General features: G+C 40.3%; 48 protein-coding genes, 1 tRNA gene, 1 other RNA gene and 3 pseudogenes. 23 read left to right on the top strand and 30 right to left on the bottom strand.

The window, feature by feature from the left end; all coding sequences use genetic code 11:
• Window positions 1–165: 165 nt before the first annotated feature.
• Both FTU37_RS10765 and sppA read right to left on the bottom strand, forming a co-directional pair.
• Complete coding sequence (locus tag FTU37_RS10765; protein WP_180008952.1) at window positions 166–975, bottom strand: alpha/beta fold hydrolase; 810 nt, start codon at window positions 973–975, stop codon at window positions 166–168.
• The gene (gene sppA, locus FTU37_RS10760; RefSeq protein WP_078190385.1) at window positions 972–1,997 is read right to left on the bottom strand and encodes a signal peptide peptidase SppA; all 1,026 of its coding nucleotides are present in this window, start codon (window positions 1,995–1,997) and stop codon (window positions 972–974) included. The genes FTU37_RS10765 and sppA overlap by 4 nt, the downstream gene beginning before the upstream one ends.
• Before the next feature lie 127 nt (window positions 1,998–2,124).
• Between sppA and FTU37_RS10755 the strand changes: the two genes are divergently transcribed.
• Window positions 2,125–3,096, top strand: coding sequence for a lysophospholipid acyltransferase family protein (locus tag FTU37_RS10755; RefSeq protein ID WP_180124323.1), 972 nt, complete (start codon window positions 2,125–2,127; stop codon window positions 3,094–3,096).
• Between the two features lie 31 nt (window positions 3,097–3,127).
• Here FTU37_RS10755 and FTU37_RS10750 read toward each other — a convergent pair whose 3' ends face one another.
• The 3 genes from FTU37_RS10750 to FTU37_RS10740 form a co-directional block, all read right to left on the bottom strand.
• Entirely contained in the window at window positions 3,128–5,587 is a 2,460-nt protein-coding gene (locus FTU37_RS10750; RefSeq protein WP_180124322.1) for a DNA internalization-related competence protein ComEC/Rec2, read from the bottom strand.
• 105 nt (window positions 5,588–5,692) lie between these two features.
• Window positions 5,693–6,376: a lipoprotein-releasing ABC transporter ATP-binding protein LolD gene (gene lolD, locus FTU37_RS10745; RefSeq protein WP_078192053.1), complete on the bottom strand. Its 684-nt coding sequence runs from the start codon at window positions 6,374–6,376 to the stop codon at window positions 5,693–5,695.
• A complete protein-coding gene (locus FTU37_RS10740; RefSeq protein WP_078190389.1) occupies window positions 6,369–7,604 on the bottom strand; it encodes a lipoprotein-releasing ABC transporter permease subunit in 1,236 nt (411 codons plus the stop codon). Before FTU37_RS10740 ends, lolD begins: the two co-directional genes overlap by 8 nt.
• Before the next feature lie 26 nt (window positions 7,605–7,630).
• On the opposite strand from FTU37_RS10740, the gene FTU37_RS10735 reads away from it, so the two are divergent.
• Window positions 7,631–8,200 carry a PilZ domain-containing protein gene (locus FTU37_RS10735; RefSeq protein ID WP_078190390.1) on the top strand — a complete coding sequence of 190 codons (570 nt, stop codon included), beginning with the start codon at window positions 7,631–7,633 and terminating at the stop codon, window positions 8,198–8,200.
• Here FTU37_RS10735 and FTU37_RS10730 read toward each other — a convergent pair.
• Both FTU37_RS10730 and FTU37_RS10725 read right to left on the bottom strand, forming a co-directional pair.
• A complete protein-coding gene (locus FTU37_RS10730; RefSeq protein ID WP_180124321.1) occupies window positions 8,197–9,108 on the bottom strand; it encodes a DMT family transporter in 912 nt (303 codons plus the stop codon). The genes FTU37_RS10735 and FTU37_RS10730 overlap by 4 nt on opposite strands.
• A gap of 5 nt (window positions 9,109–9,113) precedes the next feature.
• A complete protein-coding gene (locus FTU37_RS10725; RefSeq protein ID WP_373686312.1) occupies window positions 9,114–9,602 on the bottom strand; it encodes a YaiI/YqxD family protein in 489 nt (162 codons plus the stop codon).
• A 266-nt stretch (window positions 9,603–9,868) separates the two neighbouring features.
• On the opposite strand from FTU37_RS10725, the gene FTU37_RS10720 reads away from it, so the two are divergent.
• Window positions 9,869–10,801, top strand: coding sequence for a hypothetical protein (locus tag FTU37_RS10720; protein WP_180009976.1), 933 nt, complete (start codon window positions 9,869–9,871; stop codon window positions 10,799–10,801).
• 285 nt (window positions 10,802–11,086) lie between these two features.
• Here the strand turns inward: FTU37_RS10720 and FTU37_RS10715 are convergent, their stop codons facing one another.
• The 4 genes from FTU37_RS10715 to FTU37_RS10700 are packed head-to-tail and all read right to left on the bottom strand — an operon-like array spanning window position 11,087 to window position 14,142.
• Window positions 11,087–11,959, bottom strand: a complete 873-nt coding sequence (locus FTU37_RS10715; RefSeq protein WP_180008944.1) for an alpha/beta hydrolase — start codon at window positions 11,957–11,959, stop codon at window positions 11,087–11,089.
• 25 nt (window positions 11,960–11,984) lie between these two features.
• Window positions 11,985–12,683 (bottom strand): BON domain-containing protein, encoded by a 699-nt coding sequence (locus FTU37_RS10710; protein ID WP_078192932.1) that lies wholly within the window; start codon window positions 12,681–12,683, stop codon window positions 11,985–11,987.
• A gap of 60 nt (window positions 12,684–12,743) precedes the next feature.
• Window positions 12,744–13,151 (bottom strand): YraN family protein, encoded by a 408-nt coding sequence (locus tag FTU37_RS10705; protein WP_180124325.1) that lies wholly within the window; start codon window positions 13,149–13,151, stop codon window positions 12,744–12,746.
• Window positions 13,152–13,197: 46 nt separating this feature from the next.
• Window positions 13,198–14,142, bottom strand: a complete 945-nt coding sequence (locus tag FTU37_RS10700; RefSeq protein WP_180124320.1) for a penicillin-binding protein activator — start codon at window positions 14,140–14,142, stop codon at window positions 13,198–13,200.
• A gap of 10 nt (window positions 14,143–14,152) precedes the next feature.
• Between FTU37_RS10700 and rsmI the strand changes: the two genes are divergently transcribed.
• Window positions 14,153–14,995, top strand: coding sequence for a 16S rRNA (cytidine(1402)-2'-O)-methyltransferase (gene rsmI / locus FTU37_RS10695; RefSeq protein WP_180124318.1), 843 nt, complete (start codon window positions 14,153–14,155; stop codon window positions 14,993–14,995).
• A 103-nt stretch (window positions 14,996–15,098) separates the two neighbouring features.
• Entirely contained in the window at window positions 15,099–15,521 is a 423-nt protein-coding gene (locus FTU37_RS10690) for a hypothetical protein (protein WP_180063191.1), read from the top strand.
• 134 nt (window positions 15,522–15,655) lie between these two features.
• Here FTU37_RS10690 and FTU37_RS10685 read toward each other — a convergent pair whose 3' ends face one another.
• From FTU37_RS10685 to FTU37_RS10660, 6 genes are all read right to left on the bottom strand, one after another.
• Window positions 15,656–15,904, bottom strand: coding sequence for a hypothetical protein (locus tag FTU37_RS10685; RefSeq protein WP_078189169.1), 249 nt, complete (start codon window positions 15,902–15,904; stop codon window positions 15,656–15,658).
• Between the two features lie 174 nt (window positions 15,905–16,078).
• The gene (locus FTU37_RS10680; protein WP_180008938.1) at window positions 16,079–17,323 is read right to left on the bottom strand and encodes an FAD-dependent monooxygenase; all 1,245 of its coding nucleotides are present in this window, start codon (window positions 17,321–17,323) and stop codon (window positions 16,079–16,081) included.
• Window positions 17,320–18,528, bottom strand: coding sequence for a 2-octaprenyl-6-methoxyphenyl hydroxylase (gene ubiH / locus FTU37_RS10675; protein ID WP_180063193.1), 1,209 nt, complete (start codon window positions 18,526–18,528; stop codon window positions 17,320–17,322). Before ubiH ends, FTU37_RS10680 begins: the two co-directional genes overlap by 4 nt.
• Window positions 18,529–18,910: 382 nt before the next feature.
• Complete coding sequence (locus FTU37_RS10670) at window positions 18,911–20,086, bottom strand: tetratricopeptide repeat protein (RefSeq protein ID WP_168378079.1); 1,176 nt, start codon at window positions 20,084–20,086, stop codon at window positions 18,911–18,913.
• A gap of 190 nt (window positions 20,087–20,276) precedes the next feature.
• The gene (gene pepP / locus FTU37_RS10665; RefSeq protein ID WP_168378080.1) at window positions 20,277–21,611 is read right to left on the bottom strand and encodes a Xaa-Pro aminopeptidase; all 1,335 of its coding nucleotides are present in this window, start codon (window positions 21,609–21,611) and stop codon (window positions 20,277–20,279) included.
• Window positions 21,612–21,713: 102 nt separating this feature from the next.
• A complete protein-coding gene (locus FTU37_RS10660; RefSeq protein ID WP_168378081.1) occupies window positions 21,714–22,331 on the bottom strand; it encodes a UPF0149 family protein in 618 nt (205 codons plus the stop codon).
• A gap of 64 nt (window positions 22,332–22,395) precedes the next feature.
• Between FTU37_RS10660 and FTU37_RS10655 the strand changes: the two genes are divergently transcribed.
• The 3 genes from FTU37_RS10655 to ssrS all read left to right on the top strand — a co-directional run bounded on the left by FTU37_RS10655 (window position 22,396) and on the right by ssrS (window position 23,519).
• Window positions 22,396–22,947: a hypothetical protein gene (locus tag FTU37_RS10655; RefSeq protein ID WP_180008929.1), complete on the top strand. Its 552-nt coding sequence runs from the start codon at window positions 22,396–22,398 to the stop codon at window positions 22,945–22,947.
• A gap of 2 nt (window positions 22,948–22,949) precedes the next feature.
• Entirely contained in the window at window positions 22,950–23,237 is a 288-nt protein-coding gene (locus FTU37_RS10650; RefSeq protein ID WP_168378082.1) for a cell division protein ZapA, read from the top strand.
• A gap of 99 nt (window positions 23,238–23,336) precedes the next feature.
• Window positions 23,337–23,519, top strand: a non-coding RNA gene (gene ssrS / locus FTU37_RS10645) — 6S RNA.
• Window positions 23,520–23,991: 472 nt separating this feature from the next.
• On the opposite strand, the gene FTU37_RS10640 is transcribed toward ssrS, so the two are convergent.
• Both FTU37_RS10640 and FTU37_RS10635 read right to left on the bottom strand, forming a co-directional pair.
• The gene (locus FTU37_RS10640) at window positions 23,992–24,456 is read right to left on the bottom strand and encodes a hypothetical protein (RefSeq protein WP_168378083.1); all 465 of its coding nucleotides are present in this window, start codon (window positions 24,454–24,456) and stop codon (window positions 23,992–23,994) included.
• 90 nt (window positions 24,457–24,546) lie between these two features.
• A complete protein-coding gene (locus tag FTU37_RS10635) occupies window positions 24,547–25,743 on the bottom strand; it encodes a YncE family protein (protein ID WP_257221007.1) in 1,197 nt (398 codons plus the stop codon).
• A gap of 329 nt (window positions 25,744–26,072) precedes the next feature.
• Between FTU37_RS10635 and FTU37_RS16850 the strand changes: the two are divergent.
• A pseudogene (locus tag FTU37_RS16850) lies at window positions 26,073–26,174 on the top strand (IS5/IS1182 family transposase); the annotation flags it as partial.
• A gap of 88 nt (window positions 26,175–26,262) precedes the next feature.
• Here FTU37_RS16850 and FTU37_RS10630 read toward each other — a convergent pair.
• Window positions 26,263–27,867 carry an isocitrate lyase gene (locus FTU37_RS10630; RefSeq protein ID WP_168378085.1) on the bottom strand — a complete coding sequence of 535 codons (1,605 nt, stop codon included), beginning with the start codon at window positions 27,865–27,867 and terminating at the stop codon, window positions 26,263–26,265.
• A 683-nt stretch (window positions 27,868–28,550) separates the two neighbouring features.
• Here FTU37_RS10630 and FTU37_RS10625 point away from each other — a divergent pair.
• From FTU37_RS10625 to FTU37_RS10610, 4 genes and pseudogenes are all read left to right on the top strand, one after another.
• Window positions 28,551–29,543, top strand: coding sequence for a LysR family transcriptional regulator (locus tag FTU37_RS10625; RefSeq protein ID WP_078191331.1), 993 nt, complete (start codon window positions 28,551–28,553; stop codon window positions 29,541–29,543).
• Between the two features lie 129 nt (window positions 29,544–29,672).
• Window positions 29,673–31,001 carry a hemolysin family protein gene (locus FTU37_RS10620; protein WP_078191332.1) on the top strand — a complete coding sequence of 443 codons (1,329 nt, stop codon included), beginning with the start codon at window positions 29,673–29,675 and terminating at the stop codon, window positions 30,999–31,001.
• Between the two features lie 53 nt (window positions 31,002–31,054).
• A complete protein-coding gene (locus FTU37_RS10615) occupies window positions 31,055–31,333 on the top strand; it encodes a hypothetical protein (protein ID WP_180008924.1) in 279 nt (92 codons plus the stop codon).
• A 266-nt stretch (window positions 31,334–31,599) separates the two neighbouring features.
• Window positions 31,600–32,941 (top strand): annotated as a pseudogene (locus FTU37_RS10610) (CitMHS family transporter).
• A gap of 97 nt (window positions 32,942–33,038) precedes the next feature.
• On the opposite strand, the gene FTU37_RS10605 reads toward FTU37_RS10610, so the two are convergent.
• Window positions 33,039–33,545 (bottom strand): hypothetical protein, encoded by a 507-nt coding sequence (locus FTU37_RS10605; RefSeq protein ID WP_078191335.1) that lies wholly within the window; start codon window positions 33,543–33,545, stop codon window positions 33,039–33,041.
• A 195-nt stretch (window positions 33,546–33,740) separates the two neighbouring features.
• On the opposite strand from FTU37_RS10605, the gene FTU37_RS10600 reads away from it, so the two are divergent.
• The 3 genes from FTU37_RS10600 (at window position 33,741) to FTU37_RS10590 (ending at window position 35,487) form a co-directional block, all read left to right on the top strand.
• Window positions 33,741–34,475, top strand: a complete 735-nt coding sequence (locus FTU37_RS10600) for a hypothetical protein (RefSeq protein WP_180005427.1) — start codon at window positions 33,741–33,743, stop codon at window positions 34,473–34,475.
• Between the two features lie 169 nt (window positions 34,476–34,644).
• A tRNA-Leu gene (locus tag FTU37_RS10595) sits at window positions 34,645–34,730 on the top strand.
• An 88-nt stretch (window positions 34,731–34,818) separates the two neighbouring features.
• A complete protein-coding gene (locus FTU37_RS10590; protein ID WP_180124316.1) occupies window positions 34,819–35,487 on the top strand; it encodes a hypothetical protein in 669 nt (222 codons plus the stop codon).
• Between the two features lie 61 nt (window positions 35,488–35,548).
• On the opposite strand, the gene FTU37_RS10585 is transcribed toward FTU37_RS10590, so the two are convergent.
• The 4 genes from FTU37_RS10585 to rlmE all read right to left on the bottom strand — a co-directional run bounded on the left by FTU37_RS10585 (window position 35,549) and on the right by rlmE (window position 39,603).
• Window positions 35,549–35,863: a DUF5713 family protein gene (locus tag FTU37_RS10585; RefSeq protein WP_180063202.1), complete on the bottom strand. Its 315-nt coding sequence runs from the start codon at window positions 35,861–35,863 to the stop codon at window positions 35,549–35,551.
• 87 nt (window positions 35,864–35,950) lie between these two features.
• The gene (gene folP, locus FTU37_RS10580; protein ID WP_218954661.1) at window positions 35,951–36,805 is read right to left on the bottom strand and encodes a dihydropteroate synthase; all 855 of its coding nucleotides are present in this window, start codon (window positions 36,803–36,805) and stop codon (window positions 35,951–35,953) included.
• A gap of 112 nt (window positions 36,806–36,917) precedes the next feature.
• A complete protein-coding gene (ftsH, locus tag FTU37_RS10575) occupies window positions 36,918–38,816 on the bottom strand; it encodes an ATP-dependent zinc metalloprotease FtsH (protein WP_078191443.1) in 1,899 nt (632 codons plus the stop codon).
• A 136-nt stretch (window positions 38,817–38,952) separates the two neighbouring features.
• Complete coding sequence (gene rlmE / locus FTU37_RS10570) at window positions 38,953–39,603, bottom strand: 23S rRNA (uridine(2552)-2'-O)-methyltransferase RlmE (protein ID WP_078191339.1); 651 nt, start codon at window positions 39,601–39,603, stop codon at window positions 38,953–38,955.
• A gap of 195 nt (window positions 39,604–39,798) precedes the next feature.
• On the opposite strand from rlmE, the gene FTU37_RS10565 reads away from it, so the two are divergent.
• Together FTU37_RS10565 and FTU37_RS10560 are read left to right on the top strand one after the other, a co-directional pair.
• The gene (locus FTU37_RS10565; RefSeq protein ID WP_168378090.1) at window positions 39,799–40,122 is read left to right on the top strand and encodes a YhbY family RNA-binding protein; all 324 of its coding nucleotides are present in this window, start codon (window positions 39,799–39,801) and stop codon (window positions 40,120–40,122) included.
• A gap of 6 nt (window positions 40,123–40,128) precedes the next feature.
• Entirely contained in the window at window positions 40,129–40,668 is a 540-nt protein-coding gene (locus tag FTU37_RS10560) for a DOMON-like domain-containing protein (RefSeq protein WP_180124314.1), read from the top strand.
• Window positions 40,669–40,906: 238 nt separating this feature from the next.
• Here the strand turns inward: FTU37_RS10560 and FTU37_RS10555 are convergent, their stop codons facing one another.
• A complete protein-coding gene (locus FTU37_RS10555; protein WP_180005424.1) occupies window positions 40,907–41,392 on the bottom strand; it encodes a hypothetical protein in 486 nt (161 codons plus the stop codon).
• 309 nt (window positions 41,393–41,701) lie between these two features.
• Between FTU37_RS10555 and carA the strand changes: the two genes are divergently transcribed.
• The 3 genes from carA (at window position 41,702) to greA (ending at window position 46,672) form a co-directional block, all read left to right on the top strand.
• A complete protein-coding gene (gene carA / locus FTU37_RS10550) occupies window positions 41,702–42,844 on the top strand; it encodes a glutamine-hydrolyzing carbamoyl-phosphate synthase small subunit (protein ID WP_168378093.1) in 1,143 nt (380 codons plus the stop codon).
• A 13-nt stretch (window positions 42,845–42,857) separates the two neighbouring features.
• Window positions 42,858–46,088: a carbamoyl-phosphate synthase large subunit gene (carB, locus tag FTU37_RS10545; protein ID WP_180124312.1), complete on the top strand. Its 3,231-nt coding sequence runs from the start codon at window positions 42,858–42,860 to the stop codon at window positions 46,086–46,088.
• Between the two features lie 107 nt (window positions 46,089–46,195).
• On the top strand, window positions 46,196–46,672 hold the full coding sequence (gene greA, locus FTU37_RS10540; protein ID WP_078191345.1) for a transcription elongation factor GreA: 477 nt from the start codon (window positions 46,196–46,198) through the stop codon (window positions 46,670–46,672).
• Between the two features lie 77 nt (window positions 46,673–46,749).
• On the opposite strand, the gene FTU37_RS10535 is transcribed toward greA, so the two are convergent.
• Window positions 46,750–47,337, bottom strand: coding sequence for a TetR/AcrR family transcriptional regulator (locus FTU37_RS10535; RefSeq protein WP_180021942.1), 588 nt, complete (start codon window positions 47,335–47,337; stop codon window positions 46,750–46,752).
• Window positions 47,338–47,476: 139 nt separating this feature from the next.
• Between FTU37_RS10535 and FTU37_RS10530 the strand changes: the two genes are divergently transcribed.
• Entirely contained in the window at window positions 47,477–47,881 is a 405-nt protein-coding gene (locus FTU37_RS10530; protein ID WP_180124310.1) for a RidA family protein, read from the top strand.
• Window positions 47,882–47,981: 100 nt separating this feature from the next.
• A complete protein-coding gene (locus tag FTU37_RS10525; protein WP_180124309.1) occupies window positions 47,982–48,605 on the top strand; it encodes a CatB-related O-acetyltransferase in 624 nt (207 codons plus the stop codon).
• Here FTU37_RS10525 and FTU37_RS10520 read toward each other — a convergent pair.
• The 3 genes and pseudogenes from FTU37_RS10520 to FTU37_RS10510 form a co-directional block, all read right to left on the bottom strand.
• The gene (locus tag FTU37_RS10520) at window positions 48,602–49,603 is read right to left on the bottom strand and encodes a P-loop NTPase fold protein (RefSeq protein WP_180124307.1); all 1,002 of its coding nucleotides are present in this window, start codon (window positions 49,601–49,603) and stop codon (window positions 48,602–48,604) included. The genes FTU37_RS10525 and FTU37_RS10520 overlap by 4 nt on opposite strands.
• Window positions 49,510–50,016 (bottom strand): P-loop NTPase fold protein, encoded by a 507-nt coding sequence (locus FTU37_RS10515; protein ID WP_180124306.1) that lies wholly within the window; start codon window positions 50,014–50,016, stop codon window positions 49,510–49,512. The genes FTU37_RS10520 and FTU37_RS10515 overlap by 94 nt, the downstream gene beginning before the upstream one ends.
• 44 nt (window positions 50,017–50,060) lie before the next feature.
• Window positions 50,061–50,169: pseudogene (locus FTU37_RS10510) on the bottom strand (IS5/IS1182 family transposase); the annotation flags it as partial.

The following is a 50,169-nucleotide window of genomic DNA, read 5'->3' as shown; positions in this document are numbered from 1 at the left end:
AATGGAGAAATCTAATCGGTATGTTATACCTGAGAGAAGAGTGAGGAGTTATCCAAGGGTTGTAAAAGGAAAACCTCAAAAATACCCAAGAAAAAGCCAGTCAATCTCTTAACTGACTGGCATTACTCTATAGAGTGCTTTTTTTTGTGTTGTCGTTTTTAAGCTTTAATGATGACGCTTAGGCAATTTAAGTAAATCTTTGATCAATTCAACAGTTTCCACAGGATGTTCCAATGGGAACATATGACTCCCCGCAACAACTTTAAATGGAATCCCAAATTTTTTCTCAACCTTTTGTGGAAAGTGCCGAGCTAAAAATGGCCCCTGCTCTGCAATTAACTGCTGCACAGGCACTTGTGGTTGAGTCTGAGGTAACCACCACAGTGAAGGATTGGTTCGAAAAATATGAACCTCATCATCACGTGAAATCGTCAACTCCACCCCACCACGCAGTTTATCGTCCATCAAGGCATAATCAATATAAGCTTGATAACAGTCTGGATCGAAATCTTTATAAAAACCTTTCGGCCTTAAAAGCTCCGCTGCTTGTTCACGACTGTCCCAATGATCACGACGACGTTTCGACAAGCCTGCGGGCGACATTTTATCGACAACTTTGAGTTTGAGGAGTTTTGCAATGTGCAAAGCAAAAGACTCTTTACCCATGATCATAGGCGGATCAATCATTAACACTTGTTCAAACAATTCTGGGCGTTGTAACGCAGCCTGAAATGTTAAAACCGAACCTAATGAGTGACCTAATCCAATCACCTTACGACCATTGGCCTGACGTACAATACTATCAATGACTTGCTGTGTTAAGCTCTTCCAATGGTTATCGATTGGGTAACGCTTATCTGGCCCAAGTAGCGGCACATAGATCACATCATATTCATCACTCAATAAATCAAACAATTTTTGATAAACCAGTGATGGCACGCCATTGGCGTGCGCAAAATGAATTAACGGTTTCATTGTAACTTCGTGCTGTTTTCAGATTGAACCTGTTGTGACAATGCGCTTGCCAAACCTTGACCAAATGAACTTCCCATACGACCAAGTACAGAATCAAATGGACTATTTTCAATGGTGTAGTTCACAGCTTTTTCAGTTTTCAACTCACGTTTCAGGCTATTTAAACTACCTGTACGGTCAGCAATACCCAGCTTCACAGCCTGATCACCTGTCCAAAATAAACCTGAGAAAATAGCCGGATCATTCGATTTTAATTTCTTACCGCGACCTTCTTTCACGGCATTAATAAAATGCGCATGAACGTTATCGAGTACACCTTGAACATGTGCTTTTTGTGCAGCATCGACAGGTTGAGTCATGGATAAAATCGCTTTGTTCTCACCCGAAGTCATGGTGCGATCTTCTACACCAAACTTTTGCATCAAACCACTAACGCCATAGTTCGGCATGATCACGCCAATTGAACCCACTAAACTTGAAGGATTGACAATAATTTCATCTGCGGCAGAAGCAATATAGTACGCACCTGAAGCGCCTGTATCACCAATAATGGCATACAGTTTTTTATCGGTATGGGCTTTTTTCAAGTACTGAATTTCTTGCCAGATTTCATCAGACTGAACAGGTGAACCACCCGGTGAATTAATATTTAAAACAACCGCTTTGCTTTGTTTATTTTCATAAGCTTTTTTCAAAGCTTTGATGGTATTTGCGCTGTTTACACTTTGCTTGTCCGCTGCAATGGTCCCAATGATATCAACCACGGCAATATGTGAACCCGCTGTTGCTGCAGGATCTGATGATGACATGCTGCAACTTTTCGCCATCGCAATGATAATAAATAGCAAATAAGCAAAGGTTAAAAATTTAAAAAATATACCCCATCTACGTGCTCTACGTTGTTCCTCAACGGAAGAAAGCACGGCTTTTTCTAATATTTTCCATTCATTTCCAGTTGGCTGCTGGATATTGTTTGAAGAACTTTGCTGTTTTTCTTCAGGTTTTGGTGGCCATTCGGACATAAAAAAACCCATTTGATCGTTAATTTGTAGTCATTATATACACGCTAATCGCTATAACTGTCTAATCAATTCATTTTCCCCTATAATTATTTTAAATTTTCTTTCATTTCTTTCAGACTTAAATAAGATGACCGACCAAAATTCACAGGACACCACATATCACCTGTTAAAATTTATCAGCCGTCAACCTATTCAAATTTCTAGATTAATTGCAAAAGGTTTGGCTGGGTTAGTCAATGTTTTAAAAATCTCTAAAACCTACTCTACGATTCAACGCAATCTTAAAATTGCATTGCCTGAATTATCAGAGTCAGCTCGCATTCAACTCACTAAACAAGCGATTCGAAACGAACTTTGTTCTTATTTTGAATTTTTTAACATTTGGGGTGCAAGTACAGAAAAAAATATTCAACGAATTCATCACGTACATGGCGCTGAATATTTACATGAAGCGCTCGCCCTACAAAAAGGCGTTGTACTCGTGGTACCACATTTTGGTACTTGGGAAATCATGAATGCATGGGTTGCGCAGTACACTCAAATGACCATCATGTACAAGCCGGTAAAAAGTGAATCTGCCAACAATTTTGTCCGTGCTGCTCGAAGCCGTGAGCAAGCAATATTGGTTCCTACGGATGAATCAGGTGTACGTCAAATTTTCAAAGCCTTAAAACAAGGTGGGACGACGGTGATTTTGCCAGACCATACCCCCAATGCCGGCGGTGAAATGATTCCATACTTTGGTATTCCACTAAAAACCAGCAACTTAAGTGCAAAACTAATTCAAAAAACCAAAGCACGTGCGCTCTTACTGTACGCCATTCGTAATGATAATCATGGTTTTGATATGCATATCGAACCTATCGATGACAATATTTATCAAGGTAATGCAGATGATGGCTCGATGGTTATCTTTAAAGCAGTGGAAGATTTAATCCATCGTTACCCAGAGCATTATCACTGGAGCTATAAACGCTTTAAAGCCAATCCAAAATTGAGAAATCTATACAATATTAGTGATGAAGAGGCTGCTCAACGCATTCGTGATATTCGTGAGGAATATCAAAGACAGCAAAAAATGAAAAATGTGACAGAATGACATTTTCAAGCAATATACTTGAAGCAGTTTTCTATTCAGATTCTTTAGATAGCCTGCGATATAGATCGAGCCATTTATACTTTGTCCGCTCTTCAATTAGTTCAATTTGCTGTTTATTTTGCTTGAAATGAATACTTCCACTTTGTGCGGTCTGTAAGAGTGGAATATCTAATTGTTTGAGTCGTGTTTGGGTCATCTTTGCAGGATGTCCATAACGATTAAATCGCCCCGCAGAAGCAATCGCCAACTTGGGCTTAAAATGGTTTAAAAACGCATAGGATGAACTATGCTGACTACCATGATGTCCAAGTACCAAAATATCGACTTTTAGGTCTGGATAATCACGTAATATTTGATATTCAGTCTCCCAACCCGCATCCCCCATCAATAGAAAATGTCTTGGTCCATTGACGCCTTTGACCGTCACATACACTACACAAGAGCGTTCATTGGCATTCCATTGGGCATTTGTCAGATCTTCAGGCTTTGGCGAGAGTATTTCAAAATAGACTTGCTGATCCCAATTCCACTGCTGACCACGCTGACATAAACGCTGTGGAACTTGGTTCGTGGTTTGTACTCGCTCATTACTTGAAAGCTGCCCGATATCAAGCTGTTGCTCCAATGAGAAAAAACCACCGCTATGGTCTTGATCTAAATGAGTCAATAACACCCGATCTAGTCGATGGACACCATTCACACTCAAAAATGGCCGGATGATATTCTGCCCGACACTAAATTGACTTTCATCATAGTTTCCACCGAAGTCCACCATCATATGATGATCTACAGAACGGATATAGATCGCCTGCCCTTGTCCCACATCTAAAATTGAAAGCTGAAAATTTGCTGAATTTTTCCATGGAATAAACAGAGCAAAAAAGGCAATGACCGCCCAATATTTTGGCAAGATTCCTTCAGGTAAAAATAAGATTACTATGGCGAGTATCAACAGTATGATTTGAGTTGACGTCAATGCGACATCGTGCATTTTTGGTGCAAAGAGTCGATCTAAGCCATAGAGAAACACATGCAATATTTCCAAACACAGATCATTGAATAAAAAAACCAAATGCGCCAAAGGTGTAGAAATATAAGAAAGTGCCCCTCCAATGATATCTAAAGGAACCACCACAGCCCCTAACCACGGGATGGCAAATAAATTACTTAGTGGGCTAATCCAAGTCACTTGCTTGAAAAAAATCACCATCAATGGAAATAAAGCGACAAAGATTTTCCATTGTGATTCCACCATCAACCACATTGAATGCTTTAACTTTTGCCAAAAACTGGCGTCCGTTTGAGCCAGTAAATGCTTCCTTAAGGTTTGATAAATCCGCAGTAAAATAAAGCATGCGCCATAAGATAACCAGAATGCTGCGGATAAAATACTAAAGGGGTCCACTAGCAATAAAATAGCGGCACTAAAAATCAGCAGTTGAAAAGGCTTAATAGCTTGACCTAATAACAGCATGCTACTGGCGACAAGGCAGATCGTCAGCGTTCTCAGCGCCGGTATTTCAAAACCGGTAAATGAACAATATAGAAGGACACAGAAGATAAAAGGCACGACCAATACATACTGTTTGGGCCACTTGAGATAAATTTTGGGACAATATTTACGGATACCTAACTGCAACGCCCAACAGAGCATGCTGGCAAAAACAAGTACATGTGGACCAGATATCGCCAATAAATGACTCATCCCAAAGCGTTGAAATAATTCACTGGTGCCTTCAGTGAGTAAACTTTTATCACCTGTAAGCAGCGCTAACAGCAAGCCATGATTCTGCAGCGGTTGTTGGTATATAAACGCTCTTAAATATAAACGCTGCTTTTCGACTTTTATTTTGAACTGATGTAACACACCTTGATGTCGTTGATATTGCTGGCCATAACCCATCGCAGTCATATGTTGAGGTGGTATCAATTCGACCGACTTTACCTTTAAACTGGCATGTATATTTTGCTGTACGCTCCACCGCTCTTGATCAAATGCACCTTCGGTCACATAACTCTGCGTAGGCCTTAACTCACCATACATACGATAGTACTGTCCAGGGACCAACTGGATCGTCTGCTCATGACTTTGCAAAATTGAATTGGGTAAATACGCCATAAAATATTGAATCTGCTGATTCACATTGAGCACTTCGATTTTTTGCTGAATTGCTTGGTCTTTGAGTTGGCTGATTTGTGGGATATACACAATAAACTCGCCTTGTCTGCTCTGATGCTCAACCAATGCCAAACGCTGATCGAGTTGAGTATTGGCGAAACTAAAGCCGAGAATTGCACCCATGCATAAATTTGTACTGAGCTGTAAGATTTTCGAAAAAATACTTTTTAGTTTTGGTGAAATACCAAGCTGTAAACCTAGCCAAATCAGGACAATAAAAAGCAACTGAGCTGTCGAGAGTTGTGGATTCCAAAACCTGAAACCCATAAAAGAAATGCCTAAAATCCAGCCAATACAAAAGCTTTGCAACATGAGTCATCATTATTTTTATTATGTGCTGGCAATAATAAAGCCCACCGAGGTGAGCTTCAATCAAACAATCTTAATCCACTAATTTTTGCGAAATCAATTTAGCGCTTAGTCATCAACCCATAAACCATCTTGCATATGCAAAATCGCATCAGCAGATTGAGCTAAATATTCATCATGGGTCACGATTAACATGGCCATGTTAAATTCTTTACGCAACTCAGATAGCAACTCAAAAATCTTCACTGCGGTTTTTCGGTCTAAGTTCCCTGTTGGCTCATCAGCCATCATCAACTTAGGTCTTGCTACCAATGCACGGGCCAAAGCCACACGTTGACGTTCACCGCCTGAAAGTTCGCCGGGTTTGTGCGTCATGCGGTGGGAAAGTCCAACACGTTCCAACAGGTATTCAGCTTGCTGCTTGACTTCTTTGAAGTTACTCGACTTCCGTAACATTAATGGCATCGCCACATTTTCAAAGGCGGTAAATTCAGGTAGTAAGTGATGGAATTGATATACAAAACCTAAATGCTCATTACGAATATATCCACGCTCTGCTTCACCTAAAGTGTCAAAGCGTTGACCATTAATCAACACTTGACCCGATGTTGGACGATCTAAGCCACCCAATACATGCAACAACGTACTTTTACCAGAACCACTTGACCCCACAATCGAAACAAACTCACCCGCTTTGACTTGTAATGAAAGTCCACGAATCACATCGACTGTAGACTTCCCATCGGTAAAAGATTTGGTAATGTTTTGGGCATCTAAAACTAAATTACTCATAGCGTAGAGCCTCTGCAGGTTGAACTTTAGCTGCACGTAAAGCCGGATAAATAGTCGCGATAAAGCTAAGACCCAATGATAAGGACACAATCACCACAACATCTTGCCATCTTAAATAAGACGGTAAATAGTTAATGAAGTAAGCATCAAACATATTTAAGCCCAGTGTTGTATTCAACCAACCAACTAAATTACTAATACTAGATGCAGCGATAATCCCTAAAATTGCCCCAGACACCGTACCAATCACCCCAATCACTGTACCTTGCACCATGAAGATCCGCGTGATTGTAGCCGGTGAAGCGCCTAGAGTACGCAAAATGGCAATATCGGATTTTTTATCAGTAACCACCATCACCAATGAAGACACGATATTAAATGCTGCAACCAATACAATCAGGAACAGCAATAAACTCACCATTGCCTTTTCCATTTGAATCGCGCTGAATAGGTTGCCGTGTGTATAAGTCCAGTCAGAAGCATAGAAGTTTGCAGGTAGATCACGCACAATTTCTTGAGACACTTGTGGCGCTGCAAAAATATCATCCAACTTCATACGGATGCCTTGCGCACCATCTGGCAGTCTTAATAAAGTCGACGCATCGTTCAGGGCCACGTAGCCCATCATCGAATCAACCTCTGCACCAATACTGAAAATACCCACAATTTTAAATCGTTTAAAACGCGGAACGACCCCAGCCGGCGAAGGAGTTGCTTCAGGAAGCACTAAGGTCACACTGTCATTCAAGCCTAAACCTAAGGCATCTGTCATTTGCTTGCCAAGGACAATACCAAACTCACCTTTTTTCAGGTTATCGATACTGCCTTCCACCATATGGTCTTGGATAATTGATACCTTTTTTTCATACTGCGGTTCAATCCCACTGACCATAATGCCAGACACTTGACCTTGTGCCGTCAACATTCCCTGTAATTGGGTGAATGGTGCGACCCCTTGAACATGCTCATGCTGCTCAATTTTTTTTGCAAGTTCAGGCCAATTTGTTAAAATTTGTGTTGAAGAAACAGTGGCTTGAGGTATCATTCCTAAGACACGAGTTTTCAGCTCACGATCGAAACCATTCATCACAGATAAAACTGTAATAAGGACTGCCACACCAAGCGTGAGGCCGATCATGGATACCAGAGCAATAAAAGAAATAAAGTGGTTACTGCGCCGAGCGCGAGTGTATCTCAACCCTATATACAGCGAGATTGGTTTAAACATAACCATCTAGTCCGAGGTAATATATTATGGAAAATTTACAGCATCAAAGCGTTCAAACTGAACGCCGTGTAATGTCGCGTATCGATGCTGCTTTGCGCATCAACTATCAGATTATCTCTGATGATGTTGCACTGAATGATCCTTACGATCCTAATTTTGTATTGCCGCGCTATTTTCTACTACTTGCTGAATTAGATCAATTTGATCATGCACTCAACTACGAATTAGAACAATTAGCTGAGAAAGATCAACAAATTGCTCGAATCTTATCCTTATTTAACCAAAAGTTAAACCTTATTACGGGTTCTTTATACGACGCAATTGTACAAAGCATGTTACCAGTGCCTGAGCATGTGAATTTCTCAGAGACTGGTTTGAGCTTTTTTAGCGAACGCGCGATTAAAGAAGGTACTTATATCCATGTGACCTTAAGCCACCCTGAAAATTTCTTCCATATTGCGGCAACAGCACAAGTGGTTTATAGCCGTGAAGAAGAAAGCAACTTATATCGTACGGGTGCCTATTTTATCACGCTGCTCCCTCAAGACCGGGTTAAATTGGCTGAATGCATCGCCCTGACTCAGCAGAAGCTTTAATTCGGAGCTTGTGTTTTTCGGGCAAGCTCACGACTTGCCTGTAAATCTTTGTAGAAATACACAAATAAACCGGTCAACAATACAATCGCCCCCAAGAACACCATCAAGGTCAATTTTTCATCATTTAACAGTGCCCCGAACAACATCGCGAGCATCGGTGTAAGTACCGTTGTTAATGATAAGGTTGTCGCCTTAATGTTTTGTACCAGTTTGAAATAACAAAACATTGCAATCAATGAAGCCATAATCACCGCATAAAATAAGCCGATGAGCGCTTTAGTTGAAGGCATCTGTGTCGGTGCATACTGCCAAATAAACGGTAGCATTGCAGCAGAAAATAATGTTGAGATGAGAATCGAACCTGTGGCTTGAGACATGGGCTGCAAAGGCGCATTGACTTTTTTCACCCAAAAAATCGACATACAGTAGACGAATACACTCATTAACATCAAAACAATGCCAACAGGTTGTACGTGCTGATCACTGCCCCCTAAGCAAATAATGGCTAGACCACAAACGGCAATCAACATCCCCATCCATTGCAAGCGATGTAGATAGGTATGAAAGAAGAAACGACCGATCAGACCCGTCATAATTGGCGCTAAACCAAACATCAAGGCAATAATGCCTGAGCTGAGATAGGCTGTTGCCATATAGGTAAAAATCTGAGAACCAATAAAACTAAACGCCCCGGCCAAATAACTGTGCAGCGAGGTTTTATCCATCGGCAGTTTATGTTTAAAAATAAACAATAATGCGACAGCCAAAGGTAATGCGATAAAAAAGCGTAATATCAGTGCCCAAAACGCATTGATATCACTGACACTCCAAACGATGGCAAGTGGCGTGGTCGACCAAATGAACACCAACAACGCATAGGTCGTCGCTAGATTTGTTTTAGATGGCATGGTTTTTACTTCTGCGCCGTTTTACGTTTTTGCTTTTGAATGGTTTGATCTAAGCTACTGGAAAATTCGCGCTTATCACGTTCAGAAATCGGGGTTGGACCACCAGTTTGTACACCTGCGCCCCGTAAAGTATCCATAAAGTCGCGTAAATGTAGACGAGCCTTGACATTTGCTGTGGTATAAATCTCACCGCGTGGATGTATCGCTATACCGCCCCGTTCAATCACTTCAGCAGCAAGTGGAATATCCTGTGTCATCACGATGTCGTGCTCTTTCATGCGCTGAATAATTTCTTTATCCGCGGCATCCGCCCCGCTCATGACTTGAATCGAGTTAATCCGCACCGAAGGTGTTATCCCAACATTTTGATTGGCGACAAAAGTGACTTCTAACTGGTAACGATCAGAAGCCCGAATAATTACATCACGTAAAATGCGTGGTAACGCATCTGCATCCACCCATAATTTAAATGGCAGCACTGATTTTCCATTCACTTTTAAACATGACTCATAGTAACAAATCTACATGACAATTTGGGGATCTGCATCCGCTGAATGGATCTACATTTCTCTAATCATGAGAATCGAAAAGCTGCAAATTGACTCCAACTTGGGCTTATTTTCCAATGCTTTTACATTTAAATCCTACTGAAAACATTTTTTATGCATGATTTCATGATAAATATGACGTCGGTGACTTGAAAATTTCAAATAACCCTCGATTTATTAATTATGAAACCAACCCAATATCAATTGTGCATATGAAAAAACAAAATAGCCCTGAAATTATCACTATTGAAGATCAAACTTTTGGTAGTCATGTTGAACATTGGAATTTGCTTACAGGCAACCCGACAACGGATGTACCAGTTTGGCTGGGTCAGGCATTAGATGCACCCATTATGCCGATGGGCTTATGCGCACAAGAATCTGATATGGATCAAAGTACCTGGCTGATTCAAGGTCCATCACAAGCGTCGATTCAACTGTGCCAAGTGATTGCGGTAGAAAATAATAAACCTAAAGCCGTTAAAACTGCATTTCCAAGTTTTGATAGCCCATATAAAACCAAAGCCACCATTGAACGTATTATTACCTGTAAATCCAATACGCAAGCTGTGCTTTGCCTCGACTTAGGCGCAAATACCAGTGTGTATGCTTTTGATAGTTTATATAGCGTCAATCACGACCAATATGAAAAAGATGCAAGCTACAGTGTGCAACTCAATGCTTGGGCCTATGAACTCGAAGCTGTCGCAGAACATGAACAGCTTGTCGTTGATGATCCTGCATCGATTAAACATCATCGTGCTTTAAACGATATCTTGGCAGCAAATAATGGTGTTGCCCCTGCAGATTTACACGAACAAATTAAAGCGTGGCAACCAAAGTCTGAAGATGACAAAGCGCCAGTCACAGTCGATTTTTCTAAAATGGTTGCATACCTATATGGTGAAAATCTTGGCCAAGAAGACGAAGCATGGTTCCAAGGGCATATAGTTGGCAAAACCGCCATGCAATTTAAAGAGCAAGACTATACGCTGTATGATGTGACCTTAATCCACGAAGAAAACCAAGAAGCGGTGATTGTTCGTGTTGCAACACGAAATCCGGCGCATAAAGATTTCAATGTTGGGCAATATATTCGTGGCAATCTGTGGATACAAGCCAATATTTACGCGAAATCTGCCTAATTGGAATTCAAATCTAAGAAGAAAAAAACCACCAAAATATGGTGGTTTTTTTATTACTTAAATTAGTATTTAACGTCAAACACTAAACTTCTTTCATAAATCAATTTTAAATCAATACTTAATTCACAAAAAATATTCCCTCTCCTTTTCAAGGATGAGCATAATTACGCGCAAGAAGGAGAGGATTTATATGAAAAATTTCCCTCATCTTAGAGGAAGAAGGGCTTTCAGTATTAATCTTGCTACGAATTAATGATCATTTTTTTGACTTATGAAAGCTATCTACTAGCGTGGACTAATTTCATCGAGTACACGCATGATTTCAGCTTTGGTTTTAAAGAAGCGACTAAATAAACTCGAAACTGAACCAATCATCGTGATGTGCCCAACACGTGGGATTTGAATCAACTGACTGTGGTTGCCTGAGGCTTTTAATCGACGATCTAAATCTTCACTATTGCTATAGCCAACGATATTGTCTTTATCCGCAGTAAATAGATAATGCTTCACTTGATTGTGCTCAACAAAATAATACGGCATCACTTGTTGATACGGTACATTTTGATCAAAGGCATCTGCACAAATCGGATCACCTTTATAATCAAAATGATATGGCCCTGCCAATCCCACAATTGCACGAATATTCTCTTTCACTTGTAGCTGATAAGGCGTCGGATGATACAGTGCAGACATGACATTAAATGCCCCTGCCGAATGTCCCATTAACACCACATTTTCCACTTCAATCTGCAACTTATGCTGAGACTGCGTCAAATAGTTTAATGCAAGGCTAAGATCATCAATTGAAGCCGGAAAAATATATTCAGGTGCGAGATGGTAATTAATGACAGCAACATCGAAGCCTTCTTTGGCAAAAGCTTCACCAATGAATCCATAGTCCTTTTTGTCACCATGCATCCACGCTCCACCATGTACAAACACGATGAGTGGACGTTGCTGACGAGGTGCTGACGTGCGATACAAATCTAGGCGATGGCGCGCTTTTAGACCATAAGGGATATTGTTTTGAACATGATATCCTTGTTTGGGTGTCAGTCGATTTAATGCATAACTGCCAAAATCATATAACCGAAAATTTCGGTATAAAGATTTAGCCAAATCCATTTTTTGCTGAAGCCGCAGAGACCATTGATTCATATTTTACAGCATCATTTCCGACATTTTATTGAGCATTTGGATCGACAGCATCCGGATCTATCGCTACAGGCGTTTGTACTTCAGGTTGCACATTACCTACAGCAGGTGTGGTGTAACTTGAGTTAATTGAACGTGCCTGTGGATTTGGGTTCTGATCAATATTATCGATTAAAGTGACAATTCGCGTTACATTACCCACTTGTTGCAAGATTTGATTTAAGTCTGTGATTTCCGCACTGTTTAAACGGCCCATCACATAAAGAACAGCATCTTCAGTATGAATGTGTACTTTGCTGTCAGATACCACAGGCGCTTTCATAATCAAACCACGGGTATTCGCAGTGACCGCAGTATCTTGCATGATGGTGCTATAGCTGATCTGATTACCCACTGTAATATAGTTATGTACAGTTTTGACATCACTCATTGAACGGACATTTTCTTCTGCCAATTCTTTTAAATGATTATCCGGCACTTGCCCAGTCAATAAGACATTGCCATGAAAACTTTCAATATTGACACGTGACTGTTTAAAACGAGTATCTAATTTATATAAGTTAATTTTTGCTGTTCGAACAATGGAAGAGTCAATAAAAACTTGTCCCAATGAGCGTGCGCCGCTTTCAGTTCCTACAGGTGCTGATCCTGTTCCATTCGAAATAAAGCTCGCACAGCCAGATAAACTTGCGACACAAAGCATCGTTATTGCAATACGCTTAACCACTCAGCACGACTCCTCAAATTTCCACACGTATTTTTCTATGCGTTTACACAGTTTGTTTTATCAAAGATTAATCAACTCTTGATCAAAAGTAAAAGCATTTTCAATCCATTGCTGATGATACGGGTATTTAGAAAAGTCTTGCTGTAGTGTTTTTGCAAAGTGTTGATAAAAATCAAAACAAATTGCATCAAAGCGACAATAATAATTTTGAAAATGTGACTGTTCATTTAAAAAATGCAACGCAGTCTTCATCATCTTACGTTGTTTGTGAATAGAGATACTTTCGATGGCTTGGGCATAGCGGGTATTTGAACGGGCTTTAACTTCGATAAACACCAATTCTTGTCCACGCGCAACGATCAAATCAATTTCACCATAACGACTATGATAATTCAGTTGCACTTGTACATAGCCTTGCTGCTCAACCAAACGAAGCGCTTGCCGTTCTGCCCACTGCCCAAGATTCATCTGTCCCAAATTCATCTGCTCTAAGTTTAGCTGCATCGTTTCATCCCTAAAGTGAGATCGCCACGATGCCTTTTTTACTTCGCTCATAGCAGTGAGGAACACGCTGAATATTATTTTGACTAATTCTGATTAGCCCTGTTCGCCCCTGAAACTCAATGCTTTTTAATTTCGGTTCTTGCAAATATTGTTTTGCGATATGCCATGTGTCCCCACCAAAAGCTAAAAGACGTTGATATGGCATATCTACTGGATTTTCCTCATAAGCTCGGATCAGGTCTGGCCAACGTGCGTCATGCAAGGCAGGTGCATCACAAAATTTCAGCCCTACAGGAATGGGCTTAGTGGCTTCAATCGCATTGGTGACGCTATATAGTTTTGTTTTAGGTAGTTTTTTTTGACTGTTTAACCATTCATTATTGCCCAGCAACAGTATCCCTTGATTTTTGTCTAGCTTCGTTGGGAGCTGTTCAACCACTTGAATCGGCACTGAACTTTGACTGATTAAGGACATGAGCAATAATTCATGTTCTGCCTCTGTTGCAGGCTGACGTAACACTAACACGTGCGCCAATTTGTCTTTTTCGAAGACTTTTTGGAGTGCTAAGGCATCATCACGTTTCGATAAACTGTACTGCCAGACATTGGGAATTTGGCTTGTCGTTTCATTTAAAGCCAACACGCGGACTTTAGGCTTTGCTTTTACAAGTGCTTCAACATCTTGGCGTGCTAAAGGGCCAATCACCAATTGAGTTTTTTTATTTACCTGTTGCTTCAATATCGCTGCAATTTGCTTTTGATTTGAATCTACAAACTTAATGGGCACTTTGTAGTCTGACGATTGATATGCGCTATTGAAACCTTGCTTAATACTGGATGCGGCTCGCGCCATAGGGCCAGATTCAGGTAGAATGACCAAGACGTCTGCCTGTGCAGCAGTAAACAGACTGCTTAAAAGGCAAAGACCCAAAATTTTGTTCTTATTATCCAACATGGAGAAACCTATGAGTGCTCAGTTATTTGTTGTTGCAACTCCAATCGGGCACTTAGATGATATTAGTTATCGTGCAATTGAGGTATTGAAGTCGGTTAAAATTATTGCCGCCGAGGATACACGAACTTCCGCACAATTACTTAAACATTTTAGTATCAATACACCTTTAACCGCCTGCCACGACCATAACGAAAGTAACAAAATAGACCAGCTGATTGAACGCCTCGAAAAGGGTGAAAATATGGCGCTAATCAGTGATGCAGGCACGCCATTGATCAGTGATCCTGGCTTTAAATTGGTTCGAGCTGCACAAGAAAAAAATATTCGTGTCATTCCTGTGCCAGGTGCCTGTGCTGCCATTGCTGCTCTCAGTGCTGTCGGCCTACCCAGTGACCGTTTTAGTTTCGAAGGCTTTTTACCTTCTAAACAGTCACAACGTCTTCTAGCACTGGAAAAACTGAAAGACGAAACCCAAACTATGATTATCTATGAAGCGCCGCACCGTATTGTGGATTGCCTAAAAGATATGTCGAATGTCTTTGGTGCAGATCGTCCTATGGGCTTTGCACGTGAAATTACTAAAACATTTGAAACCATTAAAAAAATGTCTTTAGGTGAATTGGTTCATTTTGTCGAATCTGATCATAATCAGCAAAAAGGCGAAATCGTTTTGGTGATTGGTGGTGCGACCGAAGAAAAAGACCTAGAGCAAGAAAAGTTAGACAAATTGCTGACACGTTTACTTCAAGATTTGTCCGTTAAAGCTGCCTCTCAGTTGGCTGCAGATTTAACTGGGATTAAAAAGAAAGTGGCCTATCAACGTGCTTTAGAGTTAACCCAAGCGAACGATTAAGCTTAATTTTTTTATTTTTAATTTGAACCGCTTATGGGACCTACGGGTTCCATAAGCTATCCCATACAATAATTTAAATAGAATGAAAAAAGTTGCTTATAACATGTCCATAAATCTGTCTGTCAAAAAACCGCTGGTGTTCATTCTCTTTAATCTGGTTTGGCTCACGGCCCTTGCACATATTATTTATACTGGCATTCAACCCTATCCACACTATATTAGTGGCGAGCAAATGACGGCCGATCATAGCGCGATTACGATGGTCTGTGGATATTGTTCCCTCTATTTTGTAGTCGGTAATTTACTCAAACTGAGCCAATTTTGGGATAGGCATCGCTATTGGGCTTATGTCGTTTTGAGTGCGGTATTACTTTTTCAATCTTTTGTCGCTGCTGTGGCGGCCATGCATGCACCGCCGTATATTGCTGCATTTATTATTAATTGTATGTTTTTGCTTTTACTGCATTTTGTGTTCTATCCTATTTACGCGATCAGTCGTAAATATATGAAGCCAAAGACGGCTTGAAGCGACTTCACATCTTATTAACGACTTAACTTCTTGAGCAAACATGCTACAGAGTTAAGAACTGAATGACATGCATCCTCGCACAAGCGAATGAAGCAAAAAAAAACACCACATGACGTGGTGTTTTTTCATTTTTAATCTTTTGCCGATTCGTCTGGAGGGACTTCGGTAATACGACCACCACGCGCTAAGAACGCAGCAACTTCATCTTCAAGCGCCTGACGTTGTTTTAGTTTTGCAGTCACTGTTAATGTTTCAGCTTCAGAGGTGTCACCATCAGAGGCAGAATCAGCTGCGTCACCTGCACCTTTTTCAGCTGCTTGTGCTTCATCTTCATCAACTACTGAATCTTCTGGATCATCATAATCGTTCATATCAGTCATTGTGTTCTCCCCGCGAATGACTTCTGTTTGCCAGCGAATGGCTGGTTTTAAATTAACAGAAATTTAGCAATCTCTGAGCATTTCGACTAGTACCCACAATCAAAAAATCGTATCTTTTTTAATCAAAATCGTAACCTTGTTTATACGACTGTCTAAAAAATATCAGACTTTGACCTAAGCTGCGTAGATTGTATCTTTTAAAATACTCAGACCATTGGCTTGAGCCATAAACGCATCTTTTAGAACAGTCTGATTTTCCACTTGTTTTAAACCAAAGTTTCGCGCCCACACCACAGGTGAAAAAGTGGTGGTTTCTAACCAACCAATCGCGGACATACTATGCATCATGGCATCGTTTTGCCCTTTACGACGGTGTTCATATCGCTTCAAACTTTGTTCATGTGCCCACACACCCCGTTTTTTATCGGTCAAAAGCACATCGCAAAGCACTGCTGCATCTAAACAACCAATATTCACGCCTTGTCCTGCAAGCGGATGAATCACATGGGCCGCATCACCAATCAACGCCAGACCATCATGCACATATTGCTGTGCTGCTCGCGCTTTCAATGGAAATTTAGCACGCGGTGTTGCTTCTAAGACCTCGCCGAGCATGTGATGGCTTTCTCGAGTGAGCAACGCAGTAAATTCCACATCGGATAAAGCGACATATTCATCGGCATAATCATCTGGCAAGGTCCACACAATGGATTGCCAATAACCGCTTTCTTCTTTTTTCAGACTCGCCATCGGCAAAAATGCCAAAGGCCCAGTTTCTAAGAAAATTTGACGCGCTACATGCTGATGCGGTTGGGCGGTTTTAATTGCACAGCTCACACCCGCCTGTTTATAGTCCAAGACATCTAGATCGATGAAAGCTTGTTCTCGGACAAATGAGTTTGCACCATCTGCTCCAACCACCAGTTTTGTTTTGAGCTGGGTACCATCTGCGAGGTGAATGATCCATACACCAACGCCACGCTCAACTCGACTTACCTTGACTTGGGTTCGGTAGTCTTCGAGTTGTTCTAGCATTTTTTCTTGAATAGCTAAATTCAAAACACTTGGTTCGACCATTGAACCTAAAGCTTGCTCAACTGATGGCGTTTGCTCTGTAGCATGGCCAAAATTGATTTCGCCATAGCCATTTTTATTCCACACCTGCATGCCTGTATAAGGCTGCTGACGAGCAAGCTTTTCCCAAACACCCACGGTCTTGAGTAAATGAATAGTGGCTTGACTGAGCGCCAAAACTCGAGGATTCGCAATACTTTTGGTTTTTTCTGCATCCAATATAGGTGCCGCATCCAATACCGTAGCCTGCACACCGCCCTGCGCCAATAACAATGCCGTTAAACCACCGACCAAGCCACCGCCGACAATCACAGCATCCAGTACATCTGTTTGATTGAAACTCATGCTTTTAGCCCCATTGCATAATTCGCGACCAAAGGCTTGATCCCCGGAATGGTGTCAAAGGCAACTAATCCTGTATTGCGAATGAGTTTTAAAATTGGATTCTGGTTGCTAAAACCACGTACAACTGAATCACAGAATTTAATCACCCGCTGCTGATCGGTCAGGCGCGATTTTTCATAATCCAGCAACATAGCCGCATCACCCAAATCTGCACCTTGGGTACTTTGCTCTGTTAAATAACGGCGCAGTACATAGGCATCACGCATACATAAGTTAAAACCCTGACCCGCCACTGGATGAATGGTATGTGCAGCATTGCCCATCAGCACTACACGGCCGACAGCTTGTTTTTCTGCAAGCACTTGGGATAATGGGAAGCTGAAACGTTTACCCGTTTTTTGGAATTTACCTGCACGGTCGCCATAGGTTTCTTGTAAGGCATCTAAGAAGTGCTGATCATTTTCATCACCCATCCACTCGCCTTCAGTTCCTTTAGGAACAGGCCAAACCACTGAGCGGCGGTATTCACCCGGAAGTGGCAATAGCGCTAACGGGCCAAGTGGACTAAAGCGCTCGAAACCGACATGAGCATGCGGTTTAGAGGTTTGCACCGTAGTGACAATCGCCACTTGGTCATAGTCATGTTCTGATGCGCCAACGCCTAGGGCTTTGCGGCAGAATGAATCACGGCCATCTGCGGCAATCACGATTTTAGATTGTAGTTTGAGCTGTTCTTCAGCACGCTGTGCTTCTATATATGCAAAGTCTGCATCTTGCGTCAGTGAAGTCACTTGTACGCCATCAATTAATTCGATTAATGGTTGTTTTTTGACTTCTGTGAGCAACACACGACCGAGCCATGCATTTTCAATGACTTGTCCAAAGCTTTCGACTTTTTCTTGTTCTGCTTTTAGTCGTGCCTTACCAAAACTGCCTTGCTCTGTAATATTCACCTCTAAAATAGGCGTGGCATGTTCTTGCAAAGCATCCCACAGACCAAGTTCTTGATAAATCTGCACCGTACGGCGTGACAAGGCGCTGTTTCGCGCATCAAAACTAGAGTGATAAGGCGCAAGGTTTGCATCATCATAATTTGGGTATTTAATGGCTTCTAAAAGTTTTACGCCAATTTTGGCTTTGGCCAACATGAGTGCCAGACTTAAACCGACCATACCACCACCGACAATGATGACTTCTTGCTGCATGCTTACTTCCTTTTTTATCAAGTATTCGAATTTAGGAAATTCACTCGAAATACATATAATCTGTAATGGATTTTATCTTACATCAAGGGCATGATTTTTTATAATGAAATACAAATTTGTTGCGGGTATTTGCACTGAATAAATACAAAATAAATCATCTCTCCCCGTAAATATTCATCTCAAAAAATAGCGAATCACTTAAAATCACAATAAAAATGACTGAGCCGATTAAATTTCCGGTTCAACCACAGATCATTTTAATTTCAAGCATCAGCTTCCTCATTCAAATGATTCACATCGCCCTTCATAAAAAGTGCCTTGTTATTCTGCCTAACTGATGTTACGCAGTAACATCAGTAATTTAAATAAGGTGCTTAGGAAGTTAAGCATTAAAATACTGGATTAATTTCTGTAATCGAATTTCTGCATCTTGATTAAAAGCATTCGCCGCTTGGTGATACCAGCGCTTTGCTATCTTTAAGTCTAGATTTACACCATTACCCAGCTCATACATTAAACCAATTTTATAGGGGGCAATTGCACAGCCTTGTTTTGCCGATTGCTTGTACAAGTTCATAGCTAGATTATAATCTTGATCAAGAATTTCGCCCTTTTCATATATTTCAGCAAGGGCCGTTCTTGCGTTTATATTTCCCTTTTCCACTGACTGATTCAGTAGATCTAAAGCAATATGAACCTCTGTTTTACATGGTTTTTTGAACAACAGCGCTGCTAACTTCAGCATCGCCGCATCATCCCCTTGATCAACCGCTTTTTGATACCATCCTTGTGCTGTTAAATCATTTTTTTCGACGCCGCATCCCATTTCATACATTTCACCCAATTTAATTTGGGCTGCAATATCCCCTCTTGATGCTAAACTTAAATAATCATCATAAGTACGCTGATTGTTATACTTAAACTTTATTTTCTTTACTGGATTATAATCACTATCAAAGATTTCAAAACCGACATAGATTTTAAAGAGTTCAATCAATAACAGCCGAACCAATTGAGTATGATAAATTAAATGATCCTTTTCGCTAAAATAATAATATTGATAATAGCTTTCCAAATCTTCATTGATCTCTTCTTTTAAACTGTTTAAATCAGTCATCCATTTTTTTTGAATTTTGCCATTTTCAACATATTCGTATAAATATCTTGTTGAAAAGTTTAACCATTCTTTTTCAAAATCTTGTATTTGCCCATCCATGTAAAGTTCATCTTCTTCCGCTTGAATGACACATCTAATTTCTGCACCCTCTTTATAAAGCGCATAGCTATAGCTTGAATTTGTGTCTGCAAAATCAAAGAATATCATCCATTTAATCGGTAACCCACTGCTCAGCAAGCTGCTCCATTTTTCAGGTTCAGTAAAAGCAAAATGCGCTAATCCGGCACTATTGATACAAACAACATGATCCGTCAGCCACTCTATATCTAATGCAGATTTTGAGTTTTCTTCAAAATAAACCAGCCAATCATTTACCAGTCTTTCTATATCCTGTTGATTGCCATTAAAGGGAATAACCACCCCAGCTTTTCTAACGCCCATAATTATGATTAAAATAAAAAATTTATACGATTAATTTTAAAAGACTTATATCTAATTTTTGTAAAAACTTAACATCAGAAAATCAACTACATTGCTAATTAACATTGTCTGTATGATTAGTATTTATATGACTGCTTATAGATAAAAAAAAGCCGATCATCTGACCGGCTTTTTTAAATACTGTATAAACTTAAGCGGCTTTCGCTTTCGCCATCAGCGCTTCAATCTCTTCTACAGATTTCACCACTGCAGCGGTTAAAACACGTGGACCATTTTGAGTTGCTACAACATCATCTTCAATACGGATACCAATACCACGCCATTTTTCATCAACAGTTTCATCATCTGGCGCAATATAAAGCCCCGGCTCAACAGTCACGACCATACCTTCTTCATAGGCACGCCATTCACCGTCTTGTTTATATGAACCAACGTCATGCACGTCCATACCGAGCCAGTGGCCTGTGCCATGCATATAGAACTGACGATAACCTTCTTTTGCGATGATTTCGTCAATATCTCCCTGCATGATGCCCAAATCAAGCAAACCTTGAACTAAAATACGCACTGCAACGTTATGCGGTTCTTTATACGAGTTGCCGATACGCACAGCATCAATCGCCGCAATTTGCGAATCGAGCACGACATTATAAAGTGCTTTTTGTTCAGGGCTGAATTTACCGTTAACAGGGAAAGTACGGGTAATGTCTGAGGCATACAGTTGATATTCACACGCTGCATCAATCAGTACCAAATCACCATCTTTCAATTCTTTGTCATTTTCCACATAGTGCAAAATACAGCCATTTTCACCACCACCAACGATGCTGTTATAGGACGGTACACAGCCATTTATACCAAAGACATAATTCAGTTCTGCTTCTAGTGCATATTCCATCATGCCCGGTTTGACTGTTTGCATGGCGCGGGTATGCGCTTCTGCTGAAATATCCGAAGCAATCTGCATCAATTCGAGTTCATCATCAGACTTATGCAAACGCATTTCATCGATAATGCGGTCCAGTTGAATGACTTGTGCAGGCGCACTTGCACCCTTACGTGATTCACCGCTTGCAGCTGCAATCCACTGCGCCACACGAGCATCAAAATTTGCTTGCTGCCCGATACGGTAAAATAATTTATCTTTATTTTGTAATTTTTCTAAAATTTCTTCGTCTAATAAATCGATAGCAAAGGCTTCATCCGCGTCATAGTCATCAATCGCGCCATCAATACCCGCACGGTAACCATTCCAAATTTCCATTTCACGGTCACGTTCACGGCAGAACAAACTATAGCTATAACCTTCTTCTTCGCTATCAAAGGTTTCAATCACTGCAACCGCTTCAGGTTCAGCAAAACCTGTTAAATAAAAGAAACTACTATCAGCACGGAATTTATAGTCGGCATCACGGTTTCGCATGGCTTCTTTGCTCGTGGCAATAATTGCGATGCTGCGTAAGCCCATTTCACCTGCAAGGATGTCACGACGTTCCTGAAAATCTGCTTGAGTTAATTTCTTCATGGATATGCTTCTTATACGTTTGGACTATGATTGATTTAATAGGATGATGAACTCCTTAGATAGAGTCCATCATCTATTAATTATTAATGCAAAAAGAATGCCTTAACTTGGACGGTGTGGAGTGAACATTTCAACCACATTGCCCGCTTGAGCCGATGAATTTTTAGCACTCAGTTGTAGCAACGGTGTTTCTGAAACATCTACTTTGGTACGTCCCATAGACAGGCTTACTGGGATTAAACGAACAAATTCGTATAATTCCTGATAGCTTTCTTCACCTTCTTCATCATCATCTGAATCTTCAAACTCAACTGAAGCGACATCTTGTAAATGCTCAATCAATTCTTGTTCATTGGTACGCAGATGTCCTGCTGCCAAACCAAAGCCAAGAACCACACCTGCACACCAGTCTGCCAAGGCTTGTACACGCTCACCCAGTAAGTGATCATCATCTGGTAATAAAGGAAGATAGTCGAGTTCATCATCTGAAAGTGAATGAGCAACATCTTCTGCTTCTTCAGTTAACAATGCCAATGCATCTTCATCTAATTCAGCTACATCAAGTGTTGCTAAAATTTGTTGCCACTCTTCACGACTCGGTGGTTGTGACACACAAACTATACCAGTGAGTAAACCATGTAACTCACTTGGGCTTGAAATTTCTTCAATTTTAGAAAAATTGTGGGACCAATCTGACCAACCTGAAATATCGTCTTGCATTCGCTTATCCAATCTCTATACTTCGTATATATTACCTTTGTTTGCAAGACTGTGCGACTACGTTATGTTAGAAGAATTACAGCGTCTCCAAGCGCATATTAGCGTTTTAAAAACGCGACTGGCGCAATTTGAAAGCGAAAATGGTGCCTTACATGATGAGAAAAACTCATCAAATGAGCAGCATCATGCTCAAATTGTACATAAGAACGGCATTATCACCTCGAAACAAGAAGAAATTGAAACACTGAATGAGCAATTAACTGATTCACGTGCTCAACTTCAACAGCTCAATACTGATGCAACTGCTTTGGCTGACCGATACAGCCGCCTCGAAAAAAGCTGTACTGATCTAAAAAATCGTTTTCAGGAAATTTTGGCAGAGCGTAATGAGTTACGTATCGTCAAAGAAAAAATGCAAAATGAACAACGTCATGCTCAGCAAGAAATTCAAGGTTTAAAGCAAGAACGTGAACGTCTGCTACAAAAAAATGAACATGCCAAGGCCAAAGTTGAAGCGATTATTCAACGTTTAGCAATTTTAGGTACTGCTCAAGATCAACATGCACAAGAAATTCAACAATTGGCACATCCGACTGAAAGTAATGAGGAAGTTTGATCATGAGTGAACAAATTGCAGTTGATTTAAAAGTTCTAGGTCATAGTTTCCGTTTAGCAACGACTTCTGACCAACAAGCAGATTTAGAACGTGCAGCGCAGCTGCTGAATGACAAATACGATGAATTTCGTCGTAAAGCGCCACGTATGGAACCAAGCAAGTTGATCATTATGGTCGCACTTGAGTTAATGCAAGAAGTCCTGTCGATGAATAAGAGTTTGCAAGAATATGCAAACTGCGAACTTTTGTTGCAAAATATTTTGGAACAAGTGGAAGAATTGACTGATTAATCGGTGGTTTAGTGATTATACTTTGCCCGATTGCTTCATTTTAAACACTTTGTCAGCGTTTGGTGATTTGCCAATAACGCTGAATTCGTTATACTGAGTACATCTCTGAGGTGTTCGCCAGCTAGGTCTAATCCCCTGCCGATACTTAAACTTATGGATGTGTTCTGTATATTCTGAGCGTATGCCCTCCTCGTGTGGGAAACCCAGCGAGTGTACGTCGCGTCCACCTTGAACTCATCGGGTTCAGGGTCACGACATTTGCAGCGGCATCTTCGGAGTGTTTATCTTCCAAGTCATTAAATGAATTTTCAGCATTCAACTCAATTCAAAAATATTCTAAAAAATTCACTATTCTATTTCTGCGCTATTCGACTCCTGTTCTTTTCTTAAAAACTGATGTTACGCACATAAAAGTAATTTCGCATTTTTAAAATAATTTTAAGCCTATTCGACGGAGTCTTACATCTAAGGATTAAATAAAGAGATTAGCCTTCGGCTGGAGATACTTTTGTTTCGGCAAAAGTACCCAAAACCATTGTCATCCGCAAAACTCGTTCACTACCGTCAAATTATTCAAAGCATCACAAAAACATTTTTGATTAGAAGTAGTCCTGTCTTAAACACTTGCGGATGACGTTACCGCGTATCGTTGTTTTATTTGAAGCAAATTGCGCTTTGATGTTACTGCGTAACATCAGTTAAAAATTTTTATTCAAGTTTGTTCACCTTCAAAAGCTGATTTAATCCGCCTTATTCAATTTTTGAGTTGTTCCAATTTAGCTTGCTGCCCATCTAAAAATCGATCCATTTCGGGAAGTATTTGGCGTAAATATTGAATAGATGAAATAGCTTCATCCACGTTCACGACGCCTTTTTCAACCAATCTGTATTGCTGCTCGAGTAAAGCGAGTACTTGATTTTGATTCGGCTGCTGCCCCTGACTCATCTGTGTGTTTATTTGCTGAAATTGTTGAAATACCTGTTCACGTTGCTGTAATAACTGGGTGTGCGTTTCATTATCTTGTCTTTCTTGTTTGGGTTTGGAACTTGAATGCTGTAAAACATTTTCCGTGGTTTGATCTGAATGTGTTTCGGACACTTTTTGTTGATCTAAAGGTAGCTGTTCATGAACCTCCTGCTGCCGTGGTTTTAAAAACTGAATCATCAACCATAAAATTAAACTAAACGTCAAACCTAAAACAATCCATTTTTTATTCATGATGCAGTCTCTAGACACCTTCTGATATTTAAAAAATTCAGAGCCGATTTGACTCTGAATTTACCTTTTTATTTAATTTTATCTAAATTATTAGTTGCCCCATCCTGCTGGCGCATAACCCAAACGAACACGCTGTGGGTGATTGCCAACTGGAACTGTGATGACTTTTTCACCTGTCGCGAAATCAATCACTGTTACTGCATCTGTCGCACTTTCAGAAATTACACAGCGTTTTCCATCTGGGCTTTGCGTTGCCCAATACGGTTTACCTGCAGCAATCAATTTCGCCGCGGTCAAAGTTTTACGATCTACTATAGTGGCATAATCATCCATGGTTCCTGCGACACACAGTTTTTCACCATCACCACTGATTGAAAGCCCATGATGGCGTGAGTCATTCACCCATTTGGTGCGATCTGAGGGAATCGTTGTACTTCCCGGAAGCTGTGCAATGCGCGTGACTTTGTCTTGATTGAGATCATATTCGACCAGACCATTAAAAAATGAGACCTGAGCATAGATTTTGGATTCATCTTTACTAAATACAATCGGTCGAACTGAGTTAGACAGATCTTTTCGTCCCACGGCATCTAAAGCAGGTCTAAAATCGATTTTTTTAAGGACTTTATAATTTTGAGCATCTGCGATCGTGATATAGCGTTTGCCTTTAGTAAAATCTTGCCAAGATGCATCCATGGCTGTTTCGACATTTCCAATGGCTGAATTTAGAATTTTAGTACCGTTGGCAAAATAGATATTTTCATGTGGTTTATCGCCCGTCGCAAAACGTCCTAATTCCTTGCCCGTGTTGATATCGAGTACATGTACAACATTCCCTGAAGATGCTGAAACAGCAACTTGTTGCCCATCGGGTGAAACCGCCATATGGTCTGCTCGAAATCCTTCAACGGGTGTGCGCCAATTGATTTTCCCCGTTGCAATGTTAATCGAGACTACATCTGCATAACTTGGGCGTGATGCAACCACCGATTTGCCATCTGGTGTGGAATACATGTCATCGACCAATTGATCATTTCCCTCTCCTGCCGTATTACGAATATAGCTATAAGCGATTAATTTTACTGGGTTGAGGTAAATTTCAGTGAGGCGTTGTTTTTTGTCGGGCACCATATTGATGACACCAACTTTCTGATAGTTTTTTGCAGGATTGATCACTGTAACCGTACCATCCCAATTATTGCCGACAAAAAAGACTTGCTGGCTATTGGGTGGAACGGGTGCAGTGGTTGTCGCTGCGAAAATAAGTGGCGACACCGTAACTGTCATACAAAGAAGTGTCCTGATCCAGAGATTTTTTTCCATTTTTATTGTCCATTCATTTGTTTTTATGCATACCTTTTGACCAAAGCCATAAGATAAGTGTCGCTTTTTTAGCGCAAAGAAAGCTTATTAAATATACAAGTGTAGATATAGCGTATTTGTTTTAATTCCGATGAGTTGTTGATTAAAGGCGCACAAACCTGCCACTAAAGGCTTCTTCAATAATGTAATATTCTATCTCTGCTCCATTCCACCACTTTTCTTTGCTTCAAATATTTCATTCAAATCTTTTCAATTTCAAAAGCTTATTTAAGAGTTGTCCCAGTTTGGCTTGCTATCTATCCAAAAAAACAATCCAGAATACATTTGCAAGACTCAAGCAGAACTATGAAAAATCAGTTGCCTTAGCTTACATATTTATTTGGCTGTCATTATGAAATATCAACAGAACCTAAATTCAACACGATTTTAAGGCCATAAAAAAACCCAGCTTTCGCTGGGCTTTTTTTCGAATCAGTTCAATGCTTAGTGAGCAGCGAATTGGTTCATTGTGTTTTTCGCATCGTCACCCGCTTTAAGCGCGTTGTCACCAGCGAAGATTTCTTTGTGGTCGTCACCGATGTCAGAACCAGCCATTGCTTGGTGTTTAACACAAGAAATCGTACCGCGGATTTCTTTACGTTGAACGCCAGCTACATAAGCAAGCATACCTTGGTCGCCGAAGTAACCTTGAGCAAGCTCGTGAGTAGAAAGAGCAGCTGTATGGTAAGTCGGAAGTGTGATCAAGTGATGGAACACGCCCGCTTCACGAGAAGCATCAGCTTGGAACGTACGAACTTTTTCGTCAGCTTCAGCAGCTAATTCAGAGTTATCGTATTCAGCGCTCATTAGTTTAGCACGGTCGTAAGCAGAAACGTCTTTACCTTCAGCAACCCAACGGTCGTAAGCTTGTTGACGGAAGTTTAAAGTCCAGTTGAATGAAGGCGAGTTGTTATAAACAAGTTTCGCATTTGGAACTGTTTCTTTAACACGGTTAACCATGTGAGCGATTTCTTCAACGTTTGGAGTCGCAGTTTCGATCCAAAGAAGGTCAGCACCATTTTGAAGGCTAGATACACAGTCAAGTACAACGCGGTCAATTTGCGTGTCTGGACGGAACTGGTACAAGCCAGAAGCAAGACGTTTTGGACGGTGAAGTTTACCGTTACGCTTGATTAGGATTTCGTCTTCTTGAGCTTCTGAAATGTCAATTTCAGTTGTGTCTAAGTAGCTGATGTATTGAGAAGCGATGTCGCCTGGCTCTTTAACCACTGGGATTTTTTGAGTCAAGTCAGCGCCTTCAGAGTCAGTACGAGCAACGATGATACCGTCATCAAGACCCATTTCTAAGAATGCATAGCGAAGAGCGTGGATTTTCGCGATGAAGTCTTCGTGTGGAACTGTAACTTTACCAGCTTGGTGACCACATTGTTTAGCGTCAGATACTTGGTTTTCGATTTGAAGTGCACAAGCACCCGCTTCGATCATTTTCTTAGCTAGTAAGTAAGTCGCTTCTTCGTTACCGAAACCAGCGTCGATGTCAGCAATAATTGGCACAACGTGAGTTTGGAAACCGTCGATTTGAGCAGTGATTTCAGCAGCTTTAGCAGTATCACCAGCTTCGTTTGCTTTTTTAAGCGCACGGAACAAGTCGTTTAATTCTTTCGCGTCAGCTTGACGTAGGAAAGTGTAGATTTCTTCGATCAATGCAGGTACTGAAGTTTTTTCGTGCATAGATTGGTCAGGAAGTGGACCGAATTCTGAACGAAGAGCTGCAACCATCCAACCTGAAAGGTAGATATAGCGACGTTCAGTTGTACCGAAGTATTTTTTGTTCGCAATCATTTTTTGTTGTGCGATGAAACCGTGCCAGCAACCTAATGATTGAGTGTATTTGCTAGAATCAGCATCATAAGCAGCCATATCACGACGCATAATAGCAGCTGTATATTTCGCAATGTCTAAACCAGTTTTGAAACGGTTTTGCATTTGCATACGTGCAGCATCTTCTGGGCTAATATCGCGCCAAGTGCTTCCGAATTTTGCTTTTAATTCACGGATTGCATCAATCGCTGTTAAGTATGTAGACATGATATGTTCCTGTAATAATATTAGGATTTTTCTGCAACGTAAGGCTAAAATCATACCCTCGAATGATTGTTCAGATTTAGAACACTTCGTTGCGATAGACACAGAGTAGATTGACTAAAAAAATTAATCCAATATTCTGCATTAATTTTCAGTATTTATTTAAAAAATATGTAGATTAAAGTCGTATTATAATAATTAACCAACATTTATAAGTATTTGTATTTAAATACTTTTATTAAAATATTTTGCTAATTTTTTTGTCTATTTTTCAAACATTTTGATGAATTATTCTTCATTAGACTTAAGTCGACTGAGCATTCACTTTTAAAAAAAACAGCATTTTTTACGCCATTTTTGCCCAAATTCACCAAGCTAAATACTTGGTTATTCTGTCTTCAAATGATCATGTAAATGAGATATTTCATCTAATTTTTTTGTTTTATGAACATCACATCGCATAAACAAAATTGCTCCGTATTTTTATTTCACTCACTTAAAAATATCGGTCTAAACAGATAATAAGTATTTAAGAAATATGTGCTGGCACTTCAGCAAATTTGTCTTAAAACTGCCGAATTTTAGTACAAAAGTACACGTCATTTTTTCATCCATTTTTTACACAAGCCTTAGTAGTTATGGCATAATCAGATAAATTTCATGATTTTATTGTCGGTATTTATTTTATGAATCTGGAGCGGGTCGATCTCAATCTATTAATTTATCTTGATGTACTTCTTCGTGAAAAAAACGTGACTCGTGCTGCCGAGCAACTGGGTGTAACTCAGCCTGCGATGAGTAATATTTTACGTCGTTTACGCAACTTATTTAATGATCCACTTCTTATTCGTTCTTCAGAAGGTATGACACCTACAGAACGTGCACTTGAATTACAGCCACGTATCCGTGATGCACTTTCTGACCTTTCGATGATTTTGGAACCCCGTACCGAGTTCCGACCTTACACTTCAAATCGTGTCTTCCGCATCATGACTTCAGATTATGCTGAAGCAACACTGGTACCGCGCCTAGTAAAAGCTTTGCGCTCCGAAGCACCCAATGTGGTTCTGGACTTTTTAACACCAAGTGATGTGTCTTATCGAGATATGGAACAAGGTAAAGTCGACTTGGCGATTAACCGCTTTAATGAAATTCCGCAAAGTTTCCACCAAGTATTGGTCTGGCGTGACAGTTTTTCATGCCTTTTAAATGCCAAGCACCCTGCTGCAAATAATTTAAACCTGAAGAGCTATCTAGATGCACAACACATTTGGGTGTCTAAAACAGGTATGGGTGTTGGATTTGGTGTCAATCCTGAAAAACAAGCGGGTCTTGGTTGGATTGATCAAGCCTTAGAACGTATTGGCCAAAAACGTAAAATTTCAGTTTTCACCCGTCATTATCAAATGCCAGGCTTATTGGCATCGAATGTTGACTTAGTTGCGACTCTGCCAAGCCGTATTGCTCGCCTTCAAGCTAAAAGTCAAAACCTATTACTTCGTGATCCTCCATTCTATATTCCTGAATTTGAATTAAAAATGGCGTGGTGTCCGTTACTTCATCATCACCCTGCTCATCGCTGGTTACGTCAACTTATTTTGTATGTTGCACGTCAAATGATTGAAGAAGAAAACCGCGAATACTTAATGAATAACTCTCAGTTTTCACAGTATCAGTAATTAGTTCTTTAATTCCTTATTAATTCAAACGTATACTGTCACTATATAGGTAGTAGTTAAGACTACTACCTTGCCCATTTTTGTGTTAGAAATACAGAAAAATAGAATGAATCACAAACAGGTGTATTCGTGAGCCTTTTCCAAAATATTGTCATTATTATTCTCCTGATCGTCGGTGCGGGTTTTCTATCCTTAACAGAAATTGCCCTTGCGGGTGCACGAAAAGTAAAGCTTAAAATTTTGGCTGAATCTGGAGATTCACGTGCACAACGTGTGCTTGACTTACAAGCCAACTCAGCAGACTTTTTCGCCGCATCACAAATTGGCTTAAATGCCGTGGCAATTCTTGGCGGTATTTTGGGTGAAGGTGCATTTCGTCCTTATTTCATAACCTTAGTGACCCGTTTTTATCAGGGCCCGTGGACTGAAACCATAGGATTCACCCTGTCGTTTACTTTAGTCACCTCCTTATTCATTCTATTTGCTGATTTGATGCCAAAACGTTTGGCGATGATCGCACCTGAAAAAATCGCCGTTGCTGTTGTAGACCCGATTCAAATCTTCATTAAAGTGTGTAAACCAATGGCATGGGTGATTAATGCCATTGCCAATTTGTTGTTTCGTTTATTCAAAGTGAATACAACACGTGATGACAATATTACCTTTGACGATATTTCAGCCGTGATGGATGCCGGTGCTCAAGCTGGTGTACTACAAAAGCAAGAACACCACTTTATTGAAAACGTATTTGAACTGGAAGAACGTAATGTCCCTTCAAGTATGACTACACGTGAAAATGTGGTGTACTTTACCCTAAAAGAATCAGAAGCCAGTATTCGTCAAAAACTCGCAGAATTTCCGTATTCGAAGTTTTTGGTCTGTAGTGAAAATATTGATGACGTGATTGGTTATGTAGATGCCAAAGATATTTTGGTTCGTATCTTGAACAATCAGTCACTTTTACAACTCAACGAAAATACCATTCGTAATGTCCTCACGATTCCAGATACTTTAACACTGTCCGAATTACTCGATCGTTTCCGTTCAACCAAAGAAAAATTTGCCGTAGTAATTAACGAATATGCGTTGGTTGTCGGCGTTATTACCCTCTCCGACATTATGATTACCGTGATGGGCGACTGGGTAACACCGATTGAAGCAGAACAACAAATTATTAAACGTGATGCGGATTCTTGGCTTATCGATGGCAGTACACCAATCGAAGATTTAAAGCATGCCCTCGCTTTAGATGAAATGCCCGATGAAGAAAACTATGAAACCCTTGCGGGCTTTATGATGTTTAAACTGCGTAAAATTCCACGTCCAGCGGACTTTGTCACCTATCATGGCTACAAATTTGAAGTTGTGGATGTAGACCACTTTAAAATTGACCAATTATTAGTGACCCGCTTACAACAGGCTGAAACTGAACTAGATACACCAGAAGAATCGGATTAATTCGATTCTTTTTTTTCTAAAACAATAAAATATAAATACGATGGAATACGAAGATGTCTTTTTCACTTAAAGCGATTTTGACTTGCTTTAGTTTTTATACTGGGGCTTATCTAATCTATTATTTTTTCAAAGCTCATCCACAACCTTTATTTCTATTGCTCGGTGTTGCACTGATCGTCACTGCTTGGTTTTTAACACCTTATCCTTATGAACGCGGCAGACAACATTTTGACGAAACTATGCGTTTTGGTCTGTTTTTTTATAATCCCTTAATTTTTTGGTTCCGATTTTTTAGTTGGCCGATTCGGACGCTACTGTCTATTTTTGCTTAAGCGCACTTATTGTGATCAAACTGAATCTACACGCACTTACAGTTCTCTACAGATGTTGAATATATGTAAACAGACCACTTTTTTTGAATAAAAATTAAAATAAATCGAAGAACTACCCCTCCTTAATACCTTCATTATTAATGACTATTTTTCATCAAAATAGTGATGTATTTCACATTTTCTCACCTTTGTTTTGACTGATGAATTTTCTCTTTATGCTCTGCCCTTGGATTTAAAAACAGCTTTATATTTCAAAGGAATGAACCATGTTAACCGTACTCGGTTTGGGCATGATCTTGTGCTTTATGTATTTGATCATGTCGAAACGCTTAAGCCCACTTGTCGCACTGACTTTAATTCCCCTACTTTTTGCCTTGATTGCGTGGTTACTTGGTTTTTTTTTTGACAGCTTGTCACACATACAAATAAATGAAATTGGCGAAATGATGATAGAAGGTGTAAAAAAACTTGCACCGACTGGCATCATGCTGCTTTTTGCGATTCTGTATTTTGCCATCATGATTGATACAGGTTTGTTCGACCCTTAGGTGAAATTTATTTTAAAAATGGTCAAAGGTGATCCGTTAAAAGTTGTCCTTGGAACCATTACCCTGACGTTAATTGTCTCTTTGGATGGAGATGGTTCTACAACCTATATGATCTGTGTTGCTGCCATGCTGCCACTCTATAAGCGCTTAGGTATGAGCCCATTGATTATGGCATGTTTGATTATGCTCTCTAGCGGCATTATGAACCTTACGCCATGGGGTGGGCCTACAGCCCGCGCCGCCAGCGCGCTTCATGTCGACCCAAGTGATGTATTTGTTCCGATGGTTTTACCGATGCTATTTGCCATCAGCTGGTTGTACTTCTTAGGAACGATGTATGGTCGCATGGAAAGAAAGCGTCTGGGAATTGTCCAATTGGATATCAGTCATGGTGAAAACATTCAAATCTCAGATAATCCAGAAGCCAACCGCGCAGATCTACGTTGGTTTAATGCACTGTTAACCGTCGTTCTGATGATTTGTCTGGTTTTTAGTATTTTACCTATGTCTATTTTATTCATGGTGGCTTTATGTATTGCGCTAGTCGTCAACTACAAAAATGTCGACTTGCAGAAAAAGTTAATCGCACATCATGCAGGTAGTGCTTTAAACGTGGTCGGCATCATTTTTGCTGCAGGTATTTTTACCGGAATTTTAGCTGGAACAGGCATGGTAGAAGCCATGTCCAAACAACTTGTGGCAATTATCCCTGAAAGTATGGGTCCCTATTTAGCACCGATTACCGCTGTCATCAGTATGCCGATGACTTTCTTTATGTCGAATGATGCTTTCTATTTTGGGGGTTTTGCCAATTCTTTCAGATGCAGCAGCTCATTATGGAATTGCACCTGTAGAAATGGCACGTGCCTCCATCGTAGGGCAACCTGTACACCTACTCTCTCCACTTGTCCCTTCGACCTATTTACTCTGTGGACTTGCGGGTATCGAGTTTGGACAACATCAGAAATTTACCATTATCTGGGCTGTAATCACGTGTTTTGTCATGTTAGCAGCAGGTCTGATCTTTGGAATGTTTCCGTTTTATTCGAGCTTAACTTAAAAAGTTAAAGATAAAAAAAGCACCATCAGGTGCTTTTTTTATGCTTAACAATAATGAACCAGCCAGTGTTTTACACTCACAGGTTCATTTGTAGTGATTAATGCTTTGAAATTAATGCTTCTAGAACTGCTTCATAATGAATACGAATGTCATCTTCTAAAATTTTATAGACATTGTCGAATTGCACCATTGGCCAGCCTTCTTTCCAAAATGGGAAAATGTTATGCAGGTCATGAGTCACCGTTGCGTCTTCACGTACAATCGCTTGTGCAACTTGTGACAGTACTTGTGCAGTTTCGGCACCATCAATCGCTAAATAATCGATACCACGAACTTTCAAAATACGGATACGATCTTTTTTGTAGCGTATTTTTTTACTTTGGCCTTCATTTAAGCCTAAAGCCAAAGTCACAGCTTCAACAAATTTATCTTCAAATGCTTGATTTAATTTTACCAAAGCTTGTTTGTGTGCTTCTTGACGACCAGCTTTTCCCCCACTACGAATCACTTCATTTGCTTCAGTATTTAAAACATCTGATTTCATCGACTGAAGAATGTCTAGAATTTCGATATCGCTTAATGTTTCAGGAGAATGATCAGTCATAAACTGCCTATAAAAACTTAATATTCAATAAGTATGTATTTTCGCATAAAAGCAGCATGAAAACTGCGACCTTCGCTATAGAAATTGCGTTTTCTCTTATAATGTTCAGATATACAACATGATTTAGAAAAAAATTATGTCAAAAATATCGAAATCAACTATATTACTTTCACGCTTTAATACTAACGTCACAATATGGCTCAAAAGAAACAGGCTGCGCTTTACCTTCAACAACTGAAACAGCAATATCCAGCAGCCTTTAAACATAATTATTTATTTTATAGCCAACTGAAAACTCAAGGCATTTTAGACGAACTCAAAGAGCTTATTCCTTGGGTTTTGGCGGCGATGATTTTTATTTCTTTGAGCATGAGTATTGGACATGCAGTGCAACTGTATTTTCCAGAAATGAGTGAGTTTCGAGCTCATGGTATTGCTGTACTGAGTATTATGCTGTTTTTCATGCTGGTTGTACCCTTAGTCATCAAGCAAATCAAGCACAGTTCAATGTCACTGTATCAAAGTTTGAAGAATACGCCGTTCAGACTTGCGATCGTGATTTTATTACAGTTACTCAATATCGCCTTTTTACAAAGCACCTTTGTTCAATCTGTATTGTTCTTTTTCGCCATGAGTTTCGGCTTTGTGCGTTTTTATAAAGAAAATCTATTCAAAGGTGGAAGTAACACGCAAGAATACTATTTTCTGCAAGAAACACGTCGTATTGCTTATTGGTCGTATAAACAAATGCTTAAAGCAAAATTACGTTTGTCGCTCAGTAATCCGAATCAGGCAAATCATAAACAGTTATCTGAGCGCTTTACCCTGTTCCAAAATTTGCACATACAAATGCTGCATCAGGAAAATCAGCTATGTAAAAAGCTAAAGCACCAAAATGTTGAACATTATCTTGATGAGTTAATGAAATAAGCTGGCATTGATATAGTGCAAAAAACTTTAAATCACTGCTCAAAAAGTCATTCAATACATCGCTATTTTTGAATATTTTCAACTTATATGCATGAATTGATTGATTTTAAAACAAACACCATCAAATACTCTTGCCAAGCTTCATTTCGTACTCTATTATTGCGCACATGCCCGAGTGGTGAAATCGGTAGACACAGGGGATTTAAAATCCCCCGCCCACAAAGCGTGCCAGTTCGAGTCTGGCCTCGGGCACCATTCTTATACCTCTAAGATTGGTGCAATAAAAGATCCAGCAATTTGCTGGTTTTTTTATGCCTAAAATTTATAAATCTATTATTATTCAATGCCAATATCTTCAGATTTTGATCTCCCTGCACTACAGCTCAAACATCCCGATGCCTTTTATCAACGGTTGCTGTTTGCGCATTTTAAAATCATCAATCTCACGCCCACTGCACCCGTTTTAATCTTTAGCTTTTGCCTGATACTTTTAATCTCTCTTGGCAGCGCTGTACTTGGGCATATACTTTCAACAGCACTTTCAATTCACGACCCAAACATGGCGTTTAATCTTGGTATATTGATTATTCTTGCTTTGATCTATTGCTATGTTTGGTATGCACATTATCAAGCAAGTTTTAGCAGCAAGTCCGCAGTTCAACGCCTGCAAATACAACTATATCTCCTTGGCGGATTAACACTTATCCTCGCTATAAACTTTAAGTATCTACAAGCAGATGTATTAAACCTCATCAGTCTCTGCGGACTTTTTTTCAGTCTGTTTTTATGTGTATTTACTGAATTATTTTATAAACCTGAAAGCAGCGCCATTGAACGGGTAAAACTACAAAAGCTTCGCCAACTGGCATTTTGGTCTTATCAACAATCCTTAAAACAAAAAGTGCATCAAACGTATTTCTACACACTACACTTACAAGCCATGCAAGAAGAACAGAAACTATCAGCATCGATCAAATCATCGTTTAAAGATTTTATAGACAATGCTGAATAATTTTATAAATCCCTAGACACAAAAAAGCCCTGTCACTACAGGGCTTTTATTTAAAGTTCAATTACCATTCTCGGTTAGCAACCAACTCTTCCATTTCAATTTCCATATGACCTTCATCTTGCAGCACCATCATCATGGCTTCTGCAATATAATCTGCAGCCGTATCATCCAAAGACGAATCTAAATCTTCAAATTGAGGTTTCATCTTATTGAGCTGTGCAACCGTTTCATTGGCAAAATGGTAGATATCAGTTGAACTTAAATCTGCTTTTGCAATTTTCTTCGCAAATTGAACAACCAATAACTTCACCTCTGCAACCAACACATCTGGGTAATATTCATCATCAAACATGGGTAGCAGTAAATCTGCAAACATACGAAACTCTATCACAAAACATTCAGGGCGCTTATATAACACAAATACTACAATTCACCAAATTTATTGGGATTCAGTATTTTCAAATCACACTGCATTCTGCATGGCTTGCCAAACACGTATCGCATCTACCGTCGCTTTGACGTCATGTGCGCGAACCATACATGCACCTTGTTGAATGCTGAGTAGATGCGCTGCAACCGAGCCTACAGCGCGATTTTGTGCATCTGCACCGCCAAGTGCTTCACCGATAAAACGCTTACGTGATAATGCAGACAGGATCGGATAGCCCATGTCATTCAATTGATAGAATTGCTGTAAAAGCTTTAAGTTTTGCTGCGCATTTTTAGCAAAACCAAAACCCGGATCAATCATAATATTTTCTGCACGCACGCCTGCGTCCAATGCATTTTGCACGCGTTGCTTTAATTCATCAATGACATCAGCCACAACATCTTGATACTGATCTAGATTATTCATCGTGGTGGGTTCGCCGCGCATATGCATAATGATCACTGGAATATCCAGTTTTGCAGCGGTTTCTAAGGCATTCGGCCGAGTTAATGCACGTACATCATTCCAGATATGCGCACCTGCCTGAACCGCTGCCTCAATCACCTCAGGCTGTGAGGTATCGATAGAAATCACTACATTGTGTTTAGTTAAGGCTTCAACGACGGGTACGACCCGTCGAATTTCTTCTTCAACCTCAACAACAGATGCACCCGGACGTGTTGACTCACCACCGACATCAATCACTGTCGCGCCATCCACTATCATTTGTAAGGCATGTGCTATAGCTTGGTCTTTACCATTGTGTTTGCCACCATCACTGAAAGAGTCCGGTGTGACATTTAAAATCCCCATCACATGTGGCTCTGACAAATCTAATTGCAAATTACCACAGTTTAAAATTTTATTAGGCAAAGACACCAACTTCATAGTACACATCCCAGATTTTGCTGCGCTTATTTTAACGCTAAGTTTGCTCAGCATTTCGTTCACATGCATTTATTTTCATATAAAAAAACCACCCGAAGGTGGTTTTAAAATTTTATGCTTTTGGCAATGACGGTAATGGTGGTGGAACATCTGGACCATCCGTTGGTGTGACATCAATCACTGGATTTTCAGCGATGTACACTTTTGGTGGTTGAGGTTCACGACCTTCCATAATGTCACGGATTTGATCACGATCAATGGTTTCCCATTCAAGCAATGCTTTCACCATGGCATGTGCAATATCTTTGTTATTTTCAAGAATATCGCGAGCAACTTTATATTGCTCATCTAAAATACGGCGAACTTCACGGTCAACTTCAAGCTGAGTTGCTTCAGAAATCACACGACTTCCTAAACCACCCATGAATGACTGCTGTGAGTCATCTTCGTAAACCATGACGCCCATTTTATCGGACATACCGTATTTAGTAACCATTGCTCGTGCCATTTTCGTTGCACGTTCAAAGTCATTTGAAGCACCAGTCGACATTTGGTTAATGAAGACTTCTTCTGCAATACGACCACCAAACAAAATTGAAAGTTCATTCAACATTTTGTCTTTGTAATGGCTGGTTTGGTCATGTTCAGGCAACTGCCAAGTCACACCCAATGCCCAACCACGCGGCATGATTGTCACTTTATGCACAGGGTCTGTACCCGGCAATATTTCAGCAACAATTGCATGACCTGCTTCATGATAAGCCGTCGCACGACGTTCTTCTTCACGAATCACCATCGATTTACGTTCAGGACCCATGTAAAGCTTGTCTTTCGCATCTTCAAAGTCATGCATATCGACCGTGTTCTTGTTACGACGTGCAGCAAACAGTGCCGCTTCGTTTACAAGGTTAGCCAACTGAGCACCCGAGAAGCCCGGTGTACCACGTGCCAAAACTTTCACGTCTACACCAGTCACAGAAGGTAATTTTTTCAAATGTACATTCAGGATTTGTTCACGGCCTTTAATGTCTGGTAGAGATACCATCACTTGACGGTCAAAACGACCTGGACGAAGTAAAGCTTTATCCAATACGTCAGCACGGTTTGTTGCAGCAATGACGATAATACCTTCGTTGCCTTCAAAACCATCCATTTCAACCAACATTTGGTTTAATGTTTGCTCACGCTCATCATTACCACCACCTGTACCTGAACCACGGTGACGACCAACGGCATCGATCTCATCGATGAAAATGATACATGGTGCATGACGCTTCGCTTGTTCAAACATATCACGGACACGAGACGCACCCACACCCACGAACATTTCAACAAAGTCAGAACCCGAAATACTAAAGAACGGTACTTTCGCTTCACCCGCAATCGCTTTAGCAAGTAAAGTTTTACCCGTACCCGGAGGACCAACCATAAGCACGCCTTTCGGAATGCTTGCACCAAGTCGTTTGAACTTAGATGGATCTTTTAGGAAGTCAACGATTTCAACAACTTCTTGTTTAGCTTCATCACAGCCCGCTACATCAGTAAATGTCACTTTGATTTGGTCTTCAGACAGCATTTTTGCTTTTGACTTACCAAAACTCATTGGGCCATTCTTACCACCAGCTCCACCACCCATGTTGCGCATAAAGAACATGAATAACAGAATGATTAAAAGAACAGGGAAACTTGCAATCAGAAGTTGCATCAAAATACTTTGACGCTGTGGCGCTGTACCTTCAACAACAACATTGTTCTTGATCAGGTTCGGCATAAGTTCAGGATCTTGAACCGCAGGACGGATACTTTCAAACTCTGAACCGTTTGATTTTTCGCCACGAATTCTTTCGCCATCAATGGTGACTTGTTTAATCTGACCCGCATTTACGGCTGCCACGAACTCAGAATAGTTCATCGCGGTCGGTTGATTGCGGTCACTGACGTTGCTGAAGATTAAAACCAGCACGCCTAGGATAACCAGCCACAACACGGCATTCTTAAAAAGATCGCTCAAAGCTTTATTCCCATTTCTATCTAATTCGTTCAATCCCACTTACATGGGTGACTCTAATACTTACGCTGCAGAGTAGCTTCGCAATAATTTAAAAACGTACAAAATGCACAATTTTTAACGAGTTGGCAAGTAAACTTTACTTGAAAGCTTTCTTACGTCCCTGCCCGATTAAAAACACTTCTTTAGATCGAGCACGTGAAGCCGCCGGTTTTGCTGTTTTCAGCACATCAAATGTGTCTACAACTTGCTTACGGTATTCATCAAATCCAATACCTTGGAACACTTTAACAACAAACTGTCCATTTGGTCCAAGAACCTTTTGAGCAAAGTCGATTGCTAATTCACAAAGATAGATCTGACGCGGTTGATCTACAGCCTTATTACCTGATGTATTGGGGGCCATATCTGAAATTACAACGTCTACAGTACGTCCATCTAAAATTTTTAACAATTCATCGAACACTTCTTGTTCACGAAAGTCACCTTGCAAGAAGGTCACATCCGGTAAAGCATCCATTGGTAAAATATCAGAAGCAATCACCAAACCTTTGTCACCAACAAGTTTTCCGGCAATTTGCGACCAACTGCCTGGTGCAGCACCTAAGTCGACAACGGTCATGCCCGGCTTGATCAATTTGTATTTTTCTTGAATTTCAAGCAATTTATAAGCGGCACGCGCACGATATCCTTCCTTTTGTGCTTTTTTCACAAAGGGGTCATCAAGATGCTCACGCATCCAGTCACGACTACTTTTGGATAATTTCTGGTTAGTAATGCGGGTAGCCATAACTCTCTAAATAAAAAAAACTTCTCAGTCTTGATTGTACGTGAAATTCAGCACTTTTGCAGTAGACATGTGTATCTAAAAAGCATCTTAAATCATGTTTTTTTCAATAATCTTCATCGAGAAAATGCCGATTAAATACAGCGCTTCAACTTTGATTTTGCTATACTAGGTCGTTTTTAAAATTAGGTTATATTTATGGCGGCTTTATCTATTCAAGAACGTAAACGCTTACGTCAAATTGGTCACACCCTAAACCCAGTTGTAATGGTTGCGGACAAAGGCTTATCAGAAAGCGTTATTGAAGAATTAAACCGTGCGTTAAACGACCATGAGTTAATTAAAGTGAAAGTTGTGGCAGAAGACCGTGAAGCTCGTGCTGCAATGATTACTGAAATTGCGACTGTTTCAGGTTCTGAAGTTGTTCAAACGATTGGTAAGATTGCTTTGATTTACCGCAAAGCGGCAAAACAAAATGCAAAACTGTCTAACCTTGTTCGCTACGCACACCTGTCTAACTAAGCATTTATGGCAAGTTTCGAACTCAGCGCTTTTGATCGTCGCTTTCAGGCTGTATCAGTCGTTGGTGCTATCGAACAACAAAGCCCATATACTTTAAATGTGGGTTATTGGATTCGAGACCCAAACCAACTGATTCAATGGCCAGAATTGGTATCAGCTCACCCACGAATCGATTTTTTGTGGGAACAGACCTGCTTAGAAGTTTTTATTGGTGTACGCAATGAAGACTTTTATCGTGAAATCAACCTCTCCCCTTCACAAGCTTGGCAGGCTTACCAGTTTGAAGAATATCGCTATCCAGAAGATATGCCGCCACAAGCTGCTTACGATATCGAACTGAATCAGTTGAAACGGACGCACTATGGCTTAAATGTCAGTCTTGATCTGACAGAATTTATGCTGAAGTACAAACTTAAATGGGAAGATCTCTATATTGGTCTAACTGCAGTACTGAAAACCTCTCAAGGTGAACAGTACTATGCCATGCAGCATAGTAGTCCAAATGCTGACTTTCACAACAAACGTGATTGGCTACATCAGTTCTAAATTTTTAATGTTTTGATCTTCAATAAAAAGCAAAAGTACGATCTTTTGCTTTTTTATTGCCTGTCTATTTTTAAATAGGTGCTTTGGACTTAAATGTACCATTCACAATAAGGGAGCCATTAATGACTCCCTTTTGCATATTTAGCGTTAAATTGAAGTTTAATTCGCTCTCACCGAATCCAGCTCCCTGGAATGACTAGATTTAGCTCAAGCGTTTTAAAATTCATGTCATTCACAATTAACTTTTAAGATCTGTGGTTTGATCCGTAACTTCAGCTTTCACTGGTGAAACTTTTTTCCACGCTTCCAAAGTATGCTCCTTAGAACGCTTAAATGTTTCTGTTAGATGATCTTTGTGCTTTCCTGAAATTTGGGTCACATCTTCTTTCAGCTCTTTTCCAAGTTTTGAAAGATCATCAATAACCGTATTAAATTCAGTTTTCACAAATTCTTTGAGTTCACTAAAATCTTTTTGCGATGAACCAAACTGAACTTTTAACTGATCAAGTTTATTCAATACATCTTGCTTCAACTGACGCAATTGATCTTGCACACTGGCATTCAACTGCTTTGCCTCTGCTCCGATCTTTTCTTTGCTTTCAGTGACCGCTTCTGTGGCTTGAACACTTGCCTCTTTTGCAACTTGTTCAAGCTTTTCAGCACCTTCGATAACGACTTCTTTCAGGGAGGTTTTAGCCGCTGTTTGTTTTTGTTGTGTTGCCATGACTTTGTACCTATAGTTTTTGCTGACCGACCCACATTAGCGCTTTTTGATAAATTTTAATTTATGATTTGTCTGACAATAATTAATTGCTTACATTTTTCTAAGATTTTGCAAAACCAAACTTTATTCTAAAATGCAAGCGCTTTATCTGCTTTATTCCTGATATTTACGATGGACTTTCAGTGGCTTTCTGCGTATAATGCCGTGTTAAGTTCAAGCGAGCAGATGTAAGGAGGGTAGGTTTTTAAGCAGCCTTCCTTTTTTTTCGTCTTCTCGCTTTTTTACAGCCTAAATTTCAGGAGCTTTGGTTTGAGCACCCCAGCAATTTTAGCCCTTGCCGACGGAACTATCTTTAAAGGTACTTCTATTGGCGCATCGGGTAGTACGACTGGTGAAGTCGTTTTTAATACAGCAATGACTGGCTATCAAGAAATTTTGACTGACCCTAGTTATGCACAACAACTTGTGACACTAACTTACCCACATATCGGTAACACAGGTTGTAATGATGAAGACGCTGAGTCAGGTCGAATTCATAAAGTATGGGCTAACGGATTGATCATTCGTGACCTACCTTTATTGCATAGCAACTTCCGTGCTGAGCAATCACTTGGTGATTACCTTGAACAACACAATGTTGTTGCTATTGCAGACATCGATACACGTAAATTAACGCGTATTCTGCGAGCAAAAGGTGCACAAAATGGTTGTATCCTTGCTGGCGAAAACATTACAGAAGAAGAAGCTTTAGCTAAAGCACGCGCTTTTGGTGGTTTAAATGGTTTAGACCTTGCAAAAGAATGCTGTGACCCTGAAGGCTTTGAATGGACTGAAGGTTCTTGGACATTAGGTAAAGGTTTCTCTCAGCCTGAAGCTAAATTCCATGTTGTTGCATACGATTACGGTGTCAAAACCAACATCTTACGTATGCTCGCAGACCGCGGTTGTAAATTGACTGTCGTGCCTGCGCAAACTCCTGCTGCTGACGTACTTGCATTGAATCCAGATGGCGTGTTCTTATCGAACGGCCCCGGCGATCCAGCTGCATGTGACTACGCAATTGAAGCTGTAAAAACAATTGTAGAAGATGCTCGCAATGTACCAGTATTTGGTATTTGCTTGGGTCACCAAATTCTTGCACTTGCTTCAGGTGCAAAAACTGTGAAAATGCCTCACGGCCACCACGGTGCCAACCACCCTGTTCAAAACATGGAAACTGGTATTGTGATGATTACTTCGCAAAACCATGGCTTCGCAGTAGATGCAGAAACATTACCTGCAAACTTGAAAGCTACGCACAAATCACTGTTCGACCAAACCCTACAAGGGATTCACCGTACAGACAAACCTGCGTTCAGTTTCCAAGGCCACCCAGAAGCAAGCCCTGGTCCACATGACTGCGCACCACTGTTCGATCATTTCATCGAACTTATCGAAGCATCTAAGAAGTAATTAAGGAAGCATCATGGCTAAACGTACAGACATTAAAAGCATCTTAATTATTGGTGCTGGTCCGATTGTGATCGGTCAGGCATGTGAGTTTGACTACTCAGGTGCGCAAGCATGTAAAGCCCTTCGTGAAGAAGGCTACCGTGTTATTTTGGTGAACTCTAACCCAGCGACCATTATGACAGACCCTGCGATGGCAGACGCAACTTACATCGAGCCGATTACTTGGCAAACTGTAGCTGCAATCATTGAGAAAGAACGCCCAGACGCAGTTCTTCCTACAATGGGTGGTCAAACAGCATTGAACTGTGCCCTTGCACTCGATGCCAACGGTATTTTAGAAAAATACAATGTTGAATTGATTGGCGCGACCAAAGAAGCAATCGAAAAAGCGGAAGACCGTAAACTTTTCGATATCGCAATGCGCAAAATTGGTTTGGAATGCCCTCGCGCTGACGTTGCAGAAAGCATGGAACACGCACTTGAAATTCAAGCGCGTTTCGGCTTCCCTGTCATTATCCGTCCATCATTCACTATGGGTGGTTCAGGCGGCGGTATCGCATACAACCGTGAAGAATTCATTGAAATCTGTGAACGCGGTTTCGATCTTTCTCCAACTAAACAATTATTGATCGATGAATCTTTAATTGGTTGGAAAGAGTACGAAATGGAAGTTGTTCGTGACAAAAACGACAACTGTATCATTGTATGTACAATCGAAAACTTTGACCCAATGGGCGTGCACACAGGTGACTCAATCACTGTTGCTCCTGCACAAACATTGACTGACAAAGAATTCCAACTTTTACGTAATGCATCTTTAGCTGTACTTCGTGAAATTGGTGTAGAAACTGGCGGTTCGAACGTTCAGTTCGGTATCAACCCGAAAGACGGCCGTATGGTTGTGATCGAGATGAACCCACGTGTTTCTCGTTCATCTGCCCTTGCTTCTAAAGCAACTGGTTTCCCAATTGCGAAAATTGCGGCTAAATTAGCTGTAGGTTATACCCTCGATGAGTTGAAAAATGACATCACTGGCGGTACAACACCTGCATCTTTCGAACCTGCGATCGACTATGTTGTAACGAAAATTCCTCGTTTCAACTTCGAGAAATTCCCGCAAGCTGACGCAACTTTGACGACTCAGATGAAATCTGTAGGTGAAGTAATGGCGATTGGCCGTAACTTCCAAGAGTCTGTGTCTAAAGCACTTCGTGGTCTTGAAGTGGGCGCATGTGGTTTTGACGAAAAAATCGCTGTGGGCACTGAAGGCGCACGTGAGAAAATTCTTGTTGAATTGAAAGTTCCAGGTCCAGAGCGTATTTGGTATGTAGGCGATGCATTCCGTCACGGTTTCACCCTTGATGAAGTATTTGAAGCAACCAAAATTGACCGTTGGTTCTTGATTCAAATCGAAGACATCATCAAAACTGAAAACCAAATCAAAACTTTAGGTTTTGGTGACTTAAACGCTGACAACATCCGTTCGTTCAAACGCAAAGGTTTATCTGACCTTCGCATTGCGGACTTGATGGGCATTTCACAAAAACAATTCCGTAAACACCGTTGGAACTTGGGCGTAACTCCAGTTTACAAACGTGTAGATACATGTGCTGCAGAGTTTGAATCTGACACAGCTTACATGTACTCAACTTACGATGAAGAATGTGAAGCGAATCCGTCTAACCGTGACAAAATCATGGTCATCGGTGGCGGTCCAAACCGTATTGGTCAAGGTATCGAGTTCGATTACTGCTGTGTACACGCGGCGCTTGCTATGCGTGATGACGGTTATGAAACCATCATGGTGAACTGTAACCCTGAAACGGTTTCTACAGATTACGACACATCAGATCGTTTGTACTTCGAACCAATTACTTTGGAAGATGTACTTGAAATCGTGCGTATCGAGAAGCCTAAAGGTATTATCGTTCAGTACGGCGGTCAAACTCCGCTTAAATTGGCTCGTGCTTTAGAAGAAGCTGGTGCGCCAATTATTGGTACATCACCTGACGCGATTGACCGTGCAGAAGACCGTGAACGTTTCCAACAAATGATTCAACGTCTACAACTTCGTCAACCAAACAACAGCATCGTAAAATCTGCTGAAGAAGGTATGGCTGAAGCAGCAAAAGTTGGCTACCCACTTGTGGTACGTCCATCTTATGTACTTGGTGGCCGTGCGATGGAAATCGTGTACAACGACGAAGAATTGAAACGTTACTTACGTGATGCGGTTCAAGCATCTAACGAAGCGCCAGTACTTCTTGACCACTTCCTAGACGATGCGATTGAAGTTGACGTGGACTGCGTATCTGACGGTAAAGACGTTGTGATCGGCGGTATCATGCAGCACATCGAACAAGCGGGTATTCACTCAGGTGACTCAGCATGTTCTATTCCTCCTTACTCTTTATCTAAAGAAGTTCAGGACGAAATGCGCCGTCAAACCATCGCTATGGCAAAAGAGCTTGGCGTAATCGGTTTGATGAACGTACAGTTTGCGGTTAAAGGTACTGACGTATACATCTTAGAAGTGAACCCACGTGCATCACGTACTGTTCCATTCGTATCTAAGTGTATCGGCGAATCTTTAGCGAAAGTGGCTGCGCGTTGTATGGCAGGTCAATCTCTAGAATCTCAAGGATTCACTACAGAGATTATTCCTGAACACTTCTCTGTAAAAGAAGCGGTGTTCCCATTCAATAAATTCCCTGGTGTTGACCCAATTCTTGGCCCTGAGATGAAATCTACAGGCGAAGTGATGGGTGTAGGTAAAACATTTGGTGAAGCGTTCTATAAAGCTGTGTTAGGCTCTAATGACCGTTTACCAGGCCTACCAACGGAAGGCGAAGTAAAACATGCATTCTTATCTGTTCGTCATTCTGACAAGCCTCGTGCTGTTGGTATTGCGAAACAGTTGACAGATCTTGGCTTCAAAGTGATCGCTACTGGCGGTACTTATGATGTGATTAAAGATGCTGGTATTGAATGTGAACGTGTGAACAAAGTGACTGAAGGCCGTCCTAATATCGTAGACCGCTTGAAAAATGGCGAAGTTCACCTCATTATCAATACAACTGAAGGCAAACAGGCTCAAGAAGATTCATTCTCGATCCGCCGCTCTGCATTACAAGGTAAAGTGTATTACACAACTACCCTTAACGGTGCTGATGCAGTATGCCAAGCTTTAGCAATCAAATTGCCAATGGATGTATACCGCTTACAAGACCTTACTAAAGGTTAATTAAGTTACCGAGAAGTCCCGCCACCTCTCGGTGGCGGGCTTTTTTTCATTTCTAGGTCAGTAAAAATTTTACTGATTTTTTCTTTTTACAAACATGAGGGACAACAATGCAACGTTATCCTATGACTCCCGAAGGCAAAATTGCCCTAGAGAAAGAATTACAGCAACTTAAAAGTGTTGATCGTCCACGTATTACTGCAGCAATTGCTGAAGCGCGTGAACATGGGGATTTGAAAGAAAACGCTGAATACCACGCTGCTCGCGAGCAACAAGGTTTCTGTGAAGGCCGTATCCAAGATATCGAAGGTAAATTGGGTGCTTGCCAAGTGATTGATGTTAAATCACTTGAGCAAAATGGCCGTGTGGTTTTCGGTGTGACTGTGACCATTGAGAACTTAGATACTGAAGAACAAAAGACTTATAAAATCGTTGGTGATGACGAAGCAGATTTTAAAATCAACAAAATCTCTGTGAACTCTCCAATTGCTCGTGGTCTTTTGGGTAAAAATGAAGGCGACGATGTAAAAATCAACACACCACAAGGTGAAGTTGAGTACGAAGTTTCTAAAGTTGAATATCTTTAATTCATTAAGATAGCAATTTTAAGCCCCTCTTTTGAGGGGTTTTTTATAATCAGACAAATAATTATTATACCCCTGCTCTATCCTTCTTTTAATAATCCTGATGCAAAAAGTTGAAAGGCATGTAATGCTTCTGACAACACCTGCTCAGGATTCTTGCTAGAAGCCACCCAAAGCGCCGCATTCATGGCTGCTCCATTTAAAAATATGGCTGCCGCTTCAGAATTCACTGCTTTAATTCGGTCTGCTGCCAATAACTGTTCTACGCATTCACGTGTAGACTTCAAGCATTTGTTTTGACTCGGCCAATGCGCAGGATCACCCAATACCGCAGGTCCGTCGCGTAATACAATTCGCTGAAACTCAGGATTCAAGGCATTTTCAATATAGGTTTTCCCCTCAAGCATCAACCCCTCCCAAAGATCTTCGGGTTGCTCCAGATACTTCTGGGCAGATAAAGCCATTTCTGAATCAATTTGATTAACCACAGCAGCAAATAAGCCCTTTTTATCGCCAAAATGATGGTACAGCGCACCACGGGTCAGCCCTGCTTCTGCCGTGAGTTTATCCATTGAGGTGTCTGCATAGCCATACTCAGCAAACGTACGGCGTGCCACTTCAATCAGTTTCTTGCGGGTTGCCGCCATTTTTTTTTCACGAACAGACATTGCTTTGATTACCTCATCATCACAAAAATTTTAATTGACATACCAGGCGTATGTCAATTATGTTGACATACGATACGTATGTCAAAAATAAAGCTGCTTTCCCCCCACTTTTAAAACCAGATATTGAATGAGAATAAACATGACTAGAATTGCAATATTTCCCCAAGATCGCCATGCCTTGTATGAACAGCATGGTTACTCTGCTGCTATTAAATCGGAAAATTTACTCTTTGTATCAGGCCAGGTCGGTAGCCGTGAAGATGGCAGTCCTGAACCTGATTTTGAGAAACAGGTAAAACTAGCATTCCAGAATCTTAGCCATACTCTCGCTGCGGCAGGCTGTACTTTCGATGAAATTGTCGATGTCACCACCTTCCATACAAACCCTGAACAGCAATTTGAAGTCATCATGAAAGTTAAAAATGAGGTGTTTACACAAAAGCCTTATCCAAACTGGACAGCAATAGGTGTGAATTGGCTGGCGGGTTTTGATTTTGAAATTAAGGTCATTGCCCGTATTCCTCAACAATCTAAAACCACCTAAAACTTAGTTTTGCCATCAGTTCATTTGTGGAATTGGATTATTCACCAGCGTAAAGATCTATTCGGTATAATGGCACATTCCCTATTTTTGTATCCCAGTTATGTCTGAAAAATTGATTAATTCACCTGTCAATCATTGGTGTGAGTTTGAGTTCATCTCTAAAACAGTGAAGAACCCTAATATTCACATCAAAGGTAATTATTCATATTATTCTGCATATTGGGATCAGGGTTTTGAGCGCTGTGTGGTACGTTATCTGCACGATAAACCTGCAACAGCTGAGAAGCCGATAGACCAGCTACATATCGGTAATTTTGTCTGTTTTGGCGCAGAATGCGTGATTATGATGGGCGGTAACCAACTCCACCGCACAGACTGGATTTCGGCATTTCCGTTTGATACACGGAGTTTTGTCCCTACGGGTGACACAATCATTGGTGATGGCTGCTGGATCGGCTCACGTGCGATGATTATGCAAGGTGTTACACTCGGTGAAGGTGCTGTAGTAGCTACTGGTGCGGTGGTGACTAAAGATGTGCCACCTTATGCTGTTGTCGGCGGAGTCCCTGCTAAAGTAATTAAATATCGCTTTCCTGAAGAAGATATCAAAAAACTACTTTCCCTTAAGCTCTATGACTTAGATGAAAAGCAGTTTTTAAATATGCGGGAACAGTTGCAGACTGATGATGTAGAACTATTGATAAATTATTTTAAGATTGATTAATCCTCTAGCCATACACTGTTTTCGATATAGTTAAAGTATTGCTGCTGGAATAAATGATATTGCATTTCTTCTGACGGCTTAAATGCATATTTATTTAAAAACTTAGTATATTCTATTTCATAAGTATTATGCTGATAGCGGGTACGTAAGTCTTCCATCGCACTTACGTGTTCAAGATAATCATTAATTATCAATAACTCAACATTAAACTCTTTCTCAACTATTTCTTTAAAGTTTTCTATATTAAAATGAGCCATATTTAGACCAGAAACATTTTCATTACCTTGCTTCATTTTCATTATTAACACAGCAATGCGTTCCATATCATGCAATAAATCCCTTGCCCCTTTAATTACTCCCAAAGCGATAAAAATATTATTTTCTAATTTTTCTTTTTTTAATAAAGCATAAAGATTAATTTTCCTCTTAAGTTCCCGTGTGGATATATCTTTACTAATACTAAGTAGCACGACTAAAGCAATATCTACAGACTCTTCTCCCACCAATTTTAATAATTTTGAAATTACTTCTAAATTAGATTTATTTTTATCCAGAATATTTACTTGATTTCTCAAGGGAATCTCAAAGTCGATAAATTTTTCTAAATATATTTTCGAACTCTCATTGTCATATCCATAAATATGCTGAATACCATTTATAAGTTGGTTTTTATTCATTACCAATACAAAAACTATTTTTCTAATATCAAAAAAGTGTTTGATCCTCTCAATTAAACGTATTGCAAAATCAGGGCGGCAACGGTCTAATTCATCAATAATAAAGACTAAAGGCTTATCTAAATTTTCTGCTAATTCAGCAAGTTCTTTCTTAAAGTCATGAATTGTTTGTTTCTCAACTTGATGATTCTCTATTTTCTTTTCGATTTTCTCCTTAACTTTTGCAGCTATTTCCTCACTTGCTGTGTCATACAACTCTTTGCCTTCTTCATATACCTCTTTAAATGCTTCTCCAGCTCCACCCAAGCCAATCCAATGCATCCCGCTTTAGCCGCAATTATTGGTATGACAGCCGCCAGCGATATTAATACTGAAGCAGTCTTAGCATTAAAATCTTTAATTTCATCATCATCAATTTCTTCTGATTCTTTAAAAGTTTGACTTATTTCAGCGGCAATCGTTAAAAATGGATCTTCCAAATAATCATTAGCAAATGCATCCAAATAGATCACGTTATGCTGAGTATCATCTAAATGTTTCGCCCAGTGACGAACAAACCACGTTTTTCCCTCACCCCATCGTGCATCCAAAGCAAGAACAGCTCCGCAATTTAAGCGATCGACGTAATTTGTAAGTTGCTCTCCTAAGCGACGGCGATCCCAAAGATCGCCTTCCCATGCAGTTTCAATATTCTCAAAATTATCTTTAGCCCAGTTTAATTGATTATCCATCATTTCTATTTATATTCATCAAGTTAACTATAGATTTCTTTCATAAGTCATTTTTCACTCAGCTCCAAGTTATAAATTCCAGCAATTAGATTGAATCTTAATGCTAGTCTTTTGCCTCGATTGCGATATCGCTCAGCAAGAATTTTGAAGGTTTTC

This window comes from Acinetobacter sp. YH12097, assembly GCF_013419225.1.
GTDB lineage: Bacteria > Pseudomonadota > Gammaproteobacteria > Pseudomonadales > Moraxellaceae > Acinetobacter > Acinetobacter amyesii.
Note: the sequence above shows the minus strand (reverse complement) of the source record. Positions and strands in the feature narration are given on the sequence as shown.

What these genes read in the sequence shown, in the direction of transcription:
- FTU37_RS10670 (WP_168378079.1), bottom strand. Translation starts at nt 20,086, where the DNA reads ATGGGCGTTAGAAAAGCTGGGGTGGTTATTCCCTTTAATGGCAATCAA.
- FTU37_RS10730 (WP_180124321.1), bottom strand. Translation starts at nt 9,108, where the DNA reads ATGCCATCTAAAACAAATCTAGCGACGACCTATGCGTTGTTGGTGTTC.
- FTU37_RS10685 (WP_078189169.1), bottom strand. Translation starts at nt 15,904, where the DNA reads ATGACTGATATGAACGATTATGATGATCCAGAAGATTCAGTAGTTGAT.
- FTU37_RS10525 (WP_180124309.1), top strand. Translation starts at nt 47,982, where the DNA reads ATGTCTGAAAAATTGATTAATTCACCTGTCAATCATTGGTGTGAGTTT.
- FTU37_RS10740 (WP_078190389.1), bottom strand. Translation starts at nt 7,604, where the DNA reads ATGTTTAAACCAATCTCGCTGTATATAGGGTTGAGATACACTCGCGCT.
- FTU37_RS10640 (WP_168378083.1), bottom strand. Translation starts at nt 24,456, where the DNA reads ATGAATAAAAAATGGATTGTTTTAGGTTTGACGTTTAGTTTAATTTTA.
- FTU37_RS10585 (WP_180063202.1), bottom strand. Translation starts at nt 35,863, where the DNA reads ATGTTTGCAGATTTACTGCTACCCATGTTTGATGATGAATATTACCCA.
- FTU37_RS10635 (WP_257221007.1), bottom strand. Translation starts at nt 25,743, where the DNA reads ATGACAGTTACGGTGTCGCCACTTATTTTCGCAGCGACAACCACTGCA.
- FTU37_RS10560 (WP_180124314.1), top strand. Translation starts at nt 40,129, where the DNA reads ATGGCAAGTTTCGAACTCAGCGCTTTTGATCGTCGCTTTCAGGCTGTA.
- FTU37_RS10605 (WP_078191335.1), bottom strand. Translation starts at nt 33,545, where the DNA reads ATGACTGATCATTCTCCTGAAACATTAAGCGATATCGAAATTCTAGAC.
- pepP (WP_168378080.1), bottom strand. Translation starts at nt 21,611, where the DNA reads ATGAAGAAATTAACTCAAGCAGATTTTCAGGAACGTCGTGACATCCTT.
- FTU37_RS10715 (WP_180008944.1), bottom strand. Translation starts at nt 11,959, where the DNA reads ATGAATCAATGGTCTCTGCGGCTTCAGCAAAAAATGGATTTGGCTAAA.
- FTU37_RS10515 (WP_180124306.1), bottom strand. Translation starts at nt 50,016, where the DNA reads ATGATGGATAATCAATTAAACTGGGCTAAAGATAATTTTGAGAATATT.
- FTU37_RS10690 (WP_180063191.1), top strand. Translation starts at nt 15,099, where the DNA reads ATGTCCATAAATCTGTCTGTCAAAAAACCGCTGGTGTTCATTCTCTTT.
- FTU37_RS10650 (WP_168378082.1), top strand. Translation starts at nt 22,950, where the DNA reads ATGAGTGAACAAATTGCAGTTGATTTAAAAGTTCTAGGTCATAGTTTC.
- FTU37_RS10705 (WP_180124325.1), bottom strand. Translation starts at nt 13,151, where the DNA reads ATGAATCTTGGGCAGTGGGCAGAACGGCAAGCGCTTCGTTTGGTTGAG.
- FTU37_RS10615 (WP_180008924.1), top strand. Translation starts at nt 31,055, where the DNA reads ATGTCTTTTTCACTTAAAGCGATTTTGACTTGCTTTAGTTTTTATACT.
- FTU37_RS10720 (WP_180009976.1), top strand. Translation starts at nt 9,869, where the DNA reads ATGAAAAAACAAAATAGCCCTGAAATTATCACTATTGAAGATCAAACT.
- greA (WP_078191345.1), top strand. Translation starts at nt 46,196, where the DNA reads ATGCAACGTTATCCTATGACTCCCGAAGGCAAAATTGCCCTAGAGAAA.
- FTU37_RS10680 (WP_180008938.1), bottom strand. Translation starts at nt 17,323, where the DNA reads ATGAGTTTCAATCAAACAGATGTACTGGATGCTGTGATTGTCGGCGGT.
- ubiH (WP_180063193.1), bottom strand. Translation starts at nt 18,528, where the DNA reads ATGCAGCAAGAAGTCATCATTGTCGGTGGTGGTATGGTCGGTTTAAGT.
- folP (WP_218954661.1), bottom strand. Translation starts at nt 36,805, where the DNA reads ATGAAGTTGGTGTCTTTGCCTAATAAAATTTTAAACTGTGGTAATTTG.
- FTU37_RS10555 (WP_180005424.1), bottom strand. Translation starts at nt 41,392, where the DNA reads ATGGCAACACAACAAAAACAAACAGCGGCTAAAACCTCCCTGAAAGAA.
- rsmI (WP_180124318.1), top strand. Translation starts at nt 14,153, where the DNA reads ATGAGTGCTCAGTTATTTGTTGTTGCAACTCCAATCGGGCACTTAGAT.
- FTU37_RS10520 (WP_180124307.1), bottom strand. Translation starts at nt 49,603, where the DNA reads ATGCATTGGATTGGCTTGGGTGGAGCTGGAGAAGCATTTAAAGAGGTA.
- FTU37_RS10750 (WP_180124322.1), bottom strand. Translation starts at nt 5,587, where the DNA reads ATGTTGCAAAGCTTTTGTATTGGCTGGATTTTAGGCATTTCTTTTATG.
- FTU37_RS10535 (WP_180021942.1), bottom strand. Translation starts at nt 47,337, where the DNA reads ATGTCTGTTCGTGAAAAAAAAATGGCGGCAACCCGCAAGAAACTGATT.
- FTU37_RS10700 (WP_180124320.1), bottom strand. Translation starts at nt 14,142, where the DNA reads ATGTTGGATAATAAGAACAAAATTTTGGGTCTTTGCCTTTTAAGCAGT.
- FTU37_RS10755 (WP_180124323.1), top strand. Translation starts at nt 2,125, where the DNA reads ATGACCGACCAAAATTCACAGGACACCACATATCACCTGTTAAAATTT.
- rlmE (WP_078191339.1), bottom strand. Translation starts at nt 39,603, where the DNA reads ATGGCTACCCGCATTACTAACCAGAAATTATCCAAAAGTAGTCGTGAC.
- carB (WP_180124312.1), top strand. Translation starts at nt 42,858, where the DNA reads ATGGCTAAACGTACAGACATTAAAAGCATCTTAATTATTGGTGCTGGT.
- FTU37_RS10630 (WP_168378085.1), bottom strand. Translation starts at nt 27,867, where the DNA reads ATGTCTACATACTTAACAGCGATTGATGCAATCCGTGAATTAAAAGCA.
- FTU37_RS10530 (WP_180124310.1), top strand. Translation starts at nt 47,477, where the DNA reads ATGACTAGAATTGCAATATTTCCCCAAGATCGCCATGCCTTGTATGAA.
- sppA (WP_078190385.1), bottom strand. Translation starts at nt 1,997, where the DNA reads ATGTCCGAATGGCCACCAAAACCTGAAGAAAAACAGCAAAGTTCTTCA.
- FTU37_RS10765 (WP_180008952.1), bottom strand. Translation starts at nt 975, where the DNA reads ATGAAACCGTTAATTCATTTTGCGCACGCCAATGGCGTGCCATCACTG.
- FTU37_RS10625 (WP_078191331.1), top strand. Translation starts at nt 28,551, where the DNA reads ATGAATCTGGAGCGGGTCGATCTCAATCTATTAATTTATCTTGATGTA.
- lolD (WP_078192053.1), bottom strand. Translation starts at nt 6,376, where the DNA reads ATGAGTAATTTAGTTTTAGATGCCCAAAACATTACCAAATCTTTTACC.
- FTU37_RS10655 (WP_180008929.1), top strand. Translation starts at nt 22,396, where the DNA reads ATGTTAGAAGAATTACAGCGTCTCCAAGCGCATATTAGCGTTTTAAAA.
- FTU37_RS10590 (WP_180124316.1), top strand. Translation starts at nt 34,819, where the DNA reads ATGCCAATATCTTCAGATTTTGATCTCCCTGCACTACAGCTCAAACAT.
- FTU37_RS10600 (WP_180005427.1), top strand. Translation starts at nt 33,741, where the DNA reads ATGGCTCAAAAGAAACAGGCTGCGCTTTACCTTCAACAACTGAAACAG.
- FTU37_RS10565 (WP_168378090.1), top strand. Translation starts at nt 39,799, where the DNA reads ATGGCGGCTTTATCTATTCAAGAACGTAAACGCTTACGTCAAATTGGT.
- FTU37_RS10735 (WP_078190390.1), top strand. Translation starts at nt 7,631, where the DNA reads ATGGAAAATTTACAGCATCAAAGCGTTCAAACTGAACGCCGTGTAATG.
- FTU37_RS10660 (WP_168378081.1), bottom strand. Translation starts at nt 22,331, where the DNA reads ATGCAAGACGATATTTCAGGTTGGTCAGATTGGTCCCACAATTTTTCT.